General features: G+C 70.7%; 48 protein-coding genes, 1 tRNA gene and 1 CRISPR repeat array (2 of these 50 running past the window's edge). Of the genes, 28 read left to right on the forward strand and 21 right to left on the reverse strand.

Going from position 1 to position 56805, the window contains the following annotated elements; translation table 11 throughout:
* Both casB and AC3EVP_RS19765 read right to left on the reverse strand, forming a co-directional pair.
* Positions 1-153 carry the start of a type I-E CRISPR-associated protein Cse2/CasB gene (gene casB, locus AC3EVP_RS19760; protein ID WP_435131458.1) on the reverse strand. It extends 429 nt beyond the left edge of the window, so the window shows 153 of its 582 coding nt (coding positions 1-153); its start codon is at positions 151-153; its stop codon lies off the left edge, out of view.
* Positions 146-1738 carry a type I-E CRISPR-associated protein Cse1/CasA gene (locus tag AC3EVP_RS19765; RefSeq protein WP_435131459.1) on the reverse strand — a complete coding sequence of 531 codons (1593 nt, stop codon included), beginning with the start codon at positions 1736-1738 and terminating at the stop codon, positions 146-148. The genes casB and AC3EVP_RS19765 overlap by 8 nt, the downstream gene beginning before the upstream one ends.
* Before the next feature lie 1078 nt (positions 1739-2816).
* Between AC3EVP_RS19765 and AC3EVP_RS19770 the strand changes: the two genes are divergently transcribed.
* Both AC3EVP_RS19770 and AC3EVP_RS19775 read left to right on the forward strand, forming a co-directional pair.
* Entirely contained in the window at positions 2817-4823 is a 2007-nt protein-coding gene (locus AC3EVP_RS19770) for a hypothetical protein (RefSeq protein WP_435131461.1), read from the forward strand.
* The gene (locus tag AC3EVP_RS19775) at positions 4760-6676 is read left to right on the forward strand and encodes a hypothetical protein (RefSeq protein ID WP_435131462.1); all 1917 of its coding nucleotides are present in this window, start codon (positions 4760-4762) and stop codon (positions 6674-6676) included. The genes AC3EVP_RS19770 and AC3EVP_RS19775 overlap by 64 nt, the downstream gene beginning before the upstream one ends.
* Before the next feature lie 11 nt (positions 6677-6687).
* Positions 6688-7021: direct repeats of the CRISPR family, unit length 29 nt; unit sequence GGGTCCATCCCCGCGGGTGCGGGGAGCAG.
* Positions 7022-7529: 508 nt separating this feature from the next.
* Here AC3EVP_RS19775 and AC3EVP_RS19780 read toward each other — a convergent pair.
* Positions 7530-8741, reverse strand: a complete 1212-nt coding sequence (locus AC3EVP_RS19780) for a Shedu anti-phage system protein SduA domain-containing protein (protein ID WP_435131464.1) — start codon at positions 8739-8741, stop codon at positions 7530-7532.
* A 79-nt stretch (positions 8742-8820) separates the two neighbouring features.
* On the opposite strand from AC3EVP_RS19780, the gene AC3EVP_RS19785 reads away from it, so the two are divergent.
* The 4 genes from AC3EVP_RS19785 to AC3EVP_RS19800 all read left to right on the forward strand — a co-directional run bounded on the left by AC3EVP_RS19785 (position 8821) and on the right by AC3EVP_RS19800 (position 10793).
* Positions 8821-9090, forward strand: a complete 270-nt coding sequence (locus AC3EVP_RS19785) for a type II toxin-antitoxin system Phd/YefM family antitoxin (protein ID WP_335981016.1) — start codon at positions 8821-8823, stop codon at positions 9088-9090.
* On the forward strand, positions 9080-9538 hold the full coding sequence (locus AC3EVP_RS19790) for a type II toxin-antitoxin system VapC family toxin (RefSeq protein WP_335981017.1): 459 nt from the start codon (positions 9080-9082) through the stop codon (positions 9536-9538). Before AC3EVP_RS19785 ends, AC3EVP_RS19790 begins: the two co-directional genes overlap by 11 nt.
* A gap of 579 nt (positions 9539-10117) precedes the next feature.
* The gene (locus tag AC3EVP_RS19795; protein WP_335981018.1) at positions 10118-10396 is read left to right on the forward strand and encodes a type II toxin-antitoxin system Phd/YefM family antitoxin; all 279 of its coding nucleotides are present in this window, start codon (positions 10118-10120) and stop codon (positions 10394-10396) included.
* Positions 10389-10793, forward strand: coding sequence for a type II toxin-antitoxin system VapC family toxin (locus AC3EVP_RS19800; RefSeq protein ID WP_435131466.1), 405 nt, complete (start codon positions 10389-10391; stop codon positions 10791-10793). The genes AC3EVP_RS19795 and AC3EVP_RS19800 overlap by 8 nt, the downstream gene beginning before the upstream one ends.
* Before the next feature lie 192 nt (positions 10794-10985).
* Here the strand turns inward: AC3EVP_RS19800 and AC3EVP_RS19805 are convergent, their stop codons facing one another.
* The 3 genes from AC3EVP_RS19805 to AC3EVP_RS19815 form a co-directional block, all read right to left on the reverse strand.
* Complete coding sequence (locus AC3EVP_RS19805) at positions 10986-11729, reverse strand: hypothetical protein (RefSeq protein WP_435131468.1); 744 nt, start codon at positions 11727-11729, stop codon at positions 10986-10988.
* 640 nt (positions 11730-12369) lie between these two features.
* Positions 12370-13092, reverse strand: a complete 723-nt coding sequence (locus AC3EVP_RS19810) for a hypothetical protein (RefSeq protein ID WP_435131470.1) — start codon at positions 13090-13092, stop codon at positions 12370-12372.
* A gap of 479 nt (positions 13093-13571) precedes the next feature.
* Positions 13572-15647 (reverse strand): TolB family protein, encoded by a 2076-nt coding sequence (locus AC3EVP_RS19815; protein WP_435131471.1) that lies wholly within the window; start codon positions 15645-15647, stop codon positions 13572-13574.
* A gap of 503 nt (positions 15648-16150) precedes the next feature.
* On the opposite strand from AC3EVP_RS19815, the gene AC3EVP_RS19820 reads away from it, so the two are divergent.
* Complete coding sequence (locus AC3EVP_RS19820; RefSeq protein WP_435131473.1) at positions 16151-17086, forward strand: aldo/keto reductase; 936 nt, start codon at positions 16151-16153, stop codon at positions 17084-17086.
* A gap of 59 nt (positions 17087-17145) precedes the next feature.
* On the opposite strand, the gene AC3EVP_RS19825 is transcribed toward AC3EVP_RS19820, so the two are convergent.
* Positions 17146-18117 (reverse strand): helix-turn-helix transcriptional regulator, encoded by a 972-nt coding sequence (locus AC3EVP_RS19825; RefSeq protein WP_435131474.1) that lies wholly within the window; start codon positions 18115-18117, stop codon positions 17146-17148.
* 270 nt (positions 18118-18387) lie between these two features.
* Between AC3EVP_RS19825 and AC3EVP_RS19830 the strand changes: the two genes are divergently transcribed.
* The 3 genes from AC3EVP_RS19830 to AC3EVP_RS19840 are packed head-to-tail and all read left to right on the forward strand — an operon-like array spanning position 18388 to position 20859.
* Positions 18388-19806: an FAD-dependent oxidoreductase gene (locus AC3EVP_RS19830; protein ID WP_435131476.1), complete on the forward strand. Its 1419-nt coding sequence runs from the start codon at positions 18388-18390 to the stop codon at positions 19804-19806.
* Entirely contained in the window at positions 19803-20015 is a 213-nt protein-coding gene (locus AC3EVP_RS19835) for a hypothetical protein (RefSeq protein ID WP_435131477.1), read from the forward strand. The genes AC3EVP_RS19830 and AC3EVP_RS19835 overlap by 4 nt, the downstream gene beginning before the upstream one ends.
* Positions 20008-20859: an alpha/beta fold hydrolase gene (locus tag AC3EVP_RS19840; RefSeq protein ID WP_435131479.1), complete on the forward strand. Its 852-nt coding sequence runs from the start codon at positions 20008-20010 to the stop codon at positions 20857-20859. Before AC3EVP_RS19835 ends, AC3EVP_RS19840 begins: the two co-directional genes overlap by 8 nt.
* A 309-nt stretch (positions 20860-21168) precedes the next feature.
* Here the strand turns inward: AC3EVP_RS19840 and AC3EVP_RS19845 are convergent, their stop codons facing one another.
* Positions 21169-21720 (reverse strand): hypothetical protein, encoded by a 552-nt coding sequence (locus AC3EVP_RS19845; RefSeq protein WP_335981029.1) that lies wholly within the window; start codon positions 21718-21720, stop codon positions 21169-21171.
* Positions 21721-22031: 311 nt separating this feature from the next.
* On the opposite strand from AC3EVP_RS19845, the gene AC3EVP_RS19850 reads away from it, so the two are divergent.
* Together AC3EVP_RS19850 and AC3EVP_RS19855 are read left to right on the forward strand one after the other, a co-directional pair.
* The gene (locus AC3EVP_RS19850) at positions 22032-23342 is read left to right on the forward strand and encodes a carbohydrate-binding protein (RefSeq protein ID WP_335981030.1); all 1311 of its coding nucleotides are present in this window, start codon (positions 22032-22034) and stop codon (positions 23340-23342) included.
* Between the two features lie 155 nt (positions 23343-23497).
* Complete coding sequence (locus AC3EVP_RS19855; RefSeq protein ID WP_435131480.1) at positions 23498-25858, forward strand: laminin G domain-containing protein; 2361 nt, start codon at positions 23498-23500, stop codon at positions 25856-25858.
* 24 nt (positions 25859-25882) lie between these two features.
* Here AC3EVP_RS19855 and AC3EVP_RS19860 read toward each other — a convergent pair whose 3' ends face one another.
* On the reverse strand, positions 25883-26998 hold the full coding sequence (locus AC3EVP_RS19860; protein WP_435131481.1) for an FUSC family protein: 1116 nt from the start codon (positions 26996-26998) through the stop codon (positions 25883-25885).
* A 423-nt stretch (positions 26999-27421) separates the two neighbouring features.
* The gene (locus tag AC3EVP_RS19865) at positions 27422-28069 is read right to left on the reverse strand and encodes a TetR/AcrR family transcriptional regulator (RefSeq protein ID WP_435131482.1); all 648 of its coding nucleotides are present in this window, start codon (positions 28067-28069) and stop codon (positions 27422-27424) included.
* A 173-nt stretch (positions 28070-28242) separates the two neighbouring features.
* Here AC3EVP_RS19865 and AC3EVP_RS19870 point away from each other — a divergent pair, with 173 nt between their 5' ends.
* Together AC3EVP_RS19870 and AC3EVP_RS19875 are read left to right on the forward strand one after the other, a co-directional pair.
* Positions 28243-29772, forward strand: a complete 1530-nt coding sequence (locus AC3EVP_RS19870; RefSeq protein ID WP_435131483.1) for an MFS transporter — start codon at positions 28243-28245, stop codon at positions 29770-29772.
* Between the two features lie 90 nt (positions 29773-29862).
* A tRNA-Trp gene (locus tag AC3EVP_RS19875) sits at positions 29863-29938 on the forward strand.
* Between the two features lie 38 nt (positions 29939-29976).
* On the opposite strand, the gene AC3EVP_RS19880 is transcribed toward AC3EVP_RS19875, so the two are convergent.
* Positions 29977-30309: a hypothetical protein gene (locus AC3EVP_RS19880; RefSeq protein WP_435131484.1), complete on the reverse strand. Its 333-nt coding sequence runs from the start codon at positions 30307-30309 to the stop codon at positions 29977-29979.
* A 25-nt stretch (positions 30310-30334) separates the two neighbouring features.
* A complete protein-coding gene (pepN, locus tag AC3EVP_RS19885) occupies positions 30335-32872 on the reverse strand; it encodes an aminopeptidase N (RefSeq protein WP_435131485.1) in 2538 nt (845 codons plus the stop codon).
* 341 nt (positions 32873-33213) lie between these two features.
* Here pepN and AC3EVP_RS19890 point away from each other — a divergent pair, with 341 nt between their 5' ends.
* Together AC3EVP_RS19890 and AC3EVP_RS19895 are read left to right on the forward strand one after the other, a co-directional pair.
* Positions 33214-33303, forward strand: a complete 90-nt coding sequence (locus AC3EVP_RS19890; RefSeq protein ID WP_335981040.1) for a tryptorubin family RiPP precursor — start codon at positions 33214-33216, stop codon at positions 33301-33303.
* Between the two features lie 137 nt (positions 33304-33440).
* Positions 33441-34496 carry a cytochrome P450 gene (locus AC3EVP_RS19895; RefSeq protein WP_435131487.1) on the forward strand — a complete coding sequence of 352 codons (1056 nt, stop codon included), beginning with the start codon at positions 33441-33443 and terminating at the stop codon, positions 34494-34496.
* 116 nt (positions 34497-34612) lie between these two features.
* Here the strand turns inward: AC3EVP_RS19895 and AC3EVP_RS19900 are convergent, their stop codons facing one another.
* Both AC3EVP_RS19900 and AC3EVP_RS19905 read right to left on the reverse strand, forming a co-directional pair.
* The gene (locus AC3EVP_RS19900; protein WP_435131489.1) at positions 34613-36280 is read right to left on the reverse strand and encodes a beta-1,3-glucanase family protein; all 1668 of its coding nucleotides are present in this window, start codon (positions 36278-36280) and stop codon (positions 34613-34615) included.
* A 252-nt stretch (positions 36281-36532) separates the two neighbouring features.
* Positions 36533-38461, reverse strand: a complete 1929-nt coding sequence (locus AC3EVP_RS19905; protein WP_435131490.1) for an N-acetylmuramoyl-L-alanine amidase — start codon at positions 38459-38461, stop codon at positions 36533-36535.
* A 245-nt stretch (positions 38462-38706) separates the two neighbouring features.
* On the opposite strand from AC3EVP_RS19905, the gene AC3EVP_RS19910 reads away from it, so the two are divergent.
* From AC3EVP_RS19910 to AC3EVP_RS19920, 3 genes are read left to right on the forward strand one after another with little or no spacing between them, the layout of a single operon-like run.
* Complete coding sequence (locus AC3EVP_RS19910; RefSeq protein ID WP_335981044.1) at positions 38707-39174, forward strand: MarR family winged helix-turn-helix transcriptional regulator; 468 nt, start codon at positions 38707-38709, stop codon at positions 39172-39174.
* Entirely contained in the window at positions 39171-41588 is a 2418-nt protein-coding gene (locus AC3EVP_RS19915; protein WP_435131492.1) for an FUSC family protein, read from the forward strand. The genes AC3EVP_RS19910 and AC3EVP_RS19915 overlap by 4 nt, the downstream gene beginning before the upstream one ends.
* Before the next feature lie 56 nt (positions 41589-41644).
* Positions 41645-42118 (forward strand): NUDIX hydrolase, encoded by a 474-nt coding sequence (locus AC3EVP_RS19920; protein WP_435131493.1) that lies wholly within the window; start codon positions 41645-41647, stop codon positions 42116-42118.
* Between the two features lie 33 nt (positions 42119-42151).
* Here AC3EVP_RS19920 and AC3EVP_RS19925 read toward each other — a convergent pair whose 3' ends face one another.
* Complete coding sequence (locus AC3EVP_RS19925) at positions 42152-43573, reverse strand: FG-GAP repeat domain-containing protein (protein WP_435131495.1); 1422 nt, start codon at positions 43571-43573, stop codon at positions 42152-42154.
* Positions 43574-43815: 242 nt separating this feature from the next.
* Here AC3EVP_RS19925 and AC3EVP_RS19930 point away from each other — a divergent pair, with 242 nt between their 5' ends.
* Complete coding sequence (locus tag AC3EVP_RS19930; RefSeq protein ID WP_335981048.1) at positions 43816-43950, forward strand: hypothetical protein; 135 nt, start codon at positions 43816-43818, stop codon at positions 43948-43950.
* Positions 43951-43991: 41 nt separating this feature from the next.
* Here AC3EVP_RS19930 and AC3EVP_RS19935 read toward each other — a convergent pair whose 3' ends face one another.
* The gene (locus tag AC3EVP_RS19935) at positions 43992-44606 is read right to left on the reverse strand and encodes a TetR/AcrR family transcriptional regulator (protein ID WP_335981049.1); all 615 of its coding nucleotides are present in this window, start codon (positions 44604-44606) and stop codon (positions 43992-43994) included.
* Positions 44607-44718: 112 nt separating this feature from the next.
* Between AC3EVP_RS19935 and AC3EVP_RS19940 the strand changes: the two genes are divergently transcribed.
* Positions 44719-45639 (forward strand): NADP-dependent oxidoreductase, encoded by a 921-nt coding sequence (locus AC3EVP_RS19940; protein WP_435131550.1) that lies wholly within the window; start codon positions 44719-44721, stop codon positions 45637-45639.
* 132 nt (positions 45640-45771) lie between these two features.
* A complete protein-coding gene (locus AC3EVP_RS19945; protein WP_435131497.1) occupies positions 45772-47445 on the forward strand; it encodes an esterase-like activity of phytase family protein in 1674 nt (557 codons plus the stop codon).
* A gap of 122 nt (positions 47446-47567) precedes the next feature.
* Here the strand turns inward: AC3EVP_RS19945 and AC3EVP_RS19950 are convergent, their stop codons facing one another.
* From AC3EVP_RS19950 to AC3EVP_RS19960, 3 genes are all read right to left on the reverse strand, one after another.
* Positions 47568-48638 carry a glycoside hydrolase family 43 protein gene (locus AC3EVP_RS19950; RefSeq protein WP_335981051.1) on the reverse strand — a complete coding sequence of 357 codons (1071 nt, stop codon included), beginning with the start codon at positions 48636-48638 and terminating at the stop codon, positions 47568-47570.
* 260 nt (positions 48639-48898) lie between these two features.
* Positions 48899-49828 (reverse strand): helix-turn-helix domain-containing protein, encoded by a 930-nt coding sequence (locus tag AC3EVP_RS19955; RefSeq protein ID WP_435131499.1) that lies wholly within the window; start codon positions 49826-49828, stop codon positions 48899-48901.
* A 74-nt stretch (positions 49829-49902) separates the two neighbouring features.
* The gene (locus AC3EVP_RS19960) at positions 49903-50448 is read right to left on the reverse strand and encodes an ATP-binding protein (RefSeq protein WP_435131501.1); all 546 of its coding nucleotides are present in this window, start codon (positions 50446-50448) and stop codon (positions 49903-49905) included.
* A gap of 295 nt (positions 50449-50743) precedes the next feature.
* On the opposite strand from AC3EVP_RS19960, the gene AC3EVP_RS19965 reads away from it, so the two are divergent.
* The gene (locus tag AC3EVP_RS19965; RefSeq protein ID WP_435131503.1) at positions 50744-51634 is read left to right on the forward strand and encodes a helix-turn-helix domain-containing protein; all 891 of its coding nucleotides are present in this window, start codon (positions 50744-50746) and stop codon (positions 51632-51634) included.
* Positions 51635-51641: 7 nt separating this feature from the next.
* Complete coding sequence (locus AC3EVP_RS19970) at positions 51642-51881, forward strand: DUF397 domain-containing protein (RefSeq protein ID WP_435131505.1); 240 nt, start codon at positions 51642-51644, stop codon at positions 51879-51881.
* A gap of 131 nt (positions 51882-52012) precedes the next feature.
* Here AC3EVP_RS19970 and AC3EVP_RS19975 read toward each other — a convergent pair whose 3' ends face one another.
* Positions 52013-52459 carry a hypothetical protein gene (locus AC3EVP_RS19975; protein WP_435131506.1) on the reverse strand — a complete coding sequence of 149 codons (447 nt, stop codon included), beginning with the start codon at positions 52457-52459 and terminating at the stop codon, positions 52013-52015.
* Positions 52460-52839: 380 nt separating this feature from the next.
* Here AC3EVP_RS19975 and AC3EVP_RS19980 point away from each other — a divergent pair, with 380 nt between their 5' ends.
* Together AC3EVP_RS19980 and AC3EVP_RS19985 are read left to right on the forward strand one after the other, a co-directional pair.
* On the forward strand, positions 52840-53805 hold the full coding sequence (locus tag AC3EVP_RS19980) for a helix-turn-helix transcriptional regulator (RefSeq protein WP_435131507.1): 966 nt from the start codon (positions 52840-52842) through the stop codon (positions 53803-53805).
* 99 nt (positions 53806-53904) lie between these two features.
* Positions 53905-54651, forward strand: coding sequence for a DUF2071 domain-containing protein (locus tag AC3EVP_RS19985; protein WP_435131509.1), 747 nt, complete (start codon positions 53905-53907; stop codon positions 54649-54651).
* 232 nt (positions 54652-54883) lie between these two features.
* Here AC3EVP_RS19985 and AC3EVP_RS19990 read toward each other — a convergent pair whose 3' ends face one another.
* Positions 54884-55504 carry an NAD(P)-dependent oxidoreductase gene (locus tag AC3EVP_RS19990; protein ID WP_435131510.1) on the reverse strand — a complete coding sequence of 207 codons (621 nt, stop codon included), beginning with the start codon at positions 55502-55504 and terminating at the stop codon, positions 54884-54886.
* Between the two features lie 130 nt (positions 55505-55634).
* Here AC3EVP_RS19990 and AC3EVP_RS19995 point away from each other — a divergent pair, with 130 nt between their 5' ends.
* Positions 55635-56312: a TetR/AcrR family transcriptional regulator gene (locus AC3EVP_RS19995; protein ID WP_435131511.1), complete on the forward strand. Its 678-nt coding sequence runs from the start codon at positions 55635-55637 to the stop codon at positions 56310-56312.
* Between the two features lie 171 nt (positions 56313-56483).
* Positions 56484-56805: the 5' portion of a DUF4232 domain-containing protein gene (locus AC3EVP_RS20000; protein WP_435131513.1), read on the forward strand. 347 nt of this gene lie beyond the right edge of the window; the window shows 322 of its 669 coding nt (coding positions 1-322); it begins with the start codon at positions 56484-56486; its stop codon lies beyond the right edge, outside the window.

The following is a 56805-nucleotide window of genomic DNA, read 5'->3' on the forward strand; positions in this document are numbered from 1 at the left end:
GGCGTTGGTCGGTTCCTTCGCGCGGCGCAGATCGGCGAGCGTGCCGTACTCGCGATTGCGCACGAGCGTGGTGAGCCACGCGGTCAGGGCGGCACTGTCGTGCGGGAAGACATCAGCGGCGACGGGATCGTCGAGGCTGCCGTCTTCAGTCATGTGCGGTCTCCCCTCGCAGTTCGGCGGGTGCCTTGTCGCTGTTCATGTCGTCCTCGAAGCGCTGCTGGGCCCGGGCCCGCGCGCGGTTTCCCCGATCGTTGGGCGGCAGGGAGTCGAGACGGTGGGCCAGGTGGGCACGCGCCGCTTTCATCAAGATGCAGGCGTAGTCGACCAGAGGGGCCGAGACAGGATCGTCGTCGTCCACCGCTCCCGCGTCGATCACCTCGTCGAGCAGGCTGTAGAAGGGCACGGAGGCCGCAGGCCAGAACTCCCACCGGCCGTCGAAGCGGGCCAACTGCGCGCTGCCGTCCGCTGCGCGCATGGCCGGATACGCCGTTTCCGAGGCGATCACGGCCGCGCGTCTGAGGCTGTCGGCGATGTACTCGGCAATCTTGGAACCGCGGTACGAGGCGCGGTGCAGGTGCCTGGTCAGGGCGGGGGCGTACGGATAGGTGCCCTGTGTCCAGGCAACAGGCAGAGTCTTGTTGGCGAGGAGTCCTACCGCCCACATCTGGTAAGGAGCGCCGGGGCCTTTCCGCTCGTGGGGCAAGGACCGCAGACGGGCGTACATACCTGTTGGGGTTTCCATCACCGCGCCGTACAACGCGTGCGCGTCTCGCCACTGCGCTCTGGTGGGGGATGGCCACAGCGGCTTGCGACCGGCAGCCGTGTCCACGTAAGCGGCGTCCTGGAGATCGCGCTCCGGGTCGAGTTCGAGAACCTCACCGGCACCGATGAGCACGCGGTCGACGACGGCCTGACCGTGCGCTCCGCGTGCCGGATGCAGAAGCACCGACCGGCCGAGAGCGCTATGGAGGTCGGCGGAATTCTCCGGTGTTCTGGGCTTCGCCTTCACCGCGAAAGTCCGGCGTTCGATGGAGCCGCTGGTCCACGACGTGTTGAAGGACTCGCCCGTGCCAGTGGGCGGGTAGAGGTTGAGGCGCAGAGTCTCGCCCAGGGTCCGGCCCAGGGCGACGACGCGAACTCGCCCCAACAGCCGCCCGGCGGCCAGGTTTGTGACGGTGGCACCGAGATTCTTGCCGGATATGCGTGCGCGACCGTACGGGGCGTATACGTGCTGCGTGAGCATGGCGCGGAACGCGTCGGCGGCGGGCAGGGTCTCACCTCGTTCGAGGTGGTGATGGTCGAAGTGCTGGTTGTAGTCGCCGACGTGCTCGATCACCAACTGAGCTGGCCCTGTGCCGCTTTCGGGCATCTCCGGTGCGAGATTGCGGTTCTGGCCGAGCGGGGACTCGGGGCTGAACAGGTCCCACTCCTGGTCCGGCTGGATGGTCAGCCAGTCGGACGCACCGCTGAGACTGTGCTCGGCGGCGATCCACGCACACCACTCCTCGTCGGACGAGGGACAGGTCTTCGACGCGAAGCAGATGGCCATCAAGTACTCGATGACGGCAACGGTTTCGCCCGGAGTCGTGCAGTTGATGGTACTGAGGGCGTCGGCCTCCGAGAGAAGGGCACACAACGAGTGGTGGGCCACGGCACCGTCGAGCGTGACAGTCGGGATGCACGGCTGGTATCTGGGATCCCAGCGGGGCCGCTGCTCTACGAGATCGTGGGTGCGCACTTCGGGCAAGCCTGGTATCGCTTCCTAGTCAGGCCGACAGGCCAGGTGGTGACAGCGCGGTACGACAAGAACGCTAACAGTTGCAGCGGTACGAGATGGGGGATTCGCCATCGGTCTGCCGCCCCCGACGTTTCAGGGACGGCAGACCTACAGCCCCGCGCACGCGGGGAAGCTCGAACAGCGCCACGACGGCTGTTAACGGGCCATTCCCGCTGGCGCGGGAATCCGTCTCGCGACCGGTATTCTCCCGGCCGCGAGACGAACCGTGACCAGGCAGGAACGGCCACCTACACTGGACGAACGCCGATTCCTCGGCGCCCCTGGCACCCTCGACAGAAATGCCGAGGCCCCTGTGCGGGTCCGCTCCGCGCTACCGAGGCGGACCCGACAGACGACCAGGGTGGGCCGTTCCTGGCGTTAACAGCGCCAGGAACGGCCGCTACAGGAGGCTGTTCACCCCCCAGGCCGCTAACGCGGAAGCGATCGCGGCGATCGCGATGAGCAGGAGCTCGTCTCGATGACGCCGTAACCATCCTCGTGGATCGCCGGCCATGGCGACTCCTTCGCTATCGACAACGCCCACCTCAGAAGGTCTGGGGCAGGAGGTTCCGACAGGGAGGGAACACGAGGCCTCCGCGTGGACCAGTCTTCCACACCTCCCAGCCTGCGCAGGCCATTCTTCAAGTAGCGCTGGGACAGCGCCACTTCAGCTGTTAAGTTCCGCTACTTCGGGCGACGCCTCCTCATGAGGATGCTCAGGGTGGATCGGGCGTCGCGGCGGCGCTCAGGGGTGCGGGCCAGTACCGAGGTGAGGGTGACGAGGGCCAGGGTTCCTCCGTAAAACAGGCCGAAAGTGGTCGTCAGCGTTGCGGTGTCATGGAACAGTCCGGGGAGCACGGACACAGCGGCAGTCCTTCCATCGGAGGCCGCGAGGGCCTCTTGGTCGATGGACGCAGCTTCCGACGGTGGGGCGGTGTGCCACCAACGGCTACCTGGCGCGCGGTCGATATTGGCGCAGGTCACGCCGCACATACGAATTTGCGTACGATTCCCTTATTGCCGAAAGCGGGGCCGCCCGATGATGTCGGACAACGATGAAGGCACGCCCCGCGAGCGACTGGGTGCGATGGTCGCAGAGCTGTTGGAGGCATCGAGGTTGAGCCTCCGTGCCGCCAGCGCGACCGTCCCCGGAGGCGCCCTGAACATCACCACCCTTCGCAACTGGCGCAACGGCACCTCCGCCCCGTCCGCGAGCCTTGAGCCGGTCTTCGTCGAGCTGATCAAGGGCTTACGGGAGGCCGCTGAAGCGCATGGGCACCGTTGTCCCTACGACGACGCCGATTGGGCGAAGGCACTGCGGGCGGCGCAGCGGCAGGGCGCCGCGGGGCGGGGACTCAGCGCGGAGCAGCAAGACAAGGGCAGGAGACGGGGGCACGGCCACGAATCGCCCGCCCCGGACCCGAAGGCGCGATTTGTTCAAACACATCTGCCCGAGCTGCGAGTCGCGGACGGCCTGGCAGGACGCGAGGACGAACGCGCCGCGATACACGCCTTCATCCGGGCCTCCGGTCCAACGGCGCCGTCCTACCTGTGCTGGCAGTCGGAACGTCCGGTCGGCAAGACGACGCTGCTGGCTGACTACGTGAAGAGACCGGAGCGCAGCGTCAACGTCGTGAGCTTCTTCGTCTCCGAGGCCCGCGGCACGAACACCCGCGCTGATTTCACCGCCGTGGTGGGACGGCAACTTCGCGCCTTCCTCAACCACCAACGTGAGGACTTCCAGGAGAGGCTGCCTCGTGACGCCCAAGGGTGGGCGCGTCTCCTGGACAGCGTCGCTGCGAAGAGCGCCGCGCAGGGACGGAAACTGCTTCTCATCGTTGACGGCCTCGATGAGGATGCGGCCTGGGCCGACTGCACATGGGGCAAGGGCAGTTTGGCGCCGCAAAGCAACAGGACATCCGGGGCCGTCCCCGGCGGAAGCATCGCCGCGCTGCTGCCCGTACGCCCCGGCCCCGATCTGCGGATCCTCGTTTCGACACGATGGAGCAGGCCGCCTTCCGGCGACATACCGGCCGAACACCCCCTATGCCGACGCGAGTGCTACCGCACACTCGGCCCCTCACCCCAGGCCACCGCAATCGAACCGGTTTCGCGGGCCGAGGCCGACCGGCTACGGGCGCATCCCTTGGGTAACACCGTCATGGAGCTGCTCGCGGTGGCGGGCGGGGGCCTGCGCGCGGTGGACCTGGCGGAGCTGGCCGACGTTCCGGTCAGCCAGGTCGAGCGCCTCATCCACAGCTCGGACGGGCGCTGCGTCGTGCTGGACGACGCGGTGACGGAAACGTACGCGCTCAGCCACTCCGACATCCTGCGATCGGTCCGCGGCGACCTCGGAACGACTGGCGTCGCACGCCGTACAGCGCGGCTCCACGCCTGGGCGGAGCTCTGGCGCTCCGCCGGCTGGCCGGAGACGACGCCTCCTTACCTGCTTCAGCGCTACCGGCACTTACTGGATGATCCCGACCGTAGGCGCGAGTACGTGCTCGACCCCGGCCGGCAGATGCGGTTGGCGGCTACGGCGGGACACGACGTCGCCCTCGCGCAGTTGGACGCGCTTAGCGAGGAGCAGCCGAACGCCGAAAAGGGTCACGTTGGCGCCGAGCATGTCGCAACAGCTGTACGACGTGCCGCCTCGCGCGCCCACCTGACGGGCGCTGCCCGTGAATCATCGCTCGACGCGATGCTGCTGTGCGCGGAGCTCGGTGATCTCAACCGCGCTCGTGCCCTGGCACGTACGATGCCGGGCCCGGTGGTCGAAGCGGCGGCACTTGCCCGGATCGCGTTGTTGATGTGCGAAAAGGGTCTGGGAAAGGGATCGGCCGCACTCGCGGAGGAGGCAGTGGCGTCGCTGAGCCGCGCCGACCGGTCATTCCCCCTCCGGCTCGGGACGCGGACGCCTATGCGGAGATCGCCGTGGCAGCACACGAACTACACGCACGTGGTGAGTCCCTTAGCGCGTTCATGCTGCTCCGAGCTGTCGTCCTCAGCGGCACGGCCGACATCGAGACCCTCGTCGCGGCGCTGAGCGCACTGCCGACGAACGATGATCAGGACTGGGTGGCGGGCGTCGAGGCGCGGGCCGACGACCTGGGCACGGGTGACGCCCGAGCAAAGGCCGCCGCCGTGGACATCTGGGCGACGATCGCCCGCCGTATGCCGTCCCGCGGCAAGTTCGCCCGAGAGCGCATCATCGCGATCTGCGACGAGCTGGACGCGAGCGACGGCCTGGCGGCTGTGGACGTCCTCGCTGTCGCCGTTTCCGCACTGAAAGGAAGCAAGGCGGCGGCGCGTCGGCTCGTGAAGGAAGCAGTGGTCCGGCTGTCCGCAGCCCTGGCGGACCCAGCTTCCCTCTCCCCTGCGGACCAGGCCCATCTCCGACGCGAGGTGTCCACGACGCTGGAGCGGCTCAGTCAGGCGGCGAACGACGTGGCGCCCTTTCTGGAGACACCCACCAAGCTCAAGGATCTGGTGTCAACTCATCGTGAAATGCTGCGTTCGGGCCTACTCGGCGACGATCTCGCGGAGCGCGGCGAAACCAACCTCGCGGCGGGCGAGGACCGCAGGAGCACGGAACGTACCGCAAGGCGTCTGGGGCTTTTCGGCCTGAAGCCGCTCCCCGAGAAGGAGCACGAGGGAACGCCGGCCGATCAGCATGAGCATGGAACCCAACCGCCGCAACACATCGTGCTGCTGCGACAGGCCCAGCAACTGGTGCACGACGGCAACCTCCTGCTAGGCCGCGAGCGTCTGGAAGATGCACTCCGGCACCTGCCCGCACGCACGGCACCAGCGGCAAGCGGAAGTCATGGGACGTACGCGCTGGTTCAAGGACTCGGTTTTGTTGGGGAGTTCGCCCTGGCGAATCGGCTGATCACAGCTTCTCAGCAACCAGCGCGCGAGTGCCGCCACCTGGCCGCTATCTCAATCGGCTGCGGACAGGGCGGCCACGAGGTCGAGGCGCGCCACTACGCACGGGCCGCAGCACAGCTCGCAGGCGGCCTGCACGATCCCGTCCTGCGGGGCCTCACCGCGCAAGCTCTGGCACATGCCGGCGAGGCTGACAGCGCCGAAGAGATGGCGACGCGAACGGACCCGGAGGACAACATGCCGGCCGCCGCGCGCCGCGCGCAGATCCGCCAGTCGCGGACGGCAGTCGCCGCCGGTCTCGCCCAGCAACATCCCCAGACAGCCGCCCGACTCATCGACCCCGTGATAGCGGCAGTAGAGATGCGACTCGGGCACGGCAGCCCGTTCTCCCCCCTCCCCCAGTTGGCCGGACTTCTCCTCGCTTTCCCAGACATCCGTCAGCCCGGACCGCGGATTCGCGAGCTGCTGTGCCGGGCAGGTTCCTTCGTGCACGAGCCCCGGCAGCAATGGCACCCTCCATCCGTCGTCCTCCTCGCACTTCTGGAACGGCTCCACTGTGTACCCGACACGGCCGGCGTGGCCAATGCTGTGCACGGGTGGGTACCCACGCTCCCGCCCGATCAGATCCCCTACGCCGAACTCGCCGTTCTCAAGGCAGTGGAAGGTGATCTTGAGGAAGCCGCACGTATCACTGAGGCGGCGACGACATCGGAGATGCGCTCCTCCACGCTGGCCGCGGTCGCGACTCATCTGGCGGGCACCGACATCACGATGGCAACCGACCCTTCGTCGGAGGACGCCTCTCTGCGCCTCCACCTGACACTCGCCCATGCCGTACGCGACCGCGACACCTACGACAAAGAAGCCGTTCGTTCACTCGTCCTGAAGCTACTCCCCACCGACAACTGGTCACTAGCCATCCCGCTCCTTCCCCGACTCGCGCCCGAAGCGCTCGCACCGCTTGCCGAGTTGACACTGGTACATGGCTCAGGCGAGGGGGATGCACCCTGAGGGGGAGAGGTAGGTCCATCCCCGCGCGTGCGGGGAGCAGGCAATGCCGCCCATCGGATCGTTCACGTTGGCGGGCCCATCCCCGCGGGTGCGGGGAGCAGGTCACGTTGAACGGCGGGCTGGCCTGCTGGGTGGGTCCATCCCCACGGGTGCGGGGAGCAGCTGGTGGTGGCCGCGTTGTTGAGCATGCCGTCGGGTCCATCCCCGCGGGTGCGGGGAGCAGCAGTACGGTTCGGCGGGCATCCAGCGGGCGATGGGTCCATCCCCGCGGGTGCGGGGAGCAGAGCACCGTCCGCCGCGGTTTCAAGACGGACATGGGTCCATCCCCGCGGGTGCGGGGAGCGGTCTTACTGACCTGCGGGTTTTCTGGAGGGCGGGGCTGTCCTGAACCAACTGCAGAGAAAGCGACATTTGGGGCACCGAACGGGCAAACGCGACCGCCAACTCCCCACCGCACAGAGTACGGTCGCGCGAGGGCTGACCGCTCTCGGCCGCCACGCAAAGCAGCAAACGCGCCGGTTCGACGTTCCGGCTCCACGACCGCAAGGCGCGAGCGTCACGCCGCACCACTGCCGCACCAGTTCCAGCGGTACGCCGCGGGCACCTACAGCCAGCCGCATCCCCGCGGTCATGAAGCGCCGGACGGTCAGCGGGCTACCCGACCAGCGCATGCGCCGACAAGGGCCCCGTGATTCCCAAGCTCAGAGCGCGGGTTCGATTCCCGTCATCCGCTCCAAAGAAAAGCCCCAGGTCGAAGACCTGGGGCTTTCTCTTGGCCGCAAACCGCTATCGCCGCCCTGCAGGGCTCGGCGATTCCTAGGACAAGCCGCAGGCTGTCCTGATGCCTGCGGGATTACAGCGAAGGCTCGCTTCCCAAGGAGCGCTCGGCGTTATCGACCAACTCCTTGTACGTAAGCACCTCCACACGATTCACATGGGTATTGAAGATGCGAAGTGCTTCGTTGATCGACTCCTCTGGAACGGAGGGCTGAACCGACGGGTGTCCGATCAGCACCATCGCGCTGGTCCGTCGCGTCTCGATGCCGAGTTCTTCGCGGAGCCGCTGACGGCTCTCGTCCAAGCCGACGAGATAGTTCACCGCTTGGCCGACAGCGTCGTGCACCTGCGCGGTAGGTACCCACGAACCTCGGTGCTTCTTCACCATCGGGCCAACCAGGCTCGCTGAGCGCTTCAACTCAACGACGTGCAGGGCGCCGTCACCACGGATCAGAGGAATGTCGACCTCGTCCCCGGGCACCAACCTGCGGTGGGCCGCCTCACCGACGAACCGCCCGCCGAAGATCCAGTGCTGCCCCTCCAACGCGCGCTGGAGCGCGTGTTCGGAAGCCGTGGTGTCCTCGACGACCCTGCGCAAAGCCTCCAGGCCGGCTGCCCGTCGCTGCAACTCCGCCGCTCTGAGGAGCATCTGCCCCTCCGTGTCGGCAGCAAGGAGGGCCACCGCCTCGGGAGAGGTGACGATCCTGCGGGCGGCCTCGGCGGGCGCCTCGATGTCCACTCGTTCACGCAGGACGCGTTCCAACCACGCCGCTGTCTCAGCCCGCCCACGCAGCACCCGGTAGCGCCCCGGGTGGTCCTCGGGCGCGTCGAGAAACCGCGCGTCCTGCGAGAGCGAACCGAAGTGCGCGATCAGTTCGTTCACTCCGGCCTCGGGGTGTTGATCCACGTACTCGCGGCTCGCCTCCGCGACAAAGCGGAAGGTGTTCCACAGCATGTTTCCGACGAATTCCCGCTGATTCTCATTTCGCGCTCCGTCCTGGAACAGGCGGTATCGCTCATCGAAGTCAGGCTTGAGTATCCGGCCCTCGGCGTAGTCCAGGGAGTCCTGGACCAACCGGACGACCTGCCACTCACCGAAATCGGCCGCACGACTGCGAACCGCCTCCAGCAACTGGATGAGGGCCTGTCCGCCTCGGCGATGCCCTCCCCTTCCGCTGTTCATGTGCGCCCGCGCCGATACGAGAGCCGCCTTCACCTCGGGATGAACAGCCACGTCCAGGACACGCTTCAGTTGCAAATCCAGTGAAAAATCCGATCTGACACTCATACCGCGAGTCTGACTGAAGGGACCGACAGGGCCGCAACCCAGCGCAGCACGTGGTGCTACCGCGTGCTACCGTAGAGCCATGTCAGCGCAGCCCGAGATCACCCAGCGCGACCTGCGCAGCCGATCCAAAGAGATCATGGACGCCGTCCAGAGCGGACAGTCCTTCACCGTCACCCGCGACGGGCATCAGATCGGGGAGCTGATCCCGCTGCGCCGCCGTCGGCGGTTCGTTCCGCGTGCGGAGTTCGCCGCAATGTCCCGTACCGCGTCGGACGTCTCCTTGGAGGCCTTCAGGGCCGACCAAGACGCCACCGCCGAGCAGGAAGCGGACGACCCCTATGCCCGCTGAGTACACGCAGGGCCTACTCGACACCAACATCGTCATCCTGCGTAAGTGGCTCGACCCCGCCGAACTCCCGGACGAGGTGGCGATCAGCGCCATCACTCTCGCCGAACTCTCCGCAGGCCCCCACGAGGTGCGCCGGAACGAAGAGCAGAGCGACTACGACGAGCACGCCGAACGGGGCCGCCGCCTGGACATCCTGCAACGCGCCGAGAACGAGTTCGACCCCATCCCGTTCGACGCCGACGCCGCCCGGATCTACGGTCGGGTCTGCGCAGCCGTCATCGGCGCCGGCCGCAAACCACGGCGCCGGGTCGCCGACCTCATGATCGCCGCCATCGCCATCGCCGAAGAACTGCCCCTCTTTACCACCAACCCCGACGACTACAAGGGCCTCGACGGCCTGCTCACCGTCGTCCCCGTCACCCGGCCCACCGTCTTGCACGACCGGTAAGGCATCACCGTCGCACCGCATCCGCACCATGTACAGCAGTACCGTGCGGTCCGCCACGGACATCAATGGCGGTGGACACGTGGACACTTCAGGGCCCGCGCGGACAGCTGACCAGCAAAGATGCCACCAAGACCCCCGTGATTCCCAAGCTCAGAGCGCGGGTTCGATTCCCGTCATCTGCTCCATTGCAAGGCCCCAGGTCAGGGACCTGGGGCTTAATTCATTCGAGGCTCGATTACCTCCCCGTCATTTCCCGATGAAAAATTGCATCGCCTCCTCCTGTCGGAGTGCGGCGGCTCCGCCACCCAGATGTCTTCACGCCGCCGGCTGGAACGTCCGAGCCGCACGGGCGCGCCGGGGCGGTCAGGTGGCTTTGGGCCGCGAGCGCCTCGGCATTTCCGGCGTTCGCTCCGGAGTCTTTGGCGGGTTGCGAAGTTGTACAGTCGGCCTCCTCCTGGCCATGGCCCCAACTTCGGACCTCGACGACGGCAGCCACCCGACGGTCACAGCCCCGTTTGCCCAGCGACACCACCCCAACGGCTCGTAGCACCATGAGACACGACGCGCTACACTCGCGTCATGAAGACCATCACCCAGCGCGAGTTCCGCAACAGATCCGCAGCCGTCATGGACGCCGTGGAAGCCGGCGAGACCTACCTCATCACCCGCAACGGCACCGAGGTCGCAGAACTGCGTCCCCTCCACCGCAGGCGCCGTCTGAGCGCCGAAGAGCTGGTGGAACGGCACCGCAGGCTGCCGCGCGTCGACGCCGCCGCCATGCGGCAGGAAGCGGACGAGTTCTTCGGGACCGAAGACCGTGCCGGCGACGACGACCCCTGGCAGCGCAACCATGGCTGAGCGCGACCCGGCCGGTGTGCTCGACACCTGCACGTACATCGATCTGGACGTGCTCGACCCGGCAGACCTTCCCGCAGTCCCCGAACTCACCGCCATCACAATGGCCGAGTTGCAGCAAGGGGTCGCCATGGCCAAGAACGCTGCCATCCGCGCCGCCCGCATGGAAAAACTGGGCGCGGCAGTCGCCGATTTCGACCCACTCCCGTTCGACGGGGACGCACCCGCGCGCTACGGCACGCTCGTGGCCCTTGCCATCGCCGCAGGCCGCGATCCACGCCCCCGGAGGATGGATCTCATGATCGCCGCCATCGCATCCGTCCAGGGTCTTCCCCTCTTCACCCGCAACGCCGACGACTTCAAAGGGCTGGACGGCTCCCTGACCGTCGTCGCCGTCTGACAGACCCGCCCTACGCGGTCCGCACCACATCCGCACCACGTCCAGCGGTACATGGCGGTCAGCTTCGGCCGGCGCCGGAGGCTGCAGGATGCACGTTGATCAGCCCGAAGCCACGTTGACCAGCATCTGCTTCGCGACGGCCCCGTGATCGGCGTGCCATTGGCGTGCCATTTGAGCCTGCCGAGCTGGCGATTACCGCTCCTTCACCGCCATCGCGTCCGCCCGCGCCCTGGCCTGCCCCAGTTGGCTCGCACTCAAACACCGCACCTGCCAGATCAGGTCGCCAACTCGCCGCAAATCTGCTTTCCGCTCAGCGGTGAAAACGGGAAAAGCGGTACCCGTCACCGCCGTGAGATCTTCCTCGGAGATGTCGAGCAGAGCAGAGAAATCCCCGAGCAGTTCAGAGCTCAGGGAAACGCGGCCATGGCCCATACCTCCGTACGTCGCCGCCGACCAGTAGCGCCCAGTGGTGACCGCCAGCGTTTGGGCGGTAGCACTCCAACCGAGACCGCGATTCCGGGCCAGGCGCATGAGAATCCCGCCGGGGCCGGACGGATAGACCATGTGCGGGGGCGTCCGAACCGGCGCCGCCGGCCCCTCGGCAGGCATGGACGCCACGAAGTGAAGGACTTCCGCCTGCTGCTCCAAGCCCAAGGCGATGAACGACCGGACCAAGGCGGGAATCCCGCTTCCCCTTGCCCGGTCTGCGGAACGGAGATCGTCGGGTAGGGACACATCGGCCAGAGCGAAAACGTCAGCAGCATGCCACCCGAGAAGGGGAGCGAGTACGCGCAAGAGATCCGAGCCCGGCGACCCGCCACGGAGCACAGCCTCCAACTCGCTCCTCGTGCCCGCCTGGTGGGCAGCAGCGACAAGATCGCCCATCTTGCCGAGTGCCAGCCGTTCCAACAGGACACCGAAGCTGTCGTCCGCCATAACTCCAAGAAGATAGCGGCGGCACGCCGACGGGAGGGGCCCGCGCCGCCCGCGGCCGAAGGTCGAGCGGCGGAACGGCGGAACGGCGCGCCGCGCTCGCCAACGAACAGCAGGCCGCCGGCTCCTTCGCCGCTCCCACACCTAGACCACCGCCGCGGGCCGCCAGGGACTTCGACGAACGATTCCACGGCGTCCACCTCTGATCAACGACGGAGTAAAGGCAGGTCGACGTGCGACTGGGCATCAGCGGCCACCGCGGACCGCCGGACCATGCGGCGCGGCTCGTCCGGGCCGCACTCACCACGGTGATCGGACAGGCCGGCAGCGGAATCCTCGGCGGTGTCGTGGACCTCCTCCTGGCCGTCTGGGCCGCCAACCGCCCGCAGTTACGGGGGCACCACCGACATCGTCACCCACGCGAAACGCACTGGCGTGCCATACTCCGCCATCTTGCCGGAGGCCTCCACCCGGGACTGACGCCAACCGAACCCACCGCGAGGCAGCCCAGCCGCACGCGAGGAGAACCGTGAACCTGCTCCCCGCCCTGACCACCACCGACGTCCAGCAGCTCCGCCCGTCGGATCGGTGGACCGTACTGAAAGGGGCTGGGCAGGTGACAGTCGCATCGGTTCCTGGCCGGTCAGATGGCGAGCCCGTAACCCGTGGAACCCCAGAGCAACCGGCCGAACCGTTCCGGCTGTGCCAGCGCGATGCGTTCGGCTTCTTCGCGCAGTGGTGCGGCCTCGGGTGGGTAGTGTGCGGCGGCCAGAGGAAAGGCTCTGTGCAGCCGTAGGCGCAGGCCGTCATCGTCGCAGTCGACGAAAGCCCTCATGGACGCAAGCCAGAGTTCGGGCCACAGATCGGCGACAGAGTCGTTGCCCGTCTGTTCGGGCTGCGCCCGGAGGCGTCGCAGCCTCGCCCTCGCGTCGGCTGCCGACATGACGCCGTCCCTCACCGCGGTGAAGAGCTCCTCTCGACCGGGGATGCCCGGCCCTTTCGGGACCCAGTAGGCCGCTGCGGAGGCGTTCGCCCGCTGCGGCCACTCCCCTTGGCCGACTGCGTCGACGATGTACTGCAGGACCGGCCGCCGTCCCAGTGCCGTAACGAGCGGGAACACCAACTGGTTGGTCATATTGCTATCCAGCGAGAGGAGGTCGAGCAGTTCGGCTTGGTGGCGGTGCACAAGTCGCAGATCTCGGCGCAGCACTCTACCCAGCGCAAGCCGATTGCACTCCACGAGTTCGTAGCGCTGCCGCGCCGGCTCAAGGCCCAGAAGCGGGCCCCCGAGCCGAACCCTCTCCTCCGGCGCCAGATGATCCATAAGCGCCTCGAGCCGCTGGAGCAGCAAGACATCCGCTGTCACGTGGACTCCTCCCGAGATCGAAGTCTCTCCGAGTCGGCGCACCGCATCAGATCCCCTGCCCGCGCTTTCCACGGTTACAGCTTCCATCGCCGTCCTACCGAAGGATTACAGTCCCATCGAGCGCGCCGCCGGTCGAGACATCAACGCAGCGGGGACGCCGTCCAGTCGTACGACCCGCACCGCTCCCGCACCACGCACCGTGGTCGACGCAGCCACCAACGGCGCCGCCTCCGCCGGCACTTCAGGATCGTACCTACCACCGGCCGGTACAGATGGCCGGTAATTCCGTCATTCCCAAGCTCAGAGCGCGGGTTCGATTCCCATCATCCGCTCAATGAGAAAACCCCTGGATCTAAGATGTCTCGGCCGACTACGCATCGGGAAAAGCGTCGGCCCGGTCAAATGAAGCGGACGTCTCCCGGCGGCCCGAATTCCTCTCGGGCCGCCGGGTGCAGTTCGCGGAGGTCAACGACGAAGGGTCAGCTGTAGTAGCCGAAGACGTCGGCGATCAGGTGCGTGGTGCTGTTGACGTACAACTCGGCCTTGCCGTCGGTGCCGAGGGGCACGATCACCTGGTTGGCGATGGTCTGGCCGGCGCTCCAGTTGAGGTTGGACGTCGTCGGCTGGGTGCCGCCGTCGGCCCAGGCGATGACGTGTCCGGCGGCGGTGGAACCCGTCACCGTGATGTTGAGGACGACGGCCTTGGTGCCGCTGGGGACGCCGGTGGTGCCGCCTGCGGCCTGGAAGGCGAGGGTGTGGCCGCCCGCCAGCGCGGAGGTGGTGGTCACGCCGATGGCATGGCGGGTGTCGAGGAGGCGGTGCGGTGCGAGGCTCACGTAAGGGTGCCCGCTGGACGACGCGCTGAAGTAACCGGAGACGTCGGCGAGTACGTCGGCTATGCCGTGGACCTTGATGGCGATGCTGCCGTCCGTGCCTATCGGGACGATGGCCAGCCCGGCCAGAGTGGCGCCGGAGTGGTTCCAGTTGACGTTGGAGACGGTCGGGGTGGTGGTGCCGTCCGGGTACGCCTCCAGGTAGCCCGAGCTGCTGGTGTGCACGGCGGTCAGGTTGACTGCGACGGAGTCGGCGCCGGCCGGCACCCCGGCCTTGCCTCGCACGGCGAGCTTGATGGTGCTGTCGGTAAGGGGAGTTCGGGTGGAGACGCCCAAGGCGCTTCGGGTGTCCAGGATGCGCGTCGGGCTGACCGGCGTGTAGCCCGTACCGGAGTCCTGCGTGGAGTAGTAGCCCTGGAGGTCGGCGATCACCTGGGTGCTGCCGCTGCTCTGGTTGGTCAGGTCGACCTCTCCGTCAGGGCCGACGGGGACCGTGACGAGGTTGGAGATGGTCTGGCCGGTCGACCAGTTGAGGTTGGACGTGCTCGGCAGGTCGGAGCCTTCCGGGTACACCGTCAGGTGCCCGCCGGCGGTGGCCCCGGTGACCGTGACGTTCAGCACCGCGGCGGTGAGGGAGCGGGAGGGCGCCTGTACGGCGCCGCCGACCGACACCGCGAGGGTCCCGTTCGCCGGAACTGCACCCTTGGTCACCTCGCCGGTGCCGTTGCGGGTGTCGAGCAGGCGCTGAGGGCTGACGGAGTGGAAGGAGGCCGCCTGTCCGAGCGACGAGGTGCCGGTGGGCTGCTGGCTCACCGAGAAGAGGCCGCCCGGGATGACGGAGTCCGCCTTCGACGCCAGCACCAGGTGGTGGCCGACGGTGTCCAGGTAGTTGGTGCCCGGGTTGGCGTTGTAGTCCAGCCCCAGTCCGTCCGGAGTCCACTTGGGGTACGTGTGGTTGGTGGAGCCGCTGGTCACCTGAGTGGCCGTGCCGGAGCCGTCCGCGGCTTGCACGAAGAGCTGGTCGTAGCCGTTCACGAGGCGGTAGAACGCGATGGACGAGCCGTCCGGCGAGATGTCCGGCTGACGGCCGTTGGCGATCAACAACCCCGCGGTGGCGTTGCCGTGGTCGGTCCAGATGTCCGAGGCTCCGGCGGCGTCGTGCTCGAAGATCACCTCGCCGGTCGTCGACGACACGCTCGGATAGCGGTCCGATCCGCCCGTCGGCTCGGCGAACCAGGGGGGCGGGTCCTGGTACTGCTGCCCGGTCGGGCTGCCTGCGGCCGGCGACTTGTAGAGCTGGTACTGGGTGTAGTCCGGCCCACTCGATATCGCCTCGATGATCGTGGCACCGTCCGTCGTGTACGTCGGGTCGGCCCCGCCTTCAGCGACGAACTGCTCGCCGGTGCCGTCCGGCAGGTAGGTGTCCACTGCCGGAGCGCCGTTGGTGTAGGCGACCCGCGTGCCGTCGGGTGCCCAGGAGACGCCGCCGCCCTGATCGGAATTGCCGCCGGACATCAGGTGCAGGATGAGGCGGGACCCGTCCGGGTTCTCCGTGGCCGTGGTCACCTCACCCCCGTTGATGATCTTCGAGCCCGCCAGCAGTCCTGGATTCCCGGGAGCAGTCGCCTGCGCGGCGGGGGCCGACACAACGGAAAGGCCCGCGGCCCACACGGCTGCCACCAGGGCAGGCACCAACTGCCCGACAACCACGCGATATCTCATTCCCCACCCTCTACATCAGAATAAAAATTCACTGCGTTTCCAATGCAGCCGACGCGCGCCGCAGATCGCTGTCCATCTACGCTGGGATCAATGTTTGTCTTGCGGGCTGCCAGTGAGGTGTTCCGACTCCGCCGACCGGTGTCGCGTCCGCGAGCACATAGTAGGTGTGGAGGTCGGTGACCGTCAGGTTGTAGGTGAAGATGTGGCCGATGTCGTCTCGGACGTGGGCGATGCGGGTGGTGCGGCCGTCGGGGAGGCGGAGGCCGTCAGCGCACCTTTTCCGGCCTGGTCTCACCGGTCAGCGGGCTGGCGGCCAGTACGGTGTCATCGGCTTTGACGTCATCGATGGCTTCGGATGTCGTGCCGTCACTGAGCACCTTCGTGTCTCCGGGGAGGCTGCCGGCCGCCTTGCAACCATCCTCAAGTCCCTTGCGAGCGCGCCACGGCAGCGGACAGGCCCCGGCTTGTACTGTGCAGACCTGGACACCGGAAAGGAACCCGCCGTGAAGACGTTCATCATGCCCGGCACCGACATCCTCGCTCCGAACATCGTGCTCGGCCTGATGCGTATCGCCCGCAAGTCCGACGACGAGGTCCGCGAGCTCGTCCGCACCGCACGCGACGCGGGGATCGACTTCGTCGACCACGCCGACATCTACGGGGGCGAACTGCACGCGTGTGAACGCCGCTTCGCCGACGCGATGGCGCTGAGTCCGTCACAGCGCGACGAGATCACGATCCAGACCAAGGCGGGGATCGTGACGGACGGGCCGTACTACGACTTCTCCTACGAGCACATCGTCAAGTCGGTCGAGGGCTCACTCGCGGCCCTGCGCACCGACCGCATCGACATCCTGCTCCTGCACCGCCCCGACGCGCTCGTCGAGCCCGAAGAGGTGGCCCGGGCCTTCGACGCACTCGAGTCGTCGGGCAAGGTGCGCGCCTTCGGTGTGTCGAACCACACCCCGCGCCAGATCGACCTGCTCCGCAAGTTCGTACGCCAGCCCATCGTGGCCAACCAGCTCCAGCTGTCGATCACGCACGAGCCGATCATCGCGCAAGGGGTCGCCGCGAACATGCTCGATGAGCAGCAGGCGGCGACCCTGGACGGCGGCGGGATCGTCGACTACTGCCGGCTCAACGACATCACCATCCAGGCGTGGTCCCCCTTCCAGGCCGGCTTCTTCAACGGTGTCTTCCTCGGCTCGCCGGACTATCCCGAGCTCAACGCGGTCATCGACCGGCTCGCCTCCCGGTACGGCGTCCCCGCCATCGCCATCGCGACTGCCTGGATCACCCGCCACCCGGCCCAGATGCAGGTCGTGCTCGGCACCACCAACCCGGAGCGCGTCGCGGGCGCCGCCCAGGGCTCCGACCTTGGGCTCACCAGGGCCGAGTGGTACGAACTGTTCCGTGCCGGGGGCCACCGCGTTCCCTGAAGCCGGAAGCGGGGCGGGCTCGAAGGGGGCGAGCCGCCCCGTCGGCGGCCTGGGGAGTCCTAGCGGGCCGCGGTGGGGGGCTCGGCGAATCGTTTCCTGTACGCCTTGACGAAGTGGCTGCTGTCGGCGAAGTGCCAGCGAGCGGCGATCTCGGACACGGTCAGCCGCGTCGAGGCCAGCTCCGCCCTGGCGCGTTCGAGGCGGCGTTCGCGCACGTATCCCATGACCGGCGGCGTGGCCGCTTGGCCGAACGCGCGGTAGAGGGTGCGGACGGACACGTTCAGGGCCGCCGCGATCCCGCGGGGACTGAGGTCGGGGTCGGCGAGCAGCCGGGTCTCGATGTGGTCCATCGCCGCCCTGAGGAGCGCGGGGGCGAACTCGGCGTCGTCGATGACCTGGTCGTTCATCAGGCCTCTGAAGAGTTCCAGGGTGGCGTTGCGGGCCGCGCCGCCGGCGGCGGCGCCGAGTCCGTCCGCCAGTTCCGTCCAGAGCCGGAGCTGGGCGAGCAGCAGGGCCGCGGCGGGTGAGGTCTGTTCCGCGGTGACCGCCCGCGTGTTCGCCGGGAAGCGGATCTCTCTCGCGGGGAGGACCAGGGTGATCGCCCGGGTGCCGCGGGCGACCTCGAAGTCCCACGGGTCCTCGTTCCTGCGCACGCACACCATTCCGGCCGCCGCCGTGGTCCGCTGGCTCTCCGTGGCGAAGCGCCACTCCCCGCTGAGCGTCACGCTCGTCACGATCCGGTCCTCCAGGTGCCCGCCCGGGCCCCCGGTGCTGCCCGCGACCGCGTCGCTGTACTGGTCCTCGAGGAAGAGGTCGAGCAGGTTCTGCTTCCAGATGCGCGCGCGGTACGTCCCGGCGCCGTGCCGCGGCAGCCGCATGGGCGGCGCCGGCACCCGCTCGCCGCCCTGACGCCGCCACTCCCCGAGCAGCACGCGGTTCCGGTTCTCGTTCGCGTACGGCACGGTGATGTCGACCACAGGCGTCGAGGGGTCCCCGATCCGCCATGGAGACACGCTCACTTCGGTGCTCATCCCGCGCAACGTTACTCCGCACCGGCCGCCACACCCGGCCCACCACCCCAGGCCCGGCGCACGGCGCCGTCTCGGGTGGCACGGAAGTACCACGCACTCGGCAGGCCGGTACTGGCCTCCGGCGTGCGGGCCTTGTGAGCATGAGCAGGCGCTTCCCGCCCTCCCCCGGGACGGAGCGGGTCTCGCCGGACCCTCGCGGGTCCTGGTTCCGACTGCCTGGGCGCTGATCCGCCGGTCCAGGTCCGTTCCACTCACCGGCTGGAGTTCTCGGTGTCCGAATCCGTAGTGGCTCTTTTCGAGAGCCTCGTTGGCGCTGAGCCGCCGCACGACGCACCCGTCCTGTTCGACACCGCGTGCGTGATGGGCGGGAGCATCGCGGGACTCCTCGCGGCACGGGTGCTCTCCGACCACGCGCGCGAGGTCGTCATCGTCGAGCCCGACGACATATCGGCGCAGGCCCACTCGCGCCCCGGAGTGCCCCAGGACCAGCAGGTGCACACGCTGCTGCCCGCCGGCCGCCGGTGGATCGAGCGGTGGCTTCCCGGCGTCTCGCAGGAGGCGCGGGACCGCGGCGCGTCGCTGGCCGGACCGGACAAGCAGTTCGTCGGCTACGACGACGCCCGGCAGGCGCCGGACGGCGTGGACCACCAGTTCCTCGCCATCGGGCGTCCGCTGCTGGAGACCCTCGTCCGTGACCGGGTCACCGCCCTGCCCAACGTCTCGGTCCTGCGAGCGCAGGCGACCGGGTTGCGGTACGGCGGCGGCGCCGTCACCGGTGTGCGCTTCGCCGGGGCCGGAACCGGCGGTGAGGGCGAGCGGGCGGAGGGAGTCCTCACGGCGGACTTCGTCGTGGACGCCATGGGACGCTCCAGCAGGCTCTCGAACTGGCTCGGGCAGGACGGTTACGACCAGCCCCGGCTGGAACGGCTGGAGGCCCCGGTCAACTACGCCACCGCCCTGTTCGAGCGCCGGGCGAAGTTCCCGGAGTTGGAAGTGGCGACGGTGCTGCAACTGTTCACGCCGCAGTACCCGTCGGGCGGGGTGTCCGTCGCCGCGGCGACCGCGGTCGAAGGGCAGCAGTGGCTCGTCATGCTGATGGGCTACGGCGACAACCGGCCCGGCAGGACGATCGACGCGTTCCGCGCGCACTGTGCCGCGCTGCCCCCGGTCTTCAACGACGCCACCAGCGGCGTCGTCACCCGCGACGTGGTGACGTACCACCAGGCGGAGAGCCGGCGGCGCCACTTCGCCGGGGCCGAACGCCTGCCGGCGCGCCTGGTCAGCGTGGGGGACGCCGTGGCGTCCTTCAACCCGGTCTACGGCCAGGGCATGAGTTCCGCCGCGCTGCACGCCTCCTGCCTGGCCTCCTACCTCGGCAGCGGCGCCGACCTCGACGAGGCGGCCACCGAGTTCTTCCGCCTCCAGCAGGTGGTCGTCGACGCGGCCTGGGCCGTGTCCGCGGGCGGAGACGCTGCCCGCCTCGACGCCGAGAACGGGACCGAGGTGCCGGAGGAAGTGCGGCAGCAGCGCCTGGCCATGGCACAGATCGTCGGTGCCGCCCTCGTCGACCCGGAGGTGTCAAAAGCGTTCAACAACGTGTCCTACATGCTGCGCCACCCCGGCACGCTGTTCGATCCGGTGATCCTGGCGAAGGCGGCAGCCGCCACCGAGGGAGCTGCGGCGCAGTGACCGGCACCGAGATCGAGACCGCGGTCGACACCGTGATCGACCGGTACGTCAGGCTGTCGGACCGTGCGGTGCACGACGACTCGGCGCTCGAGGAGTTGCTGTCGTGGTTCGCCGCTGACGCCACGGTGCGGGTCGGCCCGGAACCGGTCCCGCGGCCTTCAGGCCGTCGCACCCCCGCTCATCCTGTGTTCGGAGATCTGAATGCCTGACGTGACCACCGAGGACGGCGTTCGCATCAATGTCGTCGAGAAGGGCCGGGCGGACGGACGCCCCCTCGTCTTCGTCCACGGCCTCGGCGGTTCGAGCCGTATGTGGGAAGGCGTGATGTCCGTACCGGAACTTGCCGACCGCTACCGCCTGCTCGCGTTCGATCTGCGCGGCCACGGCCGCTCCGACACCGATCTCGCGCCCGAACTGCTCACGGCCGACGGTCCGGTGGCCGGCGCGGAACTCTGGTCACGCGACCTGGACGCGGTGCTGGCCGGGACCGTCTCGCCGATCCTGGTCGGCTGGTCCTTCGGCGCCGGCGTCATCCAGTCCTGGCTTCAGACCCATGGCGGGCTCGGGCCGGCGGAAGCCGCCGTCCTGGCCTGCGGGCCCAACGTCAACGGTCCGGTACCGCTGGACGATCCGGCCGCAGGGCTCATCACGCCCGAGGCGGTCGGGGCCCTTGTCGGAGCCGCGCACGACGGCACGACGTTCGCCCGCCGCATCCTGGCGAACCGCGCGGACGACACCTCCGCCGACGCCGACGCCATCAAGTGCGTCGCCACCATCGCCGAGGCCACGCCGGCCGAGTCGGTCGCCGGGGTACTGCGGCACGTCGTCGACTTCCGGCCCTTCCTGTCGAAGCTCAGCGCATCGGCACGCGCGCGGGTCACCGCCGTCATCGCCGACGGCGACCAGATCTTCGACGCCGCCGCCAGCCAGGCGGTCTGGGAGCAGGTGGGGGTCCGGACCGTCCACGTTCCCGGCTCCGGCCACGCACTGCCCATCCGCGAGCCCGACCGTTTCGCGCACCTCCTGCTCGGCATCCTCGAGTCAGACGGATGACGGCTCCCGCCACGGCTTGACGCCACCGGCGCGGCGGGCCGGTGGCGGCGGTGACGGCGGCTCGAGCGAGCAGCGGCACACGGTGGCCACATGGTGCTGCCAGGTGACGAACGGACCTCGTGATCCCCGCCATCGCCTCCGTCCAGGGCCTCCCCCGGTTCACCCGCGACGCCGCCGGATTCAAGGGGCTGGACGGCTCCCTGACCGTCGTCGCCATCTGACGCGGAGCGTCCACCGGGTGCGCTGCGCCCGACCGCGGGTCGGAGTCCCGGGCCGGGCAAGGGTGGGGTGGGGTGGCCGCCGCGGCGGTCAGACGTACTCGGCGGGCCGGGGCTGCTGCTCCGAGGCGGCCGTTCCGTCGCGCTTCGCGCGGCCGAGCAGCAGCTGCCCGCGCAGGACGATGGTGCCCAGCCGGACCACGACCTCGCCGAACGCCATCAGGATGAGCGCCACCACCCACGCCTGGGCGCTGGTGATGTCGTGCGCGGCGGAGAAGTGCGCGACGTGGACCTCGCCGGAGGGGTGCGAGGACCACACGGCAAAACCGAGCCGGAACCCCATGCTGACCACCCACAGGGCGGCCGCGCCCACGGAGGCGCGTATCCGTACGTGGCCGTCGGCCAGCCGGACGCGGGTGAGCAGACCGCCGACGAGGCCGAAGGCGATGCCCACGGCGACGAAGATGCCCGCCAGCAGCAGGTCGTTGCCGGCGGTGGGGATGTGGTGCAGGTAGGTGGCCGCCGCCCAGCTGATGATGGCCAGCGGCAGCAGCACGGTCCGGACGGTGAGCCGCTCCTCGCGCATCTGCCGGAAGACGATGAGCACGAGGACGATGTCGATGATCCAGTCGGTGGTGGTCATGGCATCGAGCATCCGCTGCGGCGGGCCCCGTTCCCTCAACCCACGGGTTGAGCTCGGGGTGGAGATCGCGTCTCCACCCCCGTCGGCCCCCTGGGGGCTGCCGCCCGATCCGGCCAAAGTAATTATGCAACTTTGTTGAAGGGTTGACCGGCCCGCGCGCCGCCCCTACATATTGGTCTTGACCAATCTGCTCGACGTTTCAGGACCACTTCGTTCACCCCCACGTGCGAAGCGGCCGCCTCGCCCACCCACCGGGTCAGCGGGGCGAGGCGCCGCGACGCAAGAGCGCCCCTCACTCCTGGAGGATTCCCATGCGCGTCGGAAGACACGTTCTGCGCAAGGCACTCATCACCGGCTCGGCACTCGGGCTGACCATCGGCGGCGCGGCCTTCGCGATGGCCTCGGCGCCCGCCGCGCAGGCGGCCTCCACCTGCGCCGCGGCGTGGAGTTCCAGCACGGTCTACACCGCCGGCCAGCAGGCGAGCGAGAACGGGACCAACTACACCGCCAACTACTGGACTCAGGGCAACGACCCCGCGACCAGCAACGGCGGCGCCGGCAGCGGACAGCCCTGGACATCGGCCGGCGCGTGTACCGGCGGGTCCACGGGCGGGACCACCGGCGGGTCCACGGGCGGCTCCACCGGCGGCAGCGGCGGGACCGGCACGGGTTCGGCCAGCGGGCTGCTCTTCAGCCCGTACAAGGACGTCACCATCAACATGAACTGGAACACCTACCAGATGCAGTCGGCCGTGACCGGGTCCGCGCTGCCGGTGGTGGGCTCCGGCAGCCTGGTGTCGCAGTACGTGCCGAACCTGCCCGCGCTCACCGTCTCGTTCGCCACCGGTGCCTGCGGCAGCGAGAACTGGGGCGGCGTCCCGGGTGCCTCCTGGGCCGCCGAGAACGTGCCGCAGCTGAAGTCCGCCGGGCTGAACTACGTCGTGTCCACCGGCGGCGCGGCCGGAAGCTTCACCTGCGGCTCGACGGCGGGCATGGAGTCGTTCATCGCCCGCTACGCCAGCCCCAACCTGGTCGGCATCGACTTCGACATCGAAGGCGGCCAGAGCGCGTCGGACATCCAGAACCTGGTCGCCGCGGCGGCCGGCGCGCAGGCGCAGTACCCGAACCTCCAGTTCTCCTTCACCCTCGCCACGCTGGGCGCGTCCGACGGCGGCTACGGCGGCGTGAACTCGCTCGGCGACACGGTCGTCAAGGCGGTCCTCGCCTCCAACCTCCAGAAGTACGTCATCAACCTGATGACCATGGACTACGGCAACGCCTCCAGCAGCGTGTGCGTCGTCTCCGGCGGCACCTGCGAGATGGCGCAGTCGGCGATCCAGGCCGTGAAGAACCTGGAGCACACCTACGGGGTCCCGGCGAGCAAGATCGCCGTCACCCCGATGATCGGCATGAACGACGCCACCAGCGAGACCTTCACCGCCGCGGACGTGGACACGCTGTCGTCGTACGCGGTCAGCAACGGCCTGGCCGGGCTGCACTACTGGTCGCTGGACCGGGACACGCCCTGCTCGTACACGTACGCCTCCCCCACCTGCAACTCCGTCCCCAGCACGACTGCGCTGGAGTACACGAAGAAGTTCCTGAGCGACCTCGGGCACTGACCGCCCCCGCCGCGAACGGGCCGCGCACGGCACCCCCGTGCGCGGCCCGCCGTCGTCCGCGGGTCGGATCGGGCCAGGACTTGTGGGCGGGGGCGAGGTGAACGGAGGTCGACGCCTACCTCGGCGCGGTGTGTCGCCTCCGGACGGGTGACGACGTGGACGGACGCGGAGGCGGGCTTCCCCCCGAACGCGCGGCCATCGATAATCATGCGAACGTACGTTCGTCTCTCATCCAGGGGTGGAGCTTGAGAAGTAGTAGACGGAGAAGGCTGCTCGGGGGGCGGTTCAAAGCGTGGGCGGCCGCATCGACCGTTGGCGTGGTGCTCGCGGTGGTGCCGATGACAGCGGCGAGTGCGCGGGCAAGTGCCGCGCCGGATGCCGCGGTTCCGGCGGTTCCCGCGGTGCCGACAGCGCAGGGCTTCCTGGCGTCGAACGCGCCGGTCTGTTCGACGGACCCGTCCGCGCCGACGGCTCTTGGGGACCCGACCCCGCAGGTGACGGCGGTGGTGCATGTCGCGGCCGGAAACACCGCTCCGGATTATCTGCGCGCGCACTTCGACATCGAGGCGCGCCAGGCGTCGGACACCTGGACCGAGGTGGCCGGGGTGCTGGCCCCGGCACCGGACGGCTTGGTGTCGGACGGGCAATACGTGACCAACTCGGTCACGGACCCTCTGTCCGAGGGCACGCAGTACCGGATGGCCGCCTCGACGTGGTCGTACACCAGCGGTGGCGTCGACCACATCTCCTCGGCGAGCACGGCTTCCACCACCGGCTGGTGCTATTTCACGGTGGACCCGACGGCGCCGCTGGCCCCGAAGGTGACGCTGAACGGCCCGTACACACCCTGCGGAGACGACGAATGCGCGGCCCGTGGCGGACCGGGGGTGCCGGGCAGCTTCACCTTCGCGCCGGGTGACGGCGACACCGGCGTGACGGGGTACGAGTACCAACTCACCGACGGTGCCTTTGTGCAGGTACCGGGGTCTCCCGCGACCGTGACCATCACACCGCAGGTCCGCGGCATGGCCATCCTCGACGTGCGGGCGCAGGATGCGACCGGTCGCTTCGGCGCGGCGACCGAGGTCCTGTTCAACGTCGCGACGCCCGCTTCCTCGGTCGGGCTCTGGCACTTCGACGACGGGCAACCGGGAGACACCTCCACGGTCGTGTCCGACACCGCGACCGGCGCGGGCAGTCGCCATGCGGCGGCGCTCTCCGGCACGGGTGCGGACTGGTCGACGCTGGGCCGGCGAGGCGACGGCGACAAGGCTTTGGTGCTCGACGGCTCCTCCGGCTACGCCGCCACCGACGGCCAAGTCGTCGACGCCTCCTCGTCGTTCGCCGTGTCCGCGTGGGCGCGCCCGGCCGACCTGAGTCAGGACGGCACCGTCGTCTCCCAGACCGGCGATGACAACTCCGGCTTCACCCTGGGCTACACGGCGACCGACCGGGCGTGGCGCTTCTCCTACGCCTGGACCGACACCGACGGCGCGCGCCATGTCGCTTCCGCGCAAGCCCCCGGGGGCACCGAGGACGCGTGGACGCAGCTCGCCGGGTCGTACGATGCCGCCGCGCACACCCTCACGCTCTACGTCAACGGGCGGCCGCAGGGTTCGCCCACCGGGCTCCCGGCCACGGCCGAGGCCCAAGGCACCGCCGACGCAACGGAGTTCGGGCGGACAACGACCGCCGGTTCCGATGGCGCGTACTGGCACGGCTCCATCGACGAGGTGCAGACCTGGCAGCGGACACTGCCAGCCGACGAGGCACTGCAAGACGCACAGTTGGAGGACCCCGCCACCGGAGCGGCCGACGTCGCGAACGTGGCCGCCTGGGACGCCACCGGCGCGAGCGGCACGACGCTGACCGACAGCACCACCGGTTACGGCCGCGTGCTGACAGCGGAGGGCGGCGCGCGGTTCGAGAACGGCGCGCTCGTACTCGACGGTACGGGCGGCGCGGCCGACATCTCCGGCCCGGTCGTCGATGACAGCGGCTCCTTCACCGTCAGCGCCCTCGTCCAGCCCGACATGTCGGTGATCGCCGGCAAGCCCGACGGGTGGACGGGCCAGGTCGTCGGCGAGCGCACCGCGGACGGCTCCGACTGGGGCATCTGGTATCGCCTCGCCGGCCACACGGACGTCCCCGACCCGGACAGCGACGGCTTCGTCTCCCTGCCCGTCACCCAGTGGCTCCTCGGACGGATGGCGGACGACGGAACATTCACCGGCGTCACGTCCCAGGACGCCACGACCTGGAGCGCCGACACCGCGAACGATCCCGTCAAGCTGACTGCCCTCTTCGACGCCCAGGACGGTACGGCCGAATTGTTCACGGACGGCTTTCATGAGGGCACAGCGGACTTCCGCCCGGTGGCATCGACCGGTGAACTGACCGTCGGAAAGGCGTACATCGGCGGCAGTTGGGGTGCGTACCTCCCAGGACGCGTCACCTCGCTGGAAGTGTGGGCGGGTGCCATGAGTGAGAGCCAGGTGATCCTGAAGGACCTCTGATCTCCCCGGGGGGGTCAGCGGTGCTCAGGCACTGGGCGTTCCGGCGGCCCGGGGATCACCCACCGGGCCGCCGGGGGCGGTGCGGCGTTTGGCGACGAGGCCGGCGAGGAGCATGGTGAGGAGGCCGATGGCTACTCCGCACAGGGTCCACAGGACCCGATAGCCCTCGGCGGAGTAGTGGGAGGGCTGCGGGAGGTCCACCAGGACGAGGACGCCCGCGGCGATGGCGGCGGTGTAGAACGCGTAGTTCCAGAAGCGCATCGCCACGCCGTGCATGAGGATGACGAGTGCGACGGTTTCCAGCCCGCGGGTCACCGCGAAGAGCCTCAGTCCGTGCTCGCTCGCCGGCACCAGCAGGAGGAGCAGGGCCGCGACGGCGCCGATGACCGCTCCGACCACGCGCTGCACGGAGACCAGCGCGGTCTGCTGCAGGCTCGGCTTCACCGCGACCAGGGTGGCGATCGGCAGCCACAGGCCGTGCGAGAGGTCCAGCCCGAACGCGAGCGCGGCGGAGCCGGCGATGGCCACGGCGCGGATCAGCGCGAACACGACCGCCGGCGCGGTCAGTCGGCGCCGCGAGGTGTCGCCGGGGACCTCCGCGATCGGTTGCGGCCGCTCCGCACGTCCCTGAATCAGCCGGCCCAGGCACACCACCGCGATCCACAGTGCGGACCCGGCGGCCCAGGACGCCGTCTGCGCCCAGGTGTGGTCGGTGACGCGCGTGTGGTGGTGGAGGTTGAAGGCCATCGACAGGGCGATGACGAACCACGAGTTGAGCAGCAGGGCGACCGCGAACCGGCGCACCCCGAACGCGACGCCCAGCCCGGCGGCCAGTGTGACCGCGAAGAGCACGAGCACCAGCCAGCCCCAGGGTTGCGCGCCGATCCCGAACGCGAGTGCGGTCAGTCCCGCTCCGACCAGGCCGAAGACGGCGATGTTCCGGACCCGGCGCCCGAAGGCGCCTCCCGGGTCGGCCACCCCCGCGTAGACCACGCCGAACAGCGCGCTGAGCAGGTACTGTTCGTGCCCGATCGCCCAGAACACGATCAACGGCACCAGCATGACGTCCAGTACCGCGACCCCTCGCGGCCAGTTCGGCCCGTCCGCGTTCCGCGCGAACACCTTGGACAGCCGTCCCATGGCCTTCCCGCACCGGCCGGGCCGTTCTTGTCGTCCGTCCGCAGTGGCCATGGCCGCCTCGCTCGTTCCGGTCGCCGGGTGCGCTCAGACCCGCATTCTGCGATCCGGCCCGGCCCACCGCGAAGCGACCCGCGCGCGACCGTCCCGAGGACACCGCACCCACCAGTCGTACGGCCCAGCGCACGCCGCAGGCGGTAGTGCGGATCGTGTGGCCTGTTGGGAGTTGAGTCCCTCGCTCTTTTCGTAGCGCGAGCGGCGCACACGTCCGGTGACGGCCGCCTCGTGCAACGCGGAGACCTGCCGTTCGCTGACGCCGAGGCCCGCGGAGTGCCCGTCGAGCAGGACCCACACGTCCGTCGAACGCGCCACGCGATGGCGTACGCGCTGCGCCTGCTCCCGCGCCGCCCGGCGTCCCCCGGACGGTCAGGTGGTGGCCTGGAGGCGGAGGCCGGCGAGGGTGAGTTCCAGGGCGGAGCGGAACTGGTCGACGTCGTCGTGGCCGTCGAACTCGTCGACGATCTCGAGGACGAAGGGGAACTCCTCGGGGTCGAGTTCGCGCCACGCCTGGGCGTAGCGGCCTAGGTACTCCTCACGGCTCACGGCGCCGCCGAGGACCTCCTGGGGCGGCTCCTGCCCGAGGTCGACCGCGGAGCCGACGACGACACCGATGACCGCGGACACCGCGTGGAAGCGCTGGAGGGCGTCGAGGTCGAGGCGGAGGGTCTGCCGGCCGAGCCGTTCGTACAGGCGCAGGGAGTTGCCCTGGACGCCGACATTGCGCATGAAGTACGAGCCCAGCCAGGGCCGGGCCACGATCGCGTCGAAGAGCGTCAGCGCCATGTCGCGGAGGGCGTCGATCGGGTCATCGCGCTCGGGGAGCGCCTCGAGGTCGGCGAGCACCGAGCCGATGACGTGGTCGGTGGCGCGGTCGAGCAGTTCCTCCTTGTTCGCGACGTACCAGTAGATGCTGGCGACGCCGCCGCCGAGCCGCTGCGCGAGCGCCCGGAAGGTCAGCGCGGGTTCCCCCGCCTCGTCGAGCAGGGCCACCGCCTCGGTGAGTACGGACTCCATCGAATGCGACGCACGCCGGCGCCCTGCCCCCGGGCGGCTCCTCACCTCTGCCATGGCTCACATCCCCACGCGACTTGCTCTCGATCGAACGTTGTTCTATCTTAGCTCATCGTACGCCGTTCGATATTCAAACCCCGTTCGATAGCCGAACCTCGTTCGATAGGAGGGCCGCCATGACCACCGCCCCGCCTCCCCAGACCGCGCCATCCGCCACCTATCCGTCCCTGCGGGCGGCCTGGATTCCGCTGGCCGCCCTCTGCCTGGCCTTCTTCGTCGAGATGGTCGACAACACGCTGCTGTCGATCGCGCTGCCCACCATCGGCCGCGACCTCGGCAGCGGCACCACCGCGCTCCAGTGGGTCACCGGCGCGTACTCACTGACCTTCGGCGGCCTGCTGCTCACCGCCGGGTCGATGGCCGACCGGCTCGGCCGCCGCCGGGTGCTGCTGGTCGGCCTCGCCGTGTTCGGCGCGCTGAGCCTGTGCGTGATCGCCGTCACCACCGCGGGCGAGCTGATCGCGCTGCGGGCCGCGCTCGGTGTCGCGGCCGCCGCGATGGCCCCCATCACGAACTCGCTGGTCTTCCGGCTGTTCGACGACAAGGCGCTGCGGATGCGCGCCATGACCGTGATGATCATCGTCGGCATGTCCGGCTTCGTCCTCGGCCCGCTGCTCGGCGGCACCGCGCTCGCCCATGTGCGGTGGGAGTGGCTGCTCGTCGTCAACGCCCCGATCGCGCTGATCGCGTGCATCGGCGTCCGGCTCGGCGTCCCGGCCGACCGTCCGGAGGGCCTGACCCGCGACGCGCTCGACCTGCCCGGCGCCGTTCTGAGCATCAGCACCATCGGGCTCGCCTGCTACGCCCTGACCAGCGGCGTCGACAACGGCTGGCAGTCCGCGGCCACCGTCGGGTCGATCGCCGGCGCCCTCGTGGCCGGGATCGCGTTCGTCTGGCACGAGCGGCGCAGCAAGGAGCCCATGCTCGACCTGCGGCTGTTCTCCAACGGCACCGTCCGCGGCGCCGCCATCGCGCAGATCGGCATGGCGATCGCGATGGCCAGCGTGATGTTCGGGCTGATCCTGCACTTCCAGTACGCCTACGGGTGGAGCCCGGTGCGGGCGGGCCTGGCCAACCTGCCGATCATCGTGACGTTGCTCGGCGCCACCCCCCTGTCGGAGTGGCTCGCGCGCCGGTTCGGCCACCGCGTCGCCTGCCTGGTCGGCTCGGTCTGCCTCGCGGCAGCGCTGGGCGGGATGTCCTGGGGCGTCTACCACGGGTACGCCGTCATCGCCGTCTGCATGGTGGTCATGACGGTGGGGCTGCGCACCATCATGACGATCTGCGCGGTCGCGCTCGTCGACGCGATGCCGGCCAACCGCACGTCCATCGGCGCGGCCCTCAACGACACCGCCCAGGAGGTCGGCTCCAGCATCGGCACCGCCGTGGTCGGCACCCTCATCGCCGCGCTGGTCACCACCCAGCTCCCGGCGGGCACCTGGAGCCGGAGCCTCGTCGAGTCCTTCTTCCACGGCGAGCGGATCACCTACGGCGTGATCGCCGTCGCCGTCGGCCTGATCGCCGCGGGCGGCTCGCTGAGCCTGACGAACTCCCACAGCGTCGAGGAGCACCACGACGAGGACCCGGAGGACCCGGACGACGCGGACCGCGCCGCCGCGGAACGCCCCGACGGGGTCCCGGCCTGACCGCGGCTCCCGCCGCGAACAGCGGCGGGAGCCGGGGCCGAGCCGGTCGGCGGGGGCGTCGGCGGATGCCGGGACAGGGTCGGGGCGGGGGGAGCCGTAGCGCCAGGGGTCGACGCGCGCGGTCTCCAAAACCGCGAGGACGCCGGTTCGTATCCGGTCGGCTCCACCCACCCGCCTGGCGAGCGCCGAAACGACGGGTCCTCCTCAGCCCGGGGGCGCTACCCGTCGCGAACCAGCCGGTCGGTCGTTCGCCGGTTCATGGGCAGTGAGTGAGAGCCGGCCGCTGTCATCCGGTACGGCGACGACGTCGACCAGGAGCGTGCCGCCCTCATCGAAGCGCAGCGTGAAGAGCGGGTCGAGCTCCATCAGGAAGTCGAAGCCCTCCTGGTCCTCCGGGGACAGTGCAGGTGTGAACCGGGCTTCGCACGTCCACTCGTGGGCAGCGCGGATGGTGACGTACACGCCGAGGCGGGCCAGGCACGTCGACGAGTTGGCCCACCACTCGATGGTCGCCGTGCCCTCGTGGTGGTCAGGCATCGCCGGCTCCTTCCGTGGGCGGGGGTCAGGGGTGGTGGAGGAGGGTGCGGTGGAGGTCGTCGAGGCTGTCGGAGAGGTGGCGGTGGAGGGACGGGGGGAGGTCGGTGCGGGTGAGGAGGTGGTGGGCGGCGCGGAGGGTGTCGGGGTGGGGGGTGGTGGGGAAGAGGCGGCGGGCGAGGGCGGTGGTGACGGCGGGGCCGCGGTCGGCGGCGGTGGGGAGTTCGTCGAAGTAGCGCTGGGCGTAGGCGTGTTGGGTGGTGAGTGAACCGGAGTGCCAGAAGCCGTCGGCGGTGGCGGCGAGGAGGGGGCCGGTGAGGGCGCCGGGGGTGAACAGTTGCTGCCAGGCGCGGGCTTTGGCGGCGTCGTCCGGGAGGGCGGCGCGGGCGCGGGCGGCGCCCAGTGCGGCGGCGTCGCTGGGGTCGGCGGTGAGTTCGGCGGCGATCCGGTCCTCGTCGACGGTCCCGGTCGCGGCGAGCCGGACCAGCGCGGCCCAGCGCAGGTCGGTGTCCAGGGTGAGGCCGTCGGGCAGGTCGCGGCCTTCCAACCAGGCGGTGAGCTCGGCGAGTTGTGCCTCCCCCGTCGCGTGGGCGATCACGCCGTGCAGGGCAGCGATGCGCAGCCCGTGTCCGGCGTCAGGTGCGGCCAGCAGGGCGCGGGCGGCGGCGCCGACCCGCAGTCGGGCGGCGGGCCGATCGGCGGGGCCGAGGTAACGGGCGACGACGTGGCCCCGGGTGAAGTCGAGTACGCCCGTCACGATGCTGTCCGAGCGCTCCGCCGGCAGATGGGCGGCGACGAGGTCGAGGTAGGCGGCGGCCGGGAGTTCGGCGTCGCGGGTCAGGTCGCGGAGGTGCTCCCACAGCACCGCGCGGCTCAACTCGTCCTCGATGGATGACAGTTCAGCGGCAACGGTCTGCGCCGAACGGGCGTCGAGCCGGATGCGGGCCCACGTCAGGTCGCCGTCGTTGGGCAGGATCAGGGCCGGGCGCGGGGCGCCGGTCAGCTCGGGCAGCGGGGTACGGCTGCCGGGCGCGGCGTCCACGTCCAGCCGGCGGTGCGCCACGAGCGCGCCGCCGTCCCGTTCGTACACGCCCAGACGCAGCCGGTGCGGGCGGGTGCCGTCGTTGACCAGGACGGCTGAGGCGACGGCTCCTTCCGGCGCATCGGCTTCCGGCCCGGTCCCAGCCCCAGCCCCCACCTCGGCCGCAGCCCCGACCTCGACCTCGACCCGCAGCGTGTCCACGCCAGTGGTCCGCAGCCATGCATCGGCCCACCCCGGCACCTCCGGCCCGGCTGCGGCGGCGAGCGCGTCGATGAAGTCGGCCAGCTCGGCGTTGCCCCAACTGTGCCGCGCGAAATACGTGTTGAGCCCGGCGAAGAACGCCTCGTCGCCGAGCCGGTGCATGAGCTGGTGGAGCGCGGCCGCGCCCTTCGCGTACGAGATGCCGTCGAAGTTGGCGAGCGCCTCGGCGGCGGAACCGGCGCCGGTGGCTGCGACCGGGTGCGTGGTGGCGCGCTGGTCGGCGTCGTAGCCCCAGCCCTTGCGGGCGGAGAAGAGCGTCCAGGAGCTGGTGTAGCCGGTGGCCTCGGCCGCGATCCGGTAGCCGAGCACCTCGGCGAAGGACTCGTTCAGCCACACGTCGTCCCACCAGCGGAGGGTGACGAGGTTGCCGAACCACATGTGCGCCATCTCGTGGCACACCACCATGGCCCGCTGGGCCCGCTGCGCGTCGGTCGGCGCGGAGCGGAACAGCATCTTGTCCTCGAAGGTGACACAGCCCGGGCTCTCCATCGCCGCCCAGTTCAACTCGGGCAGGAACGCCTGGTAGTAGCCGCCGTCGAAGGGGTAGCGCACGTCGAAGAGCTGGTGCAGGCGGTCGAAGGAGGCGCCCATCAGAGCAAACAACTCCGGCGCTTCGCGGTCGAGTTCGGCGGCGAGCGAGCGGCGCGCGTACAGGCCGAGCGGGATGCCGTCGTGTTCGGCGCGCACCTGGTGCAGGGGGCCGGCGACGACCGCGGTCAGGTAGGTGGAGATCGGGCCGATCGCGCCGACCTGCCACCTGCCGTCGGGCAGCGCCGTGGTGGCGCCGTTGCCGATCACCGTCCACCCCTCGGGGGCGGTCACGGTGAAGGTGAAGGGCGCCTTCAGGTCCGGCTGGTCGAAGCAGGCGAAGACCTTCGGGGCGAGGTCGGGCGCGCAGGCGGTGTACACGTACGTCTCGCCGTCGGCCGGGTCGGTGAAGCGGTGCAGGCCCTCGGCGGTGTGCGAGTAGGGCAGGTCGGCCTCGACCAACAGCTCGTTGGCGGCGGCGAGTCCGGGCAGCGGGAGGCGGTTGCCGTCGAGCGTGGCGGGGTCGAGCAGGCGGCCGTTCAGCTCGGCGCGCAGCAGCACCGAGGGTTCGATGTCCACGAAGGACGCCGCGCCGGGCTCGGCGCAGTCGAACCGGATCACGGTGGTGCTGCGGAAGGTGTCCGCACCGCGGGTGATGTCCAGGGCGACGGCGTACGAGCGGACGTCGAGCAGCTGGGCGCGGACCTGGGCTTCGTCACGGAGCAGGGCTGGCATGCCCGCATGCTGTCCCACGGCGGCCCGCCGGACAACCCGATTCCGCAGGCAGCGAACCGCCAGGACGTACCCTCTCGGACCGTATCCGGTCGGGACGTACCGCCCGCGGCCGGTCGCGGACACCCGGGCCCGGTCCGGCACGCGCTCCTGCCGCCCGGTCCAGCCCATTCCGTTTCGACCGGCCGCGGGCACGGAATACTTGCCACGTGAGCCCCGCAAGCACCTTTGTTCCCACCGGGGTTCACCTTTCGCGGTGAGCTTTCTGGGCCCCGGGGATCGATGCCGGAGCGCAGCGGGCTCTCTTCGAACGTCCGAATCGCCCGTTCGCGTCTGCGCGCTGTGTGGAGGTGTCCATGAAGCTGGTGCGGTTGGTCAAGAGGTTCCGTCCGGAGAAGAGCCTGAAGGCGTACGCCTGGTACGGCTGGGTCTGACGGCGGCGGCCGCGCCGGACCCGGGCCCGCCTGCACGGGCCCGGGTCCGGCGTTCCGCAGCCCGTCCGAGCAGGCCCGTGCCGGCCGGCGACCGGAGAGCCCCGCCGCCCGCCAACCCGCCTCCAGGGAGTCCGCGCATGCCCGAACTACGTGCCGGCGGCCGCACCCGGCCGGTGGAGTTCGCCCCGAGAATCCAGGCACTGCTCGACCGCCACCTCGGCAGCCCGCTGTTCCGCCTGGAGCCCGACACCGTCGGCCTGGCGGGCCCCGACCTGATGAACGGCGTCCTCGCCGCCCGGCCCGCGAACGCCGCCGAGCGCCCGACGTTCAAACCCGTCCGCGGCCGCCTCGTCGACCGTACCGACGCCGCCGCCTTCATGCAGGCCGTCGGCGGCGACGTACGGGCCGCGCTGCAACGGACCTGCGGGCCCGTGCCGGACCTCAGCGGCACCTGGCCGCACGTCGCCCACACCTACCTGCGGGACCTCGTCTTCGGCGACGAGAGCCTGCGCTTCCGCGTGCTGGTCGACCGGCGCCTCGAACTCACCCCGAAGATCACCTGGTCCGCCGTCGCCTCGGGCGCCGCGTTCCTGCGCCCGCCGCGCCGGGACGTACCCCTGTCGCGGCTGGCCGCGCTGGTGCTCGGCTCGACGTCGTACGCCGACCGGCGCCACGCGATGTACCTGTACCGGCGGGTGGCGGCGCCGGTGTGCTTCACCGTCTCCGCCCTGGTCACCAACGCGCTGTGGCTCGGGGCGCCGTTCGCCGACGACGTGCCGGACCGCAACGTCATCCTGGAGGCGCTGCGGCTGCTGCCGCCGTCGTGGAACATCCTCCGCGTCGCCTCACCGGAGTTCGCCGCGGTCGACCCCCGCATCCGCGCCGACGACGACGTCCTGCTGCTGCCGCTGCTCAGCCACCGGGACCCCGGACTGTGGGAGGACCCGGCCGAGTTCGCACCCGAACGCTGGGACGGACTCGACAGCGAGACCCACCCGGGATACCTGCCCTTCGGCCCGGCCTCGGAACGCTGCTGGGGCCGGCACATGGTGCTGCCGCTCGCCGAGCGGCTGCTCACGATCGTCCGGGAGAGCGGTCTGCGCGTCAGCCCCCACCAGACGCGCGCCAAGGTCGAGTTGGACGGTCTGCTGGAGATCGCCGAGCTGCGCATGGTGCGCGGCAGCGGCAACTGAGCGCTGCGCGATACGTGTTGCGAAGCCACGTTGCATAGCCACGTTGCGAAGCCGCCTACGGCCGCCGCCGGTTGCCCCGGCGGCGGCCGCACATCATCGTCCGGCGGTGACAGCGCTCAGCTGGTGAACGTGAACCAGTTGATGTTGACGAAGTCCGAACTGCTGCCCGAGAACACCAGGTAGACGTCGTGCACGCCGGTCGCCGAGGCGACCACGTTGGCGGGCACGGACTGCCAGTTCTGCCAGCCCCCGTTGTTGGCGAAGTCGATCTCGGCGACCTTGGTGCCGCCGGTGCTGTCCAGCCGTACCTGGATCGCGCCGCTGACGCCCGCGTCCGCGCCGGACGCCAGCCGGGCCACGAACTGCTTCGGCGAGGAGGAGCCGAAGTTCACCGAGGAGAACTTCAGCCAGTCGCCGTTGGCGATGTACCCGACGTCCTGCCCGCCGCCGGAGTCGGTGGTGGACTCGGTCTGGGTGCCGCTCTGCGCGGAGTACGACTCCGCCTGGATGGTGCTGTAGGCGCTGGTGCCGGTGCCCGTACCACCGCCGCCGCCCGTACCCGAGCCGGCGCCCGCGCCGAGCGAGACCGTCCACGACGTGGGGGCACCGTCCTGGATGTGGCCGTCGACCGGCGCCTGGCCGGTGGGGCCGACGTCGTCGTACGGGAAGGCGTAGCCGATGTTCGCGTACTGGTGCACCAGGCGCGCGTAGTGGTTGGTGACCGAGTCCTGGTAGTACTGCGACGCGCTCACGCCGTCGGGCTGGTTGTTGCCGCCGGAGACCAGCAGGCTGCTGCGGTTGATCGCGGCGGCGAGCCGGGCGGCCACCGCGCCGCGCGCGTCCGCGCCGGAGTTGTAGAGCGGGCCCGAGGCGCAGCCGAAGATGTCCACGGCGCTGGGCTTGGTGAAGGCGACACCGTTGTCATTCAGTCCGGAGAACACGATGGCGCCGCCGGAGACGGTGCCGCTGTACGAGCCGATGCTGCCCTGGCCGTTGACGGTGAGCGGGGTGCTCGCGTAGTGGGTCCACACGCGGTTGAGGTAGTCGTCCCAGTAGCCGCCGAAGTCGACGGGCGCGTGCGAGGGCGACAGCACCCGCAGCACTCCGCCGGAGGAGTCGGTGACCACCAGGTGGTCCCACGGGGCGCCGTCGGCGGCGTGCTGGGACTGGAGGCCGGAGGCGATGGACGCCAGCGCGCCGGTGGGCAGCGGGCTGACCGACTGGTTGCCGCTCGCGCCGGTGCTGGCCATGGAGATCGGCAGCGCGACCATGTCGACGTAGGAGATGTTGGCGTAGAGGTTGGCGCTGTTGAAGGTGAACTCGCAGAACGTCCAGTTGGTGTTCCAGTTCGGGTCCGAGCTGACCAGCGCGGGCTGGACGAGCCCGGGGGGAGTGCCGGGGTTGACGAAGAACTGGAGTTTCTGGCCGATCGAGAACCAGACCCGGCCGCCGATGACGTAGTCGGTGAGGTTGACCGTGACCGAGGAGCCGGAGGCGCCGAGCGCGATGGAGTAGTCGGCGATCGGGGTGACCGTCGAGGACGGGTTCGGCAGGCGGTGCGCGGTGCCGTCCGAGGAGACGAAGACCGGCCAACCGCTGCTGTCCGAACCGGAGACGTAGGCGTAGACGGTGCCCTGGCCGGAGTTGTTCGCCAACTTCAGCGGCAGCGAGACGCCGGCGGCGGACGCCTGCGGAAGCAGTGACGACAGCGGTGTCAGCGGCGTGAGGGCGGCCGCGGCGCCGGTGACACCGGCGGCGGCGAGAAACGAACGTCGGGAAACCACAGATGCTCCCTGGGGGGGGTGACGTTCCGTCAGTAGCGCGACGGGTGGGGGCGATGCGCTGTGCGAGCGTGCTGGGTGGACGAGACGGTATTGGACTGGACCAATGCCGTCAAGGAAAGTCCCCGCAAAACCTGTCCCCGGCCCTCACCCCGCCCCCACACAACCCCCCGAATCCCCCGGCCCGGGCCCGGGCGTGGCAGGGCCCCCGGGCGCTGGGTGCGCGCGGGGGCCCTGGAGGTGGTGCGGGGTGGGTCAGCTCTGGGTGACCGTCGAGGAGTCGACCAGGGCGAGCCGGTGGTTGTACTGGATGGTGTAGACGGTCCCGGCGCCCTGGATGTAGGTCTCCGTGGGGCGGGTGGTGCCGTTGGCCGGGTAGAAGTCGTCCCGGTTGGCCGGCGCGGCCGTGGCGACGTACGCCTGCCCGGCCGGGAAGGCGTACTTCGTGAAGGCGGGCGCGGAGTCCGCCGACAGGCCCGCGGGGTACTCGGACGCGTCCGGGTACGCCTCGCCGTAGAGCGGGGCGGCGGTGTCGCCGGACGTGGTGAGGATCTTCACGTGGCGGGCGCGGACGGTGTTGGCGCCGTCGGGGTTGTCGAACCACACCTTCTGGCCGCCGTACCAGATCGCGGTCCAGTCACCCTGCTGGTCGGCGACGACGAACTGCTGGCCGGCCGAGACCGTGGTGCTCCAGTCGTTGATCTCGTCGGTGCCGGCCGCGCCGTCGGCGTGCACGTAGGGGTCGCTCACCAGGGGCGCGGTCGCGCTGGGCGCGGTGCGCACGTACAGGGAGTTGGCGGGCGCGGTCTGGTCGGTGCACGCGGTGGTCGCGCCGGTCGGGTCGTCGGCCGGGCAGACCTTGGCCGTCTGCTGGTTGGACGCGAAGTCCGGGGCGATGGTCACCGCGGTGCCGACCGGGCCCACGCCGTGCGTGCCCTCGTCGGTCGGCGCGCCGAGCAGGTCCATGAACTGGTTCCAGTCCCAGTACGGTCCCGGGTCCCAGTGCATGCCGGAGACGAGGGAGTCGATCGGGCCGGGCACGTTGTCGTGGCCGATGATGTGCTCGCGGTCGAGCTTGATGTGGTACTTCGCCGCGAGGTACGTGACCAGTTCGGCGGTGTTCTCGTACTGGACCTGGGTGTACCAGGTGGCGCCGTGGGCGGCGTAGCCCTCGTGCTCGATGCCGATCGAGTGCATGTTGAGCCAGTAGTTGCCCGCGTGGAAGGCGATGTCCTTGTCCGCCACGGACTGGGTGACCGCGCCGTCGGAGGCGCGCATCACGTAGTTGGCCGCGCTGCCGCTCGCCGGGTTCTGGAAGCCGTCGATCGCGGTCTGGTAGGACGTCTCGGTGTCGTGGATGACGATGTAGTCGATCTTCATCCCGTCGGCCGGGCGGTTGGCGACCTGGTAGTTGGCCGTGGCCGCGGGCGCCGACTGGCAGTCCAGCTGCGCCGGGCAGTCGCTGTCCGAGGTCGACGTGTGCTTCAGGTGCAGGGCCGACAGGCCGCCGGTGTCGCCGCGCAGCGACGGCTGGGACGCCAGCTCGACCTGCTGGCCCTGGGTGGTGGTGCGGTGGGCGCCGGACTTCATGGTGGTGAAGACCCGGTCCGCGAAGGCGGAGGCGGCCGCCTGGTCGGTGGAGCCGCTGTAACGGGCCACCGCGGCATACCACTTCGCCGGGTCGGTCGGGGTGTCGCCCTGGAGCTTCTTCTCGTACGAGGCGAGCAGCGCGGCCGCGGCGCGGATGTTGGTGCGCCGGTCGGTCCGTACGTCCGCCGCGGGCGCGTCGATCAGCTTGGCGGCCGCGGTCAGCGTGTGCAGCGACGGGTCGGCCGCCATCGCCGACAGGTCCGAGCGGCCGGCCGCGCCGGAGCCGCCGTCGGCGAGCATCGACGCGGTGACGTCGGTCAGGCTCATCGGCCCGTAGCCGCCGCTGGTGTTGTGCCCCTGGTGGACGTCCCACTGGGACTCCTGGTAGGCGACCGCCATCAGCACCGACTCCGGCACCTTGGACTCGTGGGCGGCGTAGGCGAAGTCCTGCTGCTCACCCGAGGCGCCCGCCCCCTTGCCGCCGCTGTTCTGGCTGGCCAGCGCCACCGGCGTGGACACGCCCGCCGCGACGACCAGCGTCGCGCCCACGACGTACGCCGTGAGCTTCTTCCTCGATCTCCGCCTCTGTCCCACCGTCTGTCACCCTCCGCCGCTTGCGATGTGCCAACGGTCATCACGCTTGTGACCGAACGTCAGTCCCCCACTTGATCATAGGGGCCGGGACTCCGGTCACCCGGAGTGGGTACGGGGGCCGGTGGGACGAGTGGTGCGCCGTACGTGTGGCGGACGGCACGTCCGGCCCTCTTGCGCAGCGCGTGGCGGACGCCGCGGGTCCGGGCACGGGCAGCGGTTGTATTCGTAGGATATATAATTTCCATATGAACCCATCCGACGCTTCCGTCACCCCCGGCGACGAGCAGATGCTCCAGGCCCTGCACGGGCTGCTGGCGAGCGTCGGGCGGCTGTCCCGCACCCTCTTCGAGATCGGCGACTTCGGTCTGGCCCGCAGCTCGGTGGGGGTGCTCGCCGCACTGGAGGACGAGCCGCTGCGCGTCACCGACCTGCCGCCGCTGGTGGGGCTGACCCAGCCGCGGGTGACCACGGTGCTGAGCGAGCTGCACGAGCGCGGGCTCGTCGAGAAGCAGCGCAGCACCGACGACCGGCGGGTGGTCCGGGTCCAGCTGACCACGGCCGGGCAGGACCTGCTGCGGCACAGCCGGGAGAAGACCGCGGTGGTGCTGCTCGACGCGCTCCGCTCGCACGTGGACGACCCCGGGCAGGCCGTGGCCGCCGCCCGGCAGGCCGTCGTCACCGTTCTCGACGCACTGGAATCGGAGGTCAGTTGAGCACCGCCCCCCTACCGCGGTCCGTTCACGAACCCCAACAGCCCGAGCAGCCCGAGCAGAAGGTCCCGCCGGCGGCGCAGGACCCGATACCCGCCCCGGGCACGGCACCGCCACCGGACGGACCCGAACCGCGCCCGCGCCGCCACCGCGCGCTGATGCCGCGCCGCGTCGGCGGCCCGCGCCGCTGGTGGGACTGGGTGCTCGCCGCCGACCCCGGCCTGGCCGACCTGCAAAGCGCCTGGCGCACCCTGATCTCCCTGGTCGCCGGGCTCGCGGTGGGCTACGGAATGGCCCACGCGCTGAACCTGCCGGCGATGCTGGGCATGATGATCGGCGCCATGATCGGCCAGCTCAGCGCCAACCTCGTCGCCGAGAACACCCTCACCAAGCTCGCCGCCGGCATCCTGCCGATGCCCCTGCCGATGCTCGCGGGCCTGACCGCCAGCACCTGGACCCAGCCGCACCGGACCCTCGCGGTGTGGATCGTCTCGGCCGCCCTCGTCGTGGTCTTCGCCTGCCTGAAGTTCGGCCCGGTCGCGCTGCGCTACGGCCTGCTGCTCTTCGTCAGCCTGCTGATGGGCGCGCTCATGCCGCTCACCCGCGCCCAGTGCGGCCGGCTGCTGGTGGTCGCCCTGGTCGTCGCGGTGGCCTGCCTGGCCGGCCGGATCGTGCTGTGCTACCCGACGCCGTACGAGGACCTGCTGCGCACCCAGCGCGCGTTCGTCGTGGAGGCGCGGCGGGTGGCCGGCTCGGCCGCCGAGGTCGTCGCGGCCGTCGGCGCCTCCTCCGACCAGGCGGCGGCGCTGCGGCGGATGGACCGCGCGCTGCGGCGGCTGAACACCCGCACCCTGACGATCGACGCCCAGCTCGCGCAGCCCGAGGTCGCGGCCGACCCGCACACCGCCGAACTCCTCCACCAGCACCTGTTCGACTGCGAGTTGGCGCTCCAGGGCATTGGCGGAGCCGCCCGCCGGATCGCGGGCACCACGATGGCGCCGGCGCTGCGCGAGGCCGTCGGCGCGGGCCTGGCCACCGCCCGGGACATCCCGCTGAACCGCACCGGCGCCCTGCGCCCGGCCGCCGACCGCATCCGCACCGAGGCCGACGCGGCCTTCCCGTCCGCCGACGGCTCCCCGTCGTACGAGCAGCTGCTCGCCCGGCGGATCGCCACGCTGCTGGACGAGCTGGCCGACTCGCTGACCGCCTGGCTCAGCCTGGGCCGCGCCTCCTCGCACGACCGCACCAAGGCGTCCTTCCGGCCGACGGTGATCCTCGAGGCCGGCGCCCTGCCCGGCAGCGGGCCCAGCGCCCGCCGCGTGCTGGCCGGCTACAACGGGCCCGGCTGGCGGCGCGCGGTCCCGTTCGTCCGCGCGCCCCTCCAGGCCGCGGCCGCGGTGGCGATCACCGTGCCGCTGGCCGACGCCGTCAACCCGGCGCGCTTCTACTGGGGCCTGGTCGGCATCATGATCACCCTGCTCGGCAACAACACCCTCTCCGAGCGGCTGCGCAAGCTGGTACACCGCATCGCGGGCACCGTGGTGGGCGCCGTCATCGGTGTCGCCCTGGTCCACCTGATCGGCCCGGGCCACATCTACTGGACCCTCACCGTCATCGTGGTCGCCATCACGCTCGGCACCTGGGGCATGAAGCGCCAGTACGGCTACTGGGCGGTCGGCCTGGTCACCGCGCTGGTGCAGATGTACGCGCTGAGCACGCCCACCGGGCAGCTGGACCACCTGCTGACCGAGCGCGTCGAGGACAACGGCCTGGGCATCCTGGTCGCCACCCTGTGCGCGTCCGCGATCTTCCCCGCCCCGACCCGCCGGGTGGCGCGCGAGTCCGCCCGCGTCTACCTGACGGCCGTGACGGACCTGGTCCACCAGGTCGGCGAGCGCTGGGCGGACCCGGAGACCCCGATCCGGCTGCGCGGCGCCGCGCTGGGCGTCAGCAACGCCATGCACCAGCTGCAAGCCGTGCACCGCCCGGTGCTGCGGCTGCCGGTCGGGCGGCGCGGCCGGGCCGCGGACAACCTGCTGGGCCTGGCCTCGACCGCCACCGGCCACGCCAAGGCGCTGGCCACCGCCGCGGACATCGACATCGACCTCTCGCCGCCGCTGCGGACGCGGGTGCGCGCCGTGGTGGACACCATGGCCGGTTCGCTGGCGGCGCTCGACCGGACCGTGGCCGGCAACGGCGACGGCGCGGTGTGGGTGCGCGTCGACCCGCTGCTGCGCGAGCTGCGCTCCGAACTGCACCTGGCCACCGGGCCGCGCGCGGACGCCCTGCTGCGCTCGCTGCGCGAACTGGCGGCGCTGGACGAGACGATGGCCGGCCTCGCGGCGACGTACGGCATGGAGGTCACGGAGGCGCCGCGGGCCGACTGGGACACGGCCCGCCCGCAGGCCGCCGGATGAGCCGGCCGCGCGTGTCCGTACCCGCCCCGGCCGGGCGGCCCGGCCAGACTTGACCCATGGCCGAGATCCGGCGCAGCGCGGGCCTGCTGCTCTTCCGCCGTACCGGCACCGGGACCGAGGTGCTGCTCGGCCACATGGGCGGGCCGTTCTGGGCCCGCCGGAACGCGGGCGCGTGGACGGTGCCGAAGGGCGAGTACGGCGAAGGCGAGGCGCCGTGGGACGCGGCGCGGCGGGAGTTCCGCGAGGAGTTGGGGCTGCCCGCGCCGCCGGGCCCGCCGCTGCCGCTGGGCGAGGTGGTGCAGTCCGGCGGGAAGCACGTGACGGTGTGGGCGGTGGAGGGCGACCTCGATCCGGCACTGGTGGTGCCGGGCACGTTCACCATGGAGTGGCCGCGCGGCTCGGGCCGCACCGCGCGGTTCCCGGAGCTGGACCGGGTGGCGTGGTTCGGCCTGGCGGCGGCGCGCGAGGTGGTCGTCACCGCGCAGGCGCGGTTCCTGGACCGGCTCGCGGACCGGCTGGCGGAGGCGTGACCGCCGGGCTCGCGGCGGAGTACCGGCGGCGCGTCACTTGCCGAAGGCCGAGCCGAAGCCGTTGCCGCCGGGCGGGATCGCGGTGCCGAGGGCGTCGGCCCTGACCGTGACCGGGTAGGCCAGGTCGAGTCCGGCGGCGGTGCCGCGCAGCACTGTGACGCCCGGGTACTGCACGCCCGCGCCGCCGATGGCCAGGTCCGCCCGCCCGTCGCCGTCGGTGTCGAGCATCGCGGTGGCCGAGATGTCGTGGCCGGTGACGCGTTGGGCCGCGGCCGTGGTCAGGCCGTCCGGTCCGCCGCGCAGCACCAGCAGTTCGGCGGCCGTGCCGCCCTGTTCCTCGGCGAGGAACGCGAGGTCGGCGCGCCCGTCGCCGTCGACGTCCCCGGCCGCGGGGAAGGCGCCGAAGGCCGTGGCAGCGGGGGTTCCGGGCAGCCCCGGGGTGGCGGCGGTCAGGGTGAGGGGCGGGTGGGAGCTGCCGTGCCGGCCGCCGTACCAGACGGTGAGCCGGGTGCCGCCCTCCGGCGGGCCGGGCTCCTCCTGTTCGGGGCCGAGTTCGTCGGGCAGGCCGACGGCGATGTCGGCGCAGCCGTCGCCGTCGAAGTCGCCGACCGTGTAGGGCGCGTCGTAGCTGCTGCCGTACACGTCCCGGCCCTGGGCGTCCTTGAGGCGCGGGCCCGGCCGGAAGCCGGTGGGCGTGCCGTACCAGACGACGGTGGCGCGCGGGGTGTCGGCGATGTCGGTGTACTGGACGTCCCAGGAGGTGATCAGGTCGTCGCGGCCGTCGCCGTTGACGTCGCCGACGGCCACCACGTCCTCGTCCAGGAAGTCGGAGTCCGGGTCGCCTGTGTCGACCGGCAGCTGGACGGTCGCGGTACGGGCGGGCGCGCCGCTGCGGCTGAACGGCCCGTAGGAGATCGTCTCGCTGTCCGGGCGGCTGCCCACGGAGGCGATGTCGGGGTGGCCGTCGCCGTCGAAGTCGCCGGTGAACGGGCGCACGCCGTGCAGCCGCCCGGGGTGCGCGTTCTTCCCGGCGTCCTTCGCGCCGCCGCTGTGCACGGTGCCGCCCCACACCACGAACAGGGTGCTGTAGCCGGCCTGGACGACGAGGTCGGCGCGCCCGTCGCCGTCGAGGTCGGCCGAGGCGACGTGGGCCCCGAAGTAGGCGCCCTGGCCCGCGGGTCCGGCGCCGATGCCGTTCTGCGTCAGTACCCCCGCCCGCTTGGTGTCGGGCCCCTGGGGACCGCCGGGCAGCACCACGGCGTACCCGCCGTCGCGCAGCCCGTCGACGGTGGCTGCCGCGTTGGTCACGACGAGGGCGGCCCGGCCGTCGCCGTCCAGGTCGTACGGCCCGGCGTGGTGTGCCGCGCGGCCGCCCCCGCCGCCCGAGCAGCCCGTCGAGGCGGCGAGCGCCGTGCAGACCGTGGCCGCGGCAACGGCGGCGAATCGCTTGCGCATGTGGGTTTCGACCGCGCAGGGCGCCGGAAGGTTGTCCGGAACGCGCCGTTCCGGACCGCGGGGCCGGGAGCCGCGGGGCCGGGAGCCGCGGGCCCGCGGCCTACGGACGGGGGCGGTGGGACCCGGGCGTCTGCCGCGGGCCGCGATCTGCGGGCGGGCCGGGACCGTGGGAGCGTGGAGAGGCGGGCCCGTACGGCCCGGGGTCTGCCCCCGGGCAGGCGAAGGCCCGAAGGAGGTGCCTCATGCGCGCTCTGGAGACGATCGGCGTCTCGCTGCTGATCATGGCGATCTGCGTCGCCCTGCTGCTGTTCATGATGGGCGGCCCCTACTACCGCGACGACCCGCGCAACCGCCGCTGGCGCCTGCACCGCCGCTGAAGCCCCTGCACCGCCGCTGAAGCCCCCGTACCGCCGGCGGCTCAGGCGCGCGGGGTGAGGCCGTGGTCGAGCGCGTCGAAGAGCCGGGCGAGGTGCGCGCGGTGGTCGGGGATCACCTCGGCGGGCGGCTCGCCGGCGGTCAGACGGCGGGCGGCGCGGGTGAGGACGGCGCCGTAGCCGGCGACGAAGAAGGCCGCGAGCAGGGCCGCGTCGCCCGCGAAGGCGGGGTCCCGGTCGAGTTCGTCCTCGAGGTCCCGCTGGAGGCCGGCGGCGATCTCACGGGCGCGGGCGATCAGCGCGGGCGAGCCCGCGACCGTGCGGAAGAACGGGATGGAGCGGTCGTCCAGGCCGGAGAGCGGGTGGCGGGCGGCGGCCAGCCGCCCGACCGTGTCGCGCAGGGAGGTGCGCACGTCCACCCCCGGGGCGCGGTCGCGGACCGCCGCCCGCAGCAGCCGCGCGGCCTCCTCCCCGCGGTCGAGGAAGAGGTCCTCCTTGCGCGGGAAGTGGTTGAAGACGGTCACGCTGGAGACGCCGGCCGCGCGGGCCACCTCGGCGACCGTCACATTGTCGTATCCGCGCTCGAGGAAGAGCCCGGCCGCGGCCTCCGCGATCCTCGCGCGGGTCTGCGGCCCGCCGCGCGCTCCGGTCCTGGGCATGGCCTGGCTCCCGTCTTCCTTGTGCGACTCAATGTAGTCACCTAATGTAGTGGGTGGCCCGCCCACCGGGTCAAGCGGCGCCGTGCGGACGGTGCCGGGATCGGAGCACATGATGAAGGCGGCCCGTTTCAGCCGGTTCGGCGGCCCGGAGGTCCTGGAGCTGGTGGACCTGCCGGAGCCGCACCCGGGGCCCGGCGAGGTCCGGATCGCGGTACGCGCCGCGGGTGTCAACGCGAGCGACTGGAAGAAGCGCGCGGGCGGGATGGACCAGGAGCTGCCGCAGACCCTGGGCTACGAAGCGGCGGGCGTCGTCGACGCGTTGGGCGAGGGTGTGCGCGACACGGCCGTCGGCGACCGGGTGTTCGGCTTCTGCACCGCCGGCGCCGCGCAGGCGCAGTCCGCGGTGCTGTCCGCCTACGCGCCGATCCCGCCGTCGCTGGACTTCGCCGGCGCCGCCGCGCTGCCGGCGGCCGTCGAGACGGCGGTGCGCGCGCTCGACCGGCTCGGCGTCGGCAGCGGCGACACGCTGCTGGTCAACGGCGCCTCCGGCAACGTCGGCAGCGCCGCGGTGCAGTACGCGGCGGCGCGCGGCGCGCGCGTGATCGGCACCGCGAGCCCGGCCGGCCACGACCGCCTGCGCGCGCTGGGCGCGGAACCCGTCGCGTACGGCGCCGGTCTGGTCGAACGGGTCCGCGCGCTGGCGCCCGGCGGCGTCGACCTGGCGCTCGACGTGGCCGGCAGCGGGGTGCTGGCCGAACTCGTCGCCCTCACCGGCGGCCCCGAACACGTGGTCACGGTCGCCGACTTCGCGGGCGCCCGGCAGCACGGCGTGGTGTTCAGCAGCGGCGACGGCGGACGCGCGCTCCACGCGCTCGACGGCATCGGGGAGTTGGTCGAGGCCGGCCGCTTCACGCCGCCGGCGGTGCGGACCTTCCCGCTGGAGCGGATCGCCGACGCGCACCGCGCCGGGGAGAACGGCGTCCGCGGCAAGATCGTCCTGCTGGTCGGCGGACCGGCCGCCGCGAACCCTTAACGGCGGTGCGCGGGCGCGGCGTTCGCGGGCGCGTACGCCCGGCCAGGGCGGCCCGCGGTGGCCGGATCTTTTCGGTCGCAGGGTTCACCAGGTGTCCACGGGCAGTTCACCGCGGGCCGACAGGTTCGGCACATGACTTCGCGACCCTTCTCCCGCAGGCGCGCCCGGGTTGCCGTGGCGCTCGCCGCCACCGCCGCCGTGGTGGGTGCGGGCACCCTCACCGCTCAGGCGCACGGCTGGCTCTCGGCGCCGTCGCACGACTTCGACGCGACCGCGGACACGTTTTCCGGCCATGGCGCGGTGACCGGCAACGTGCTGCGGAACGACTCCGGTGCGACCGCGGTCGTCCGCCACACCGACCCGTCGCACGGCACCGCGACGGTGAACGCGGACGGCTCCTTCACGTACACCCCGAAGGCCGGCTTCACCGGAACGGACACCTTCACGTACACCGCGAGCGACGCGGTGCAGCTGTTCAAGGACACGCAGGCGAACGGCAAGGCGCTCGCGCCGCTGGCGACGGTCGCGGGCCCCGACGGCACCACCACGAAGATCTCCGGTGAGGGCTACGGCTCCTCGCTGGCGCCGGTGCCCGGCAGGTCCGGCTACTTCTACGGCCTGACCGACCGCGGCCCGAACGCGGACGCCCCCGACGGCAACAAGTCGGAGGTGCTGCCCGACTTCACGCCGCAGATCGGCGAGTTCAAGCTCGTGGACGGCAAGGCGGAGCTGGTCAGGAAGGTCACCCTGAAGGGTCCGAAGGCCCTGGGCGGCGTCGCCTACAGCGGCCGCCCGCCGCACGACACCAATGAGGTCATCGACGACGTCGACGCGACGAACGCGGCCGGCGGCACCCCGCAGCCCGTCGCGAACGACCCGTACGGCTACGACTCCGAGGGCCTGGTCGCGATGGCCGACGGCACCTTCTGGGTCTCCGACGAGTACGGCCCCTACCTCACGCACTTCGACGCGAACGGCTACGAACTGGGCCGGCTCACGCCGTACAAGGACAGCCCGGACAACGCGTACCACAAGATCCTCGGCTACCTGCCGGCCGAGTTCGCCGACCGCCTGAAGAACAAGGGCATGGAGGGGCTGACGATCACCCCCGACGGCTCCACCCTGGTCGGCGTGATGCAGGCCGCGCTCCAGCAGCCGGACCTCGGCAGCACCAAGGCGAGCAAGGTCGCGGCGACCCGCATCCTCACGGTCGACCTGCACACGTACCAGACGAAGCAGTATCTCTACCTGCTGGACGACCCGGACGACACCGGCGACGCCAGCAGCGAGATCACCGCGCTGTCCAGCACGAAGTTCCTGGTCGACGAGCGGGACGGCGACTTCGAGCCGTTCGCGCAGAAGAAGCTGTACGAGGTCGACCTCAACGGCGCGACCGACGTCAGCGGCCTGACCATCGACGGCAAGTCGCCCGAGGCGTTCGTCGGCAAGGACGGCACGAACGACGCGCTCACCGCGCTGACCGGCGCGGGCGTGCGGGTCGCGCAGAAGCAGCTCTACCTGAACGTCGGCACCCTGGTCAGCCAACTCGACCCGACCGGCGCCTTCTTCGCGCACGACAAGGTCGAGGGCGTGGCCACCACGGACGGGGGCCGGACGCTCTACCTGTCCAACGACGACGACTTCGGCATCGACACCATCTCCGTCGACGCCGATGGCAAGTGGACCGTGCACCAGAAGACGATCCCGTCCACCGGCGCGACCGACAACGGCGAGATCCTCAAGGTCGACACGGCAAAGCTGCCGGCGGTGCTCAAGACCGTCACGGTGACCGTGCACGTGCGGTGACCGTGCAGGTGCGGTGATCGCGGACGCGCGCGGCCTGGAGACGCAACCCGTCGCCGGGCGGCCCGAGTCGGGGCCGCACCGGCGGCGGGGTCGTACGGCGGCCGGGTCGTACGGCGGTGCGGCTACTCGAAGAACTTCAGGCTGAAGCCGGTGTCGCTGGTCGCCCCGGGGACGTTGGCCCGGGTGTAGGTGGTGTTGCCCCACCAGCAGAAGGAACCGCTGAACCAGTAGCGGTTGGACCAGGAGTAGGCGGTGCCCTTGGGGACCGCGGTGAACATCAGCGGGAACTTCGGGCCGGCCGGCGGGCTGGTGCCGATGTCGCCGTTGAGCAGCACGAAGCTGTGGCTGCCGGGCCCGTCCACGTAGAGCGTCGGGTCCCAGCCGGACATCATGGTGGCCGCGTGGGAGCCGAAGAGGCAGCCGTTGGACTTGTACCAGTCCCAGACGTACGTCGGGTCGCCGCCGGCCCGCAGCCGCAGGTCGGCCATGCAGTACTGGTCGCTCCAGCTGCCGTTGGCGGAGTAGACGATGTGCAGCTGGCCGTTGGGGTCCTTGATGGCCGCGGGCGCCTCGTTGATGTACGGGTTGCCGACCACCCGCTCCCAGCTCTCGCGCGGCTGGGAGATGATGTAGCGCGCGCCGGTGGGCGTGGTCGGGCTGCTCATCTTCACGATGTAGAGGTTCTGCTCGACGTTGGTGTCGCCCGCCCAGCCGGACCAGACGAACCAGCGCTGCCCGTTGAAGGTGAACATGTTGCCGTCGATGGCCCACTTGTCGTCGGGCAGGGCGAGTTCGGTCTCGGTGCCGTAGCCGCTGTCGGCGGTGGCGGAGCTGATCACGTACATCCGGTGGGCCGCCCCGGTGCCGGACGTGAAGTAGATGTAGTAGCGGCCGCTGTCCACCACGATCTCCGGCGCCCAGACCTCGCCGCGGCCCGCGGTGTCGGACCAGACCTTGTGGGAGGTCGCCGCGCCGAGGGCGTCCGGGGAGGACGCCTCGCGCACCGCGATGCCGCCGCCGGAGGACTCCGCGGAGATGTAGGTGCTGCCGACCCGGATGACGCTCGGGTCGGCGTTGTGGATGGTGGTCTGGGCGGCGTGCGCGGGTGCGGGGGACAACAGCGACAGCACCGTGGCCAGCGCACCGCACAGGGCGAACGCCAGCCCGCTGTGGAGACTTCGCAGCAGTTTCATCGTCCCGTTCCAGGGTCGGGCCTCCGCGTGGACGCCGGCTCCCGGCGGCGGAGGGGCGCCGCCCGGGGACGACGCCCGGTCGAAGTCGCGTGGAGGGGGGCGGGGCGCTCCGACCGTGCGGGCTCCCCGTTCCTCCACCGCGTCCGCACAGAGGTCAACAGCCGGGCGCCCACATTTCCACAGGATCGCGATTGGCTATGAACATGTCAATCTCCCGAACCGGGCCATGTGGGGGGAACGGCAATCCCCGGCGGCTCCCATCAGGTGGTGCCGGCGTGGGCGGTGCGGAGGGTGTGGAGGTGTTCGATGGTCTGGGCGGGGGTGAGGGCGAGGTCGCGGAGTTGGTCGTACTGGCGGGTGAGTTCCTCGATGTCGTCGGGGTCGTCGGTGGTGTGGTCGGTGAGGGTGCCGTGTGCGTAGGCGAGGGGGTTGCGGGCGCGGAAGGTGAGGAGGTGGAGGGGGCCGCGTAGGTCGTGGGGGCCGGCGTGGAGGGGGAGGAGTTGGAGGGTGATGTTGGGGTGGTGGGCGGTGGTGATGAGGTGGTCGAGTTGGCCGTCCCAGGTGGCGGGGTTGCGGGCGGCGCGGTGGAGGACCAACTCGTCGAGGACAGCGCGGTAGCGGACCGGATGCGGTGTGGGCTCGGTGAGGCGGGCTTGGCGTTCACGGAGCGCCTCGATCTGCGCGGTCAGGGCCTCCGCCGACTGCGGGCTGGTGGTGGCGAACTGCTCTTCGGCGTAGGCGGGCGTCTGGAGCAGAGCCGGGATGGTGGTGAGGGCGTATTCCTGGATGCTCGTCGCGGCGGCTTCGAGGGCGGTGAGTCCGTTTGCGGCGTGTTTGGCTTCGCGTTTGGCCAGGCGCCAGAGGGTGGCGAGGAGGGTGCCGGTGCCGTAGTAGCGGTCGAGGGCTTGGGCGACGGTGAGGGTGCCGAGGCGGCCGCCGGTTTCCAGGCGGTGGAGGTAGGACTGCTCGTAGTGGCACTGGTCGGCCAGTCCCTGGAGGGAGAGGCCGGCTTTGTCGCGGAGGAACGCGAGGTGGTGGGCGTACAGGGCCCGGGCGCTGACCTGACCGGCCGCGAACAACGCGTTCGCGCGGGCGAGTTGAGGGGCGCCGGTGGTCTCGGTGTCCACGGCGGGCGTGGCGTCGGGCTCGGTGGCGGGTAAAGCAGTGGGCGCGGGGACCGCGGGCTTCATGGTGCTGGGTTCCTGTTCGTTCGTGGTCGGTCAGTGACGTCTGCTGGCGGACCGCCGGAGCGGGGCTGGAGTGGCTACGGCGGCTTGGGCGTCCGTTCGAGACAGGCGCGGGAACGTGGCCGCGTCGGAGCCGGAGCCGGAACCGCGAGGGTGCACCACGTCCGCGTCCCGTCGGGGCTGATCCCCCAGGAGTCGGCGAGCGCGCTGACCAGCAGCATGCCGCGGCCGCTCTCCTCAAGGTCGCCGGCCGTACGAACCTCGGGCCGGTTCGGCGAGCCGTCGTCCACCTCGATCACGACCACGTCCGTGGTGACCACGAGACGGAACACGATCCGATGGCCGCTGCCGTGCTCGAACCCGTTGGTCACCAACTCACTGATCAGAAGCTGCGCATCGTCCACAAGAAAAGACAAACCGCACGAGCTGAGCCGGTACGCCCCGACCCGGCGGAGGCGCCCCACCCACTCGGCGAAGGACGGCCCGTTGTCACAACTCCGCTTTTTCCCAGAGCACTTGATGCTCACCGACAGTTCGTCGACGACGGTGGATACGTCGAAGAGCGCGCGCACTGCGCGCAACTCGGAGACGGGGCTCGGCCCTGATGCGGAGGTGATTGGCATGCTCGCGTTTTTCCTATCCCGGCTGCCGGTACGGGGGCTGGTGCGGGTCGCCGTGCAGAACGGTGCAGGCTCGGATTCGAACAGGTCAGAAGCCTGAAGCCCGCGGTTCTCGGTGGCTCGTCTACCGTGCCGCGTAGGCTCTCCATGGTGCAAGCGGATCGCTCCAGAAATTTCTGAGAGCAGCGAAACGGACTATGCGGAGGCCTGCCCACGGACGAGTGGACGGTGCGCAGTGACTGTGCCACTGTGCACGGGTTGGCGAACGGCACACACAGGACATGGGGGCAGTGCGCAGATGGCAGCGAAACGTGGGGCGACCGGGCAACGGCTGGAGCTGGGCATCCAGTTGAGGCAGTTGCGTGAGAACTGCCCGCCCGTCGAAGAGGGCCGGGTGCGCGGCATGACGCGCAGGTCGGCGGTCAAGGGCCTCAAGGCCCTCTCGGAACCGTCGCTCGCCAGGATCGAGCACGGCGAGCTCAACTTCCGCCGGAACCCCGGGGATCTACGCGCACTCCTGAAGCGCTACGGCGTCACGGATGAGACACTGATCGAGCAGCTGGTCGAGCTGAACCGGGAGGGTACGGGCGATGAGTGGATCACTCAGTACCGGACCTTCATGCCAGCGGGGATGCCGCACTACGTGGGCCTTGAAGCCGAGGCCTCGGTGATCAGTGCCTACCACCCCACGGTGATCCACGGGCTGCTCCAGACCGAGGCTTACGCGCGAGCACTCTTCGAGGTACAGCGTCCCATCGAGGACAACACCAGCGAGTTCATCCACCGCAATGTGGAGTTGCGTATTGAGCGGAAGCGGCGGGTCCTGGAGCGGGCAGGTTCTGTCCGCATCCGCATCGTCCTCGGCGAGGCAGCGCTGAGAACCCCGGTGGGCGACGAGGACGTGATGCGTGAGCAGTACGAAGAGATTATCGAGTTGGCGAAGGAGGAGCACATCTCGGTCCAGGTGCTTCCCTTCAAGCGGGGGTACCGCGCCACGAACGACTTCGCCATCCTCGGTCTGGGAGGGCTGCCCGCCCGTGTGCAGACCGACAACGCCTGGGGAGCCGTGTCGACCAGTGACAAACCCCGTGAAGTGGACCGGTTCACCCGCCGGTTCAACGCCATGGTGGGTCTGGCCCTCGGCCTCGAAGACACCATCAAGTTCCTGCAAGAACTAGCCCGAAGGTAGTAGAGCCATGAGCACGTACGTTCCTGCAAGCCAATTGGCCGCTGAGGACGCCTGGTTCAAGTCGTCGTACAGCGACGGCACCGGCAACAGCTGCGTCGAGGTGGCCAACCGGCTCTCGGTGCACGCGGACATCCTCATCCGCGACTCGAAGGACAAGAGCGGTCCGGCCTTGCACGTGACGCACGAGGGCTGGGGAGCGCTCCTGGACCTGGTCCGTTCGGGAGACGTGGACTTCGGCGTCATCTGAACGGCAACAACAGCTCGACCACGACAGTGCCGATCCCCTCATGCCTAGTGAGTGAGGGGATCGGCACTGGTCGTTCGGGATCGGAGCTCACGCCTGTGACGTCACCCGGGAGCAGAAGAATCCGCGAACTGTCAGGAATACACGTCGTATTCCCGAGTGCACTGCGATTCGACGCCGTTCTTCGACAGGCACCCCCACATGTGGTACAGGTGGCCCTCGGGCAGATCACCGCCCTTCCAGATGATCGGCGACGGGGCGGTGTATCCGGAAGTGGCCACCCGACGGCCCGTGCTCAGGTGGGCGACGACGCTGTACCCGTCGGTGAGGTCGTCGAAGGCCCCGAGGTTGTCCCCGTTCGCGCAATCGTCGGGGTTGGCGTTCCACAAGGCATCACCGGCGAAGGTGGAGCCGTTGTAGACCGGAACGTAGTTGATGACGCAGTCGGCCGGTGCCACCCGCCCGGCCATGGCCGTCTGCTGGGTCGTGGCGGAAGCCGACCCGGCCGTCGCCGTGGCGAGGCCGCCGGCCATCACGACACCGGTCAGGGCGATGGCCGCCCTACGAGCGAATTTCATCATTTCCCCCATCTGCGCCCCCGAGATCCCTCCCGGCGGCGCATTCGCATTCCTCGCGGTATATGTTCCCGCCGCATGAAAATATCGCCGTCAGAACGGTTTGCGCCTTGGCACACAGTGGCCTTCTTCTTGTCTCTGCGTCCCCAGCAGGCCCTCCGCGCACCATCCCGGCAAGGCTCGGATCTTCACGCAGCGATCACGATCGCAGCCCCGCGGTGGTGGCGCATGGACCTTGCCCGTCGTTCCCTCTTCACCAGAGTGGCGAGGCAGGCTGAAACCGCTTCTTGTCGGGCGTCGAGTCGCGGTGTGTAGTGGTCGGGGGGAGAGAACCTTCCACCTCGCGAGGTGGGCGTATCTCCAGACATAAGGCATCGGGGGGCCGGATGCTCGACGTAAAAATCTTCAACAGCATCGATTTACCGGCGGCCGACCGGTTCGACGCATGGCAGCAGCTCTTGGGCCAGACGCACGCGCCGGTACACCTGACCAGCGAATCCGCCGACGACTACCGTGCGACGCTGCGCCAGTTCTCGCTGGGCGCTGCCATGCTGTGGCCCGCGGCCTACCCGCATCTGACCTGGCACCGGCCCGTCAGGCTCGTGCGGCAGTCCGACCCGGAGAGCTGCCATCTCACCCTCGTCCTGCGCGGTGGCGGCGTGGCCCAGTGGGACCGCTCCGAGAGGGCCCTCGGCCCGTACGACTTCCACACCAACCACACCTCCGTGCCCTACGTCATCCACTGCCACCCCGGGCAGCACGAGATCATCGGCGTCGAACTGCCCAGGACGTCGCTCGGCCTCCCCTGGAGCCGGGTGCAGCAGGTGATTGGACAGGGCCTGTCGGCCCGCGACGGCATCGGCCTACTGCTGGCGCAGTTCCTCATCCAGGTGTCGCACGACACCGACAACTACGCTCCCGCCGAGGCCCCCCGACTCGGCCAGGTGCTCACCGACCTCGTCACCGGACTGTTCGCGCGCGCCCTCGACGCCGACGACCGCCTCTCTCCGGAAACCCGCACACGTACCAAGATTCTGGAAATGCAAGCCTTCATCCGGCGCAACTTGGGGGACATTCACCTGACGCCGGGTGCCGTCGCCGCCCAGCACCACATATCCCGAAGCCATCTGCACCGCCTCTTCCAAACCGAAGGCGCGACCGTATCCGCCTACATCCGCGCCCAGCGGCTGGCCGCCGCCCGCCGCGCCCTGGCCGACGCCTCCACGCCCGCCGAGCCGATCCACGCCATCGCCGCCCGCTGCGGCTTCAAGGACCATGCCACCTTCACCCGCTCCTTCCGCGCCGCCTACGGCATCACTCCGCGCGACTTCCGGCAGGCGGCTCACCTCTGACGCGGTCGCCGGTGCCGACCGGTTCCTCAGCACCGTCTGCCCCGAGCAGATCGTGTGTCGCCACACCAAATGACGCGCCGGGGCGCAGAGCGAGGGATCATGAGGCAGCCGCGATTGTCCAGCGTCATCGAACGACGGCTCCTGGTGAACTATCGAGTCGCCCCGGACGCCGCAGCACGCCTCCTTCCTGGGCCCCTGCGCCCGCAACTCGTGCACGGCTACGCGGTTGCGGGGATCTGCCTGCTGCGCCTGGGACATGTCCGCCCGGCATGGGCACCAAAGGCGTTCGGCCTGCGGAGCGAGAACGCGGCACATCGGATCGCCGTCGAGTGGGACGGTCAGGACGGCGTCGAGTCAGGCGTCTACATCCCACGACGCGACACCGCCTCGCGGCTCAACGTCTGGGCCGGAGGCCGCCTCTTCCCCGGCGAACACGGCCGAGCGCACTTCGAGGTGCACGAGACACCTGGTCAGCTGCGCGTCGCGCTGGCGACATGGGACGGCGACACCCGGGTGGACGTCACCGTCGAGCCGTCCGACGAGCTCCGAGGCAGCGAGCTCTTCGCCGATCTGGCCGAGGCTTCCCGTTTCTTCCGAGGCGGGACAAAAGGCTTCTCGGCCACCACTTCTGGCCCTCACCTGGAGGGCATGGAACTGCGGGCCGGCACATGGCACGTAGAGGCCGGCCGGGTTCGCTCGGCCGCGTCGTCCTTCTTCGACGACCCGGCCTCCTTCCCGTCGGGGAGCGCGACCCTGGACTGCGCTCTGATCATGCGCGATGTCGCCGCCAGTTGGCGGCCGCTCCCGGCCATGGCTTCTGAGCGAGAAGCTCGACCCGCCGACTGAAGCGCCCAGCCGACGCCGCCCGCTGACTTCGGGCGCCCCGAGGTCGCCGGGGCGCGCGGTTGTCGGAGGACCGGGCCTTGTGGGAGGTCGCCGTCCCGAGGGCCGCCGCGTGGGGGCCGGCGCCCGGCGGCGGAGGGGCGGCCGCCGGGGACGACGTACGGTCGACGTCGCGTGGAGAGGGGGCGGGGCGCTCCGACCGTGCGTGGCTCCCCCGTTCCCAGCGCGACCCGGGTCATACGAGGGGGACGACGATCCCCGGAGTCGGGGTCGGCTTCTCCGCCTCGGCGAGCATGAGGGATGCCACACTCGCCCGCGACATCCGCGGCGGCAGCAACGGGCGCGGGTAGTCCGCCAGCGGAAGGACGCGGCAGGCCGGAGCGACCGGGCCGTCGGCGAGGTCGGGGGCGTGGAACACGGTGGCGCCCGCGTCGAGCGCGACCTGGTCGGCCGCCGCCTTCTCGGCCAGCTCGCCGCCGACGAACACCCGCATCACGACCGAGTAGAGCAGCCCGCCGGCCCCCTTCGACGGCCCCGCGCCGAGCGCGCCGAGCCACACCGTGCGGACCCCGGACTCGGCGAGCCGCCGGGCACCGGCCACCAGCGCGCCGGGGCCGTCGCCCTTGGCGATGCCGATCGCCGAGAGGACCACGTCGATGTCGTCGAGCGCGGGGAAGGCGCCGGGGTCGGTGACGTCGGCGCGCCGGGCCTCCACCCGGCTGCGCCCCGCCGGGGCGGGCGGGGTGTAGCGGTCCGGCGCGCGGACGAGGGCCACCACGTCGTGGCCCCGCTCCGCCGCCTGCTCGACGAGCAGGCGACCGGTCCGGCCGGTCGCTCCGAGTACTGCGATACGCATGATCGTCCGCCTTTACTGAACAACTGTTGGCTACATGAGTAAACAAGTGTTGGTTACGGCTGTCAAGGCGGCCGAGCGGTAGGCTGGACCGTCGTTGCTCACCGGTTCACGCTGGTCGGAAGGGGGCGAGGTGGCACCCGAGGAGAAAGCCGAGCCCGAGGAGAAGGCCGCGCCCGCGGCCCGTCGCCGCAATCCGCGCGGCCAGGGGCAGGTGCTCAGGGCCCAGCTGGTGGACGCGGCCGCGAAGCTGCTGGCGACCCTCGACCAGCCGGAGACCCTCACCCTCCGGCAGGTCGCGCGCGAGGTCGGCGTGGCGCCGGCGAGCATCTACGGCCACTTCCCGGACCTCGGCGCGCTGGTCCAGCATGTCCTGCGGCTGCGCTACGACGAGTTGGCCCGGCTGATGGAGGAGGCCGCCCGCCCAGCCCGCGACCCGCTCGCCGAGCTGGTCGCCCGCTGCGCGGCCTATGTGCGCTGGGGCGTCGGCCAACCCGGCCCCTACCGCACGCTCTTCGGCGGGCGGATGCCGGCCGACCTCGTCCCGCGGTCCGAGCACGGCGCCGGCGCGGAGATGCTCGGGGCCGTCATCGACGCACTGGCGGCGGCCGCCGCACCGGACCGGGTCCGGGCCACACAGGAGCAGCGGTGGCAGGCCGGGCTGCTGCTCTGGACCGCGATGCACGGCCTGATCAGCCTCTACAACGACCACGGCACGATCCCCTGGCCGCCCCTCGACGACCTGATCACGGAGTTGCTCGCCCTGCACACCGGCCGGCCCGAGGCCGAGATCGCGGCCGCCCTGCCGTAGTCGGCGGCGTGCTCCCCCAGCCGCCGGCCGCGTACGTCACAGGGACCCCACTCGTGTGTCACAGCGCGGTCTTGATGCGGTCCGGCGCGGAACTCCGCTGGTGGCGGCGGTGTCCTGGAAGATCAGAAGGGTCCGCTCGGCAGGGGCGGGCACCATGTCGGAGGAGAAGCAATGCGTCTTGGGAAGCTCTCGATCGTCGCCCTCGTCGCGGTGGCCGCGGGGCTGTCGCTCACCGCCTGCAACGACGACACCGACAGCGCGTCCGGCACGGCGCCCTCCACCGCGGTGGGCTCGACCCTGGACGACGGCGGCTCCTCCGGCTCCTCCTCCGGTTCCTCCGGCACGACCGCCGGCGGCACCTCCTCCAGCACCGCGAACGGCACCGGCACGTCGGCCACTTCGGGCTCCGGCAGCTCCGGCAGCTCCGGCGGCTCGGGCACCGCAGACGGCGGCATGTGCAAGACCGCGAACCTCTCCTTCAGCGTCTCCGGCG

It is taken from the genome of Actinacidiphila sp. bgisy144, assembly GCF_057708105.1.

Coding starts and splice junctions, on each gene's coding strand:
- AC3EVP_RS19960 (WP_435131501.1), bottom strand. CDS start 50,448: ATGCCAATCACCTCCGCATCAGGGCCGAGCCCCGTCTCCGAGTTGCGC.
- AC3EVP_RS19845 (WP_335981029.1), bottom strand. CDS start 21,720: ATGACCACCACCGACTGGATCATCGACATCGTCCTCGTGCTCATCGTC.
- AC3EVP_RS19870 (WP_435131483.1), top strand. CDS start 28,243: ATGACCACCGCCCCGCCTCCCCAGACCGCGCCATCCGCCACCTATCCG.
- AC3EVP_RS19990 (WP_435131510.1), bottom strand. CDS start 55,504: ATGCGTATCGCAGTACTCGGAGCGACCGGCCGGACCGGTCGCCTGCTC.
- AC3EVP_RS19790 (WP_335981017.1), top strand. CDS start 9,080: ATGCCCGCTGAGTACACGCAGGGCCTACTCGACACCAACATCGTCATC.
- AC3EVP_RS19805 (WP_435131468.1), bottom strand. CDS start 11,729: ATGGCGGACGACAGCTTCGGTGTCCTGTTGGAACGGCTGGCACTCGGC.
- AC3EVP_RS19825 (WP_435131474.1), bottom strand. CDS start 18,117: ATGAGCACCGAAGTGAGCGTGTCTCCATGGCGGATCGGGGACCCCTCG.
- AC3EVP_RS19955 (WP_435131499.1), bottom strand. CDS start 49,828: ATGAAGCCCGCGGTCCCCGCGCCCACTGCTTTACCCGCCACCGAGCCC.
- AC3EVP_RS19980 (WP_435131507.1), top strand. CDS start 52,840: ATGCTCGACGTAAAAATCTTCAACAGCATCGATTTACCGGCGGCCGAC.
- AC3EVP_RS19950 (WP_335981051.1), bottom strand. CDS start 48,638: ATGAAACTGCTGCGAAGTCTCCACAGCGGGCTGGCGTTCGCCCTGTGC.
- AC3EVP_RS19785 (WP_335981016.1), top strand. CDS start 8,821: ATGTCAGCGCAGCCCGAGATCACCCAGCGCGACCTGCGCAGCCGATCC.
- AC3EVP_RS19800 (WP_435131466.1), top strand. CDS start 10,389: ATGGCTGAGCGCGACCCGGCCGGTGTGCTCGACACCTGCACGTACATC.
- AC3EVP_RS19860 (WP_435131481.1), bottom strand. CDS start 26,998: ATGGGACGGCTGTCCAAGGTGTTCGCGCGGAACGCGGACGGGCCGAAC.
- pepN (WP_435131485.1), bottom strand. CDS start 32,872: ATGCCAGCCCTGCTCCGTGACGAAGCCCAGGTCCGCGCCCAGCTGCTC.
- AC3EVP_RS19865 (WP_435131482.1), bottom strand. CDS start 28,069: ATGGAGTCCGTACTCACCGAGGCGGTGGCCCTGCTCGACGAGGCGGGG.
- AC3EVP_RS19925 (WP_435131495.1), bottom strand. CDS start 43,573: ATGCGCAAGCGATTCGCCGCCGTTGCCGCGGCCACGGTCTGCACGGCG.
- AC3EVP_RS19965 (WP_435131503.1), top strand. CDS start 50,744: ATGGCAGCGAAACGTGGGGCGACCGGGCAACGGCTGGAGCTGGGCATC.
- AC3EVP_RS19930 (WP_335981048.1), top strand. CDS start 43,816: ATGCGCGCTCTGGAGACGATCGGCGTCTCGCTGCTGATCATGGCGATC.
- AC3EVP_RS19880 (WP_435131484.1), bottom strand. CDS start 30,309: ATGCCTGACCACCACGAGGGCACGGCGACCATCGAGTGGTGGGCCAAC.
- AC3EVP_RS19940 (WP_435131550.1), top strand. CDS start 44,719: ATGAAGGCGGCCCGTTTCAGCCGGTTCGGCGGCCCGGAGGTCCTGGAG.
- AC3EVP_RS19945 (WP_435131497.1), top strand. CDS start 45,772: ATGACTTCGCGACCCTTCTCCCGCAGGCGCGCCCGGGTTGCCGTGGCG.
- AC3EVP_RS19770 (WP_435131461.1), top strand. CDS start 2,817: ATGATGTCGGACAACGATGAAGGCACGCCCCGCGAGCGACTGGGTGCG.
- AC3EVP_RS19895 (WP_435131487.1), top strand. CDS start 33,441: ATGCCCGAACTACGTGCCGGCGGCCGCACCCGGCCGGTGGAGTTCGCC.
- AC3EVP_RS19780 (WP_435131464.1), bottom strand. CDS start 8,741: ATGAGTGTCAGATCGGATTTTTCACTGGATTTGCAACTGAAGCGTGTC.
- AC3EVP_RS19775 (WP_435131462.1), top strand. CDS start 4,760: ATGCTGCTCCGAGCTGTCGTCCTCAGCGGCACGGCCGACATCGAGACC.
- AC3EVP_RS19970 (WP_435131505.1), top strand. CDS start 51,642: ATGAGCACGTACGTTCCTGCAAGCCAATTGGCCGCTGAGGACGCCTGG.
- AC3EVP_RS19985 (WP_435131509.1), top strand. CDS start 53,905: ATGAGGCAGCCGCGATTGTCCAGCGTCATCGAACGACGGCTCCTGGTG.
- AC3EVP_RS19840 (WP_435131479.1), top strand. CDS start 20,008: ATGCCTGACGTGACCACCGAGGACGGCGTTCGCATCAATGTCGTCGAG.
- AC3EVP_RS19850 (WP_335981030.1), top strand. CDS start 22,032: ATGCGCGTCGGAAGACACGTTCTGCGCAAGGCACTCATCACCGGCTCG.
- AC3EVP_RS19795 (WP_335981018.1), top strand. CDS start 10,118: ATGAAGACCATCACCCAGCGCGAGTTCCGCAACAGATCCGCAGCCGTC.
- AC3EVP_RS19975 (WP_435131506.1), bottom strand. CDS start 52,459: ATGATGAAATTCGCTCGTAGGGCGGCCATCGCCCTGACCGGTGTCGTG.
- AC3EVP_RS19815 (WP_435131471.1), bottom strand. CDS start 15,647: ATGAGATATCGCGTGGTTGTCGGGCAGTTGGTGCCTGCCCTGGTGGCA.
- AC3EVP_RS19910 (WP_335981044.1), top strand. CDS start 38,707: ATGAACCCATCCGACGCTTCCGTCACCCCCGGCGACGAGCAGATGCTC.
- AC3EVP_RS19935 (WP_335981049.1), bottom strand. CDS start 44,606: ATGCCCAGGACCGGAGCGCGCGGCGGGCCGCAGACCCGCGCGAGGATC.
- AC3EVP_RS19920 (WP_435131493.1), top strand. CDS start 41,645: ATGGCCGAGATCCGGCGCAGCGCGGGCCTGCTGCTCTTCCGCCGTACC.